The 57,671-nt window shown below is 37.9% G+C and carries 58 protein-coding genes and 2 pseudogenes (1 of these 60 running past the window's edge); 19 read left to right on the forward strand and 41 right to left on the reverse strand.

The window, feature by feature from the left end:
• The 9 genes and pseudogenes from KFD70_RS23605 to KFD70_RS23645 all read right to left on the reverse strand — a co-directional run.
• Window positions 1-2,222 (reverse strand): annotated as a pseudogene (locus KFD70_RS23605) (DNA translocase FtsK); the annotation flags it as partial.
• Window positions 2,223-2,523: 301 nt separating this feature from the next.
• Entirely contained in the window at window positions 2,524-3,498 is a 975-nt protein-coding gene (locus KFD70_RS23610) for an N-acetylmuramoyl-L-alanine amidase (RefSeq protein WP_336450424.1), read from the reverse strand.
• 204 nt (window positions 3,499-3,702) lie between these two features.
• The gene (locus tag KFD70_RS23615) at window positions 3,703-4,050 is read right to left on the reverse strand and encodes a thiamine transporter (RefSeq protein ID WP_336450425.1); all 348 of its coding nucleotides are present in this window, start codon (window positions 4,048-4,050) and stop codon (window positions 3,703-3,705) included.
• A 148-nt stretch (window positions 4,051-4,198) separates the two neighbouring features.
• Complete coding sequence (gene ytpR / locus KFD70_RS23620) at window positions 4,199-4,813, reverse strand: YtpR family tRNA-binding protein (protein WP_336450426.1); 615 nt, start codon at window positions 4,811-4,813, stop codon at window positions 4,199-4,201.
• Entirely contained in the window at window positions 4,810-5,622 is an 813-nt protein-coding gene (locus KFD70_RS23625; RefSeq protein WP_336450427.1) for a DUF1444 domain-containing protein, read from the reverse strand. The genes ytpR and KFD70_RS23625 overlap by 4 nt, the downstream gene beginning before the upstream one ends.
• Before the next feature lie 79 nt (window positions 5,623-5,701).
• Window positions 5,702-6,016: a thioredoxin family protein gene (locus tag KFD70_RS23630; RefSeq protein ID WP_336450428.1), complete on the reverse strand. Its 315-nt coding sequence runs from the start codon at window positions 6,014-6,016 to the stop codon at window positions 5,702-5,704.
• Window positions 6,017-6,099: 83 nt separating this feature from the next.
• The gene (locus tag KFD70_RS23635; RefSeq protein WP_336450429.1) at window positions 6,100-6,609 is read right to left on the reverse strand and encodes a DUF84 family protein; all 510 of its coding nucleotides are present in this window, start codon (window positions 6,607-6,609) and stop codon (window positions 6,100-6,102) included.
• A gap of 59 nt (window positions 6,610-6,668) precedes the next feature.
• Window positions 6,669-7,124: a hypothetical protein gene (locus tag KFD70_RS23640; RefSeq protein WP_336450430.1), complete on the reverse strand. Its 456-nt coding sequence runs from the start codon at window positions 7,122-7,124 to the stop codon at window positions 6,669-6,671.
• A 78-nt stretch (window positions 7,125-7,202) separates the two neighbouring features.
• Window positions 7,203-8,276 (reverse strand): M42 family metallopeptidase, encoded by a 1,074-nt coding sequence (locus tag KFD70_RS23645; protein WP_336450431.1) that lies wholly within the window; start codon window positions 8,274-8,276, stop codon window positions 7,203-7,205.
• Between the two features lie 143 nt (window positions 8,277-8,419).
• On the opposite strand from KFD70_RS23645, the gene KFD70_RS23650 reads away from it, so the two are divergent.
• Complete coding sequence (locus KFD70_RS23650) at window positions 8,420-8,731, forward strand: PepSY domain-containing protein (RefSeq protein WP_017153832.1); 312 nt, start codon at window positions 8,420-8,422, stop codon at window positions 8,729-8,731.
• A gap of 157 nt (window positions 8,732-8,888) precedes the next feature.
• Here KFD70_RS23650 and KFD70_RS23655 read toward each other — a convergent pair whose 3' ends face one another.
• The 6 genes from KFD70_RS23655 to trmB form a co-directional block, all read right to left on the reverse strand.
• Window positions 8,889-10,040 (reverse strand): thiolase family protein, encoded by a 1,152-nt coding sequence (locus KFD70_RS23655; protein ID WP_336450432.1) that lies wholly within the window; start codon window positions 10,038-10,040, stop codon window positions 8,889-8,891.
• A complete protein-coding gene (locus KFD70_RS23660; RefSeq protein WP_336450433.1) occupies window positions 10,037-10,909 on the reverse strand; it encodes a 3-hydroxyacyl-CoA dehydrogenase family protein in 873 nt (290 codons plus the stop codon). The genes KFD70_RS23655 and KFD70_RS23660 overlap by 4 nt, the downstream gene beginning before the upstream one ends.
• A gap of 131 nt (window positions 10,910-11,040) precedes the next feature.
• The gene (locus KFD70_RS23665; protein WP_336450434.1) at window positions 11,041-12,186 is read right to left on the reverse strand and encodes an acyl-CoA dehydrogenase family protein; all 1,146 of its coding nucleotides are present in this window, start codon (window positions 12,184-12,186) and stop codon (window positions 11,041-11,043) included.
• Window positions 12,186-13,754, reverse strand: coding sequence for a fatty acid--CoA ligase (locus KFD70_RS23670; RefSeq protein ID WP_336450435.1), 1,569 nt, complete (start codon window positions 13,752-13,754; stop codon window positions 12,186-12,188). The genes KFD70_RS23665 and KFD70_RS23670 overlap by 1 nt, the downstream gene beginning before the upstream one ends.
• 343 nt (window positions 13,755-14,097) lie before the next feature.
• On the reverse strand, window positions 14,098-14,961 hold the full coding sequence (locus KFD70_RS23675; protein ID WP_336450436.1) for a YtnP family quorum-quenching lactonase: 864 nt from the start codon (window positions 14,959-14,961) through the stop codon (window positions 14,098-14,100).
• Window positions 14,962-15,034: 73 nt separating this feature from the next.
• Entirely contained in the window at window positions 15,035-15,688 is a 654-nt protein-coding gene (gene trmB / locus KFD70_RS23680) for a tRNA (guanosine(46)-N7)-methyltransferase TrmB (protein ID WP_336450437.1), read from the reverse strand.
• A gap of 278 nt (window positions 15,689-15,966) precedes the next feature.
• On the opposite strand from trmB, the gene KFD70_RS23685 reads away from it, so the two are divergent.
• Window positions 15,967-16,245: a YtzH-like family protein gene (locus tag KFD70_RS23685; RefSeq protein ID WP_174100190.1), complete on the forward strand. Its 279-nt coding sequence runs from the start codon at window positions 15,967-15,969 to the stop codon at window positions 16,243-16,245.
• Window positions 16,246-16,249: 4 nt separating this feature from the next.
• Here KFD70_RS23685 and KFD70_RS23690 read toward each other — a convergent pair whose 3' ends face one another.
• The 4 genes from KFD70_RS23690 to pepV form a co-directional block, all read right to left on the reverse strand.
• Window positions 16,250-17,047, reverse strand: coding sequence for a phosphotransferase (locus tag KFD70_RS23690; protein WP_336450438.1), 798 nt, complete (start codon window positions 17,045-17,047; stop codon window positions 16,250-16,252).
• Window positions 17,048-17,304: 257 nt separating this feature from the next.
• The gene (pulA, locus tag KFD70_RS23695) at window positions 17,305-19,446 is read right to left on the reverse strand and encodes a type I pullulanase (protein ID WP_336450439.1); all 2,142 of its coding nucleotides are present in this window, start codon (window positions 19,444-19,446) and stop codon (window positions 17,305-17,307) included.
• Window positions 19,447-19,577: 131 nt separating this feature from the next.
• On the reverse strand, window positions 19,578-20,132 hold the full coding sequence (gene thpR / locus KFD70_RS23700; protein ID WP_336450440.1) for an RNA 2',3'-cyclic phosphodiesterase: 555 nt from the start codon (window positions 20,130-20,132) through the stop codon (window positions 19,578-19,580).
• Between the two features lie 111 nt (window positions 20,133-20,243).
• Window positions 20,244-21,650, reverse strand: coding sequence for a dipeptidase PepV (pepV, locus tag KFD70_RS23705; RefSeq protein WP_336450441.1), 1,407 nt, complete (start codon window positions 21,648-21,650; stop codon window positions 20,244-20,246).
• 357 nt (window positions 21,651-22,007) lie between these two features.
• On the opposite strand from pepV, the gene KFD70_RS23710 reads away from it, so the two are divergent.
• Window positions 22,008-22,229 carry a DeoR family transcriptional regulator gene (locus KFD70_RS23710; protein WP_000805512.1) on the forward strand — a complete coding sequence of 74 codons (222 nt, stop codon included), beginning with the start codon at window positions 22,008-22,010 and terminating at the stop codon, window positions 22,227-22,229.
• A gap of 89 nt (window positions 22,230-22,318) precedes the next feature.
• On the opposite strand, the gene KFD70_RS23715 is transcribed toward KFD70_RS23710, so the two are convergent.
• Together KFD70_RS23715 and KFD70_RS23720 are read right to left on the reverse strand one after the other, a co-directional pair.
• The gene (locus tag KFD70_RS23715; RefSeq protein ID WP_336450442.1) at window positions 22,319-23,047 is read right to left on the reverse strand and encodes a pseudouridine synthase; all 729 of its coding nucleotides are present in this window, start codon (window positions 23,045-23,047) and stop codon (window positions 22,319-22,321) included.
• Between the two features lie 41 nt (window positions 23,048-23,088).
• A complete protein-coding gene (locus KFD70_RS23720) occupies window positions 23,089-24,741 on the reverse strand; it encodes a putative polysaccharide biosynthesis protein (protein WP_336450443.1) in 1,653 nt (550 codons plus the stop codon).
• A gap of 150 nt (window positions 24,742-24,891) precedes the next feature.
• Here KFD70_RS23720 and KFD70_RS23725 point away from each other — a divergent pair, with 150 nt between their 5' ends.
• Together KFD70_RS23725 and KFD70_RS23730 are read left to right on the forward strand one after the other, a co-directional pair.
• Window positions 24,892-26,163 (forward strand): BaiN/RdsA family NAD(P)/FAD-dependent oxidoreductase, encoded by a 1,272-nt coding sequence (locus KFD70_RS23725; RefSeq protein WP_336450444.1) that lies wholly within the window; start codon window positions 24,892-24,894, stop codon window positions 26,161-26,163.
• A 111-nt stretch (window positions 26,164-26,274) separates the two neighbouring features.
• Window positions 26,275-27,708, forward strand: a complete 1,434-nt coding sequence (locus KFD70_RS23730) for an MDR family MFS transporter (RefSeq protein ID WP_336450445.1) — start codon at window positions 26,275-26,277, stop codon at window positions 27,706-27,708.
• A gap of 233 nt (window positions 27,709-27,941) precedes the next feature.
• Here KFD70_RS23730 and KFD70_RS23735 read toward each other — a convergent pair whose 3' ends face one another.
• Entirely contained in the window at window positions 27,942-28,265 is a 324-nt protein-coding gene (locus KFD70_RS23735) for an ArsR/SmtB family transcription factor (protein ID WP_336450446.1), read from the reverse strand.
• Complete coding sequence (locus tag KFD70_RS23740; RefSeq protein WP_336450447.1) at window positions 28,266-28,694, reverse strand: SRPBCC family protein; 429 nt, start codon at window positions 28,692-28,694, stop codon at window positions 28,266-28,268.
• 349 nt (window positions 28,695-29,043) lie between these two features.
• On the opposite strand from KFD70_RS23740, the gene KFD70_RS23745 reads away from it, so the two are divergent.
• Window positions 29,044-29,262 carry a DUF3973 domain-containing protein gene (locus KFD70_RS23745; protein WP_336450448.1) on the forward strand — a complete coding sequence of 73 codons (219 nt, stop codon included), beginning with the start codon at window positions 29,044-29,046 and terminating at the stop codon, window positions 29,260-29,262.
• A gap of 34 nt (window positions 29,263-29,296) precedes the next feature.
• Here KFD70_RS23745 and KFD70_RS23750 read toward each other — a convergent pair whose 3' ends face one another.
• Window positions 29,297-29,479 (reverse strand): sporulation protein Cse60, encoded by a 183-nt coding sequence (locus tag KFD70_RS23750; protein WP_336450449.1) that lies wholly within the window; start codon window positions 29,477-29,479, stop codon window positions 29,297-29,299.
• 1 nt (window position 29,480) lies between these two features.
• Window positions 29,481-29,717: a DUF2553 family protein gene (locus KFD70_RS23755; protein WP_174100178.1), complete on the reverse strand. Its 237-nt coding sequence runs from the start codon at window positions 29,715-29,717 to the stop codon at window positions 29,481-29,483.
• A 287-nt stretch (window positions 29,718-30,004) separates the two neighbouring features.
• Here KFD70_RS23755 and KFD70_RS23760 point away from each other — a divergent pair, with 287 nt between their 5' ends.
• The gene (locus KFD70_RS23760; protein WP_336450450.1) at window positions 30,005-30,499 is read left to right on the forward strand and encodes a CarD family transcriptional regulator; all 495 of its coding nucleotides are present in this window, start codon (window positions 30,005-30,007) and stop codon (window positions 30,497-30,499) included.
• A gap of 245 nt (window positions 30,500-30,744) precedes the next feature.
• On the opposite strand, the gene KFD70_RS23765 is transcribed toward KFD70_RS23760, so the two are convergent.
• The 5 genes from KFD70_RS23765 to KFD70_RS23785 form a co-directional block, all read right to left on the reverse strand.
• A complete protein-coding gene (locus KFD70_RS23765) occupies window positions 30,745-31,914 on the reverse strand; it encodes a nitrate/nitrite transporter (RefSeq protein WP_336450451.1) in 1,170 nt (389 codons plus the stop codon).
• Between the two features lie 91 nt (window positions 31,915-32,005).
• Window positions 32,006-32,239 (reverse strand): molybdopterin converting factor subunit 1, encoded by a 234-nt coding sequence (gene moaD, locus KFD70_RS23770; protein ID WP_336450452.1) that lies wholly within the window; start codon window positions 32,237-32,239, stop codon window positions 32,006-32,008.
• Complete coding sequence (locus tag KFD70_RS23775) at window positions 32,236-32,706, reverse strand: molybdenum cofactor biosynthesis protein MoaE (RefSeq protein WP_336450453.1); 471 nt, start codon at window positions 32,704-32,706, stop codon at window positions 32,236-32,238. Before KFD70_RS23775 ends, moaD begins: the two co-directional genes overlap by 4 nt.
• Window positions 32,703-33,224 carry a molybdopterin-guanine dinucleotide biosynthesis protein B gene (gene mobB / locus KFD70_RS23780; RefSeq protein ID WP_336450454.1) on the reverse strand — a complete coding sequence of 174 codons (522 nt, stop codon included), beginning with the start codon at window positions 33,222-33,224 and terminating at the stop codon, window positions 32,703-32,705. The genes KFD70_RS23775 and mobB overlap by 4 nt, the downstream gene beginning before the upstream one ends.
• A complete protein-coding gene (locus KFD70_RS23785) occupies window positions 33,188-34,477 on the reverse strand; it encodes a molybdopterin molybdotransferase MoeA (protein WP_336450455.1) in 1,290 nt (429 codons plus the stop codon). The genes mobB and KFD70_RS23785 overlap by 37 nt, the downstream gene beginning before the upstream one ends.
• A 95-nt stretch (window positions 34,478-34,572) precedes the next feature.
• Here KFD70_RS23785 and moaC point away from each other — a divergent pair, with 95 nt between their 5' ends.
• Entirely contained in the window at window positions 34,573-35,064 is a 492-nt protein-coding gene (moaC, locus tag KFD70_RS23790) for a cyclic pyranopterin monophosphate synthase MoaC (RefSeq protein ID WP_336450456.1), read from the forward strand.
• A gap of 31 nt (window positions 35,065-35,095) precedes the next feature.
• Here the strand turns inward: moaC and KFD70_RS23795 are convergent, their stop codons facing one another.
• The 3 genes from KFD70_RS23795 to KFD70_RS23805 all read right to left on the reverse strand — a co-directional run bounded on the left by KFD70_RS23795 (window position 35,096) and on the right by KFD70_RS23805 (window position 37,694).
• Entirely contained in the window at window positions 35,096-36,109 is a 1,014-nt protein-coding gene (locus KFD70_RS23795) for a molybdopterin-synthase adenylyltransferase MoeB (RefSeq protein WP_336450457.1), read from the reverse strand.
• A 17-nt stretch (window positions 36,110-36,126) separates the two neighbouring features.
• Complete coding sequence (moaA, locus tag KFD70_RS23800; protein WP_336450458.1) at window positions 36,127-37,140, reverse strand: GTP 3',8-cyclase MoaA; 1,014 nt, start codon at window positions 37,138-37,140, stop codon at window positions 36,127-36,129.
• Window positions 37,141-37,367: 227 nt separating this feature from the next.
• Complete coding sequence (locus KFD70_RS23805) at window positions 37,368-37,694, reverse strand: winged helix-turn-helix transcriptional regulator (protein ID WP_336450459.1); 327 nt, start codon at window positions 37,692-37,694, stop codon at window positions 37,368-37,370.
• 140 nt (window positions 37,695-37,834) lie between these two features.
• On the opposite strand from KFD70_RS23805, the gene KFD70_RS23810 reads away from it, so the two are divergent.
• The 6 genes from KFD70_RS23810 to narI all read left to right on the forward strand — a co-directional run bounded on the left by KFD70_RS23810 (window position 37,835) and on the right by narI (window position 45,993).
• Complete coding sequence (locus tag KFD70_RS23810; protein WP_336450460.1) at window positions 37,835-38,506, forward strand: NAD(P)H-dependent oxidoreductase; 672 nt, start codon at window positions 37,835-37,837, stop codon at window positions 38,504-38,506.
• A 167-nt stretch (window positions 38,507-38,673) separates the two neighbouring features.
• Entirely contained in the window at window positions 38,674-39,366 is a 693-nt protein-coding gene (locus KFD70_RS23815) for a Crp/Fnr family transcriptional regulator (protein WP_336450461.1), read from the forward strand.
• 212 nt (window positions 39,367-39,578) lie between these two features.
• Window positions 39,579-43,262: a nitrate reductase subunit alpha gene (locus KFD70_RS23820; RefSeq protein WP_336450462.1), complete on the forward strand. Its 3,684-nt coding sequence runs from the start codon at window positions 39,579-39,581 to the stop codon at window positions 43,260-43,262.
• Window positions 43,252-44,727, forward strand: coding sequence for a nitrate reductase subunit beta (gene narH / locus KFD70_RS23825; protein WP_336450463.1), 1,476 nt, complete (start codon window positions 43,252-43,254; stop codon window positions 44,725-44,727). The genes KFD70_RS23820 and narH overlap by 11 nt, the downstream gene beginning before the upstream one ends.
• Before the next feature lie 19 nt (window positions 44,728-44,746).
• Window positions 44,747-45,277 carry a nitrate reductase molybdenum cofactor assembly chaperone gene (gene narJ, locus KFD70_RS23830; RefSeq protein WP_336450464.1) on the forward strand — a complete coding sequence of 177 codons (531 nt, stop codon included), beginning with the start codon at window positions 44,747-44,749 and terminating at the stop codon, window positions 45,275-45,277.
• 17 nt (window positions 45,278-45,294) lie between these two features.
• A complete protein-coding gene (narI, locus tag KFD70_RS23835) occupies window positions 45,295-45,993 on the forward strand; it encodes a respiratory nitrate reductase subunit gamma (protein ID WP_336450465.1) in 699 nt (232 codons plus the stop codon).
• 70 nt (window positions 45,994-46,063) lie between these two features.
• On the opposite strand, the gene KFD70_RS23840 is transcribed toward narI, so the two are convergent.
• The 6 genes from KFD70_RS23840 to KFD70_RS23865 all read right to left on the reverse strand — a co-directional run bounded on the left by KFD70_RS23840 (window position 46,064) and on the right by KFD70_RS23865 (window position 50,502).
• Window positions 46,064-47,434: a YHYH domain-containing protein gene (locus KFD70_RS23840; RefSeq protein ID WP_336450466.1), complete on the reverse strand. Its 1,371-nt coding sequence runs from the start codon at window positions 47,432-47,434 to the stop codon at window positions 46,064-46,066.
• A 210-nt stretch (window positions 47,435-47,644) separates the two neighbouring features.
• Window positions 47,645-47,770: a hypothetical protein gene (locus KFD70_RS23845; protein ID WP_336450467.1), complete on the reverse strand. Its 126-nt coding sequence runs from the start codon at window positions 47,768-47,770 to the stop codon at window positions 47,645-47,647.
• Between the two features lie 94 nt (window positions 47,771-47,864).
• Complete coding sequence (locus tag KFD70_RS23850) at window positions 47,865-48,179, reverse strand: hypothetical protein (protein ID WP_336450468.1); 315 nt, start codon at window positions 48,177-48,179, stop codon at window positions 47,865-47,867.
• 17 nt (window positions 48,180-48,196) lie between these two features.
• A complete protein-coding gene (locus tag KFD70_RS23855) occupies window positions 48,197-48,421 on the reverse strand; it encodes a spore germination protein (RefSeq protein WP_336450469.1) in 225 nt (74 codons plus the stop codon).
• A gap of 91 nt (window positions 48,422-48,512) precedes the next feature.
• The gene (locus KFD70_RS23860) at window positions 48,513-48,818 is read right to left on the reverse strand and encodes a rhodanese-like domain-containing protein (protein ID WP_336450470.1); all 306 of its coding nucleotides are present in this window, start codon (window positions 48,816-48,818) and stop codon (window positions 48,513-48,515) included.
• A 562-nt stretch (window positions 48,819-49,380) separates the two neighbouring features.
• Entirely contained in the window at window positions 49,381-50,502 is a 1,122-nt protein-coding gene (locus KFD70_RS23865) for a homoserine O-acetyltransferase family protein (RefSeq protein WP_336450472.1), read from the reverse strand.
• Window positions 50,503-50,705: 203 nt separating this feature from the next.
• On the opposite strand from KFD70_RS23865, the gene KFD70_RS23870 reads away from it, so the two are divergent.
• From KFD70_RS23870 to KFD70_RS23890, 5 genes are all read left to right on the forward strand, one after another.
• Window positions 50,706-52,634, forward strand: coding sequence for a spore germination protein (locus tag KFD70_RS23870; RefSeq protein WP_336450473.1), 1,929 nt, complete (start codon window positions 50,706-50,708; stop codon window positions 52,632-52,634).
• A gap of 17 nt (window positions 52,635-52,651) precedes the next feature.
• Window positions 52,652-53,746: a spore germination protein gene (locus KFD70_RS23875; RefSeq protein ID WP_336450474.1), complete on the forward strand. Its 1,095-nt coding sequence runs from the start codon at window positions 52,652-52,654 to the stop codon at window positions 53,744-53,746.
• Window positions 53,722-54,801 (forward strand): Ger(x)C family spore germination protein, encoded by a 1,080-nt coding sequence (locus KFD70_RS23880; protein WP_336450475.1) that lies wholly within the window; start codon window positions 53,722-53,724, stop codon window positions 54,799-54,801. Before KFD70_RS23875 ends, KFD70_RS23880 begins: the two co-directional genes overlap by 25 nt.
• Before the next feature lie 123 nt (window positions 54,802-54,924).
• Window positions 54,925-55,110 (forward strand): hypothetical protein, encoded by a 186-nt coding sequence (locus KFD70_RS23885; RefSeq protein ID WP_336450476.1) that lies wholly within the window; start codon window positions 54,925-54,927, stop codon window positions 55,108-55,110.
• 83 nt (window positions 55,111-55,193) lie between these two features.
• Window positions 55,194-55,622, forward strand: a complete 429-nt coding sequence (locus KFD70_RS23890) for a pyrophosphohydrolase domain-containing protein (protein WP_336450477.1) — start codon at window positions 55,194-55,196, stop codon at window positions 55,620-55,622.
• A 401-nt stretch (window positions 55,623-56,023) separates the two neighbouring features.
• On the opposite strand, the pseudogene KFD70_RS23895 reads toward KFD70_RS23890, so the two are convergent.
• Together KFD70_RS23895 and leuS are read right to left on the reverse strand one after the other, a co-directional pair.
• A pseudogene (locus KFD70_RS23895) lies at window positions 56,024-56,406 on the reverse strand (vrrB protein); the annotation flags it as partial.
• 146 nt (window positions 56,407-56,552) lie between these two features.
• Window positions 56,553-57,671, reverse strand: the 3' end of a protein-coding gene (leuS, locus tag KFD70_RS23900) for a leucine--tRNA ligase (protein WP_336450478.1). 1,290 nt of this gene lie beyond the right edge of the window; only the last 1,119 of its 2,409 coding nucleotides appear in the window; its start codon lies beyond the right edge, outside the window; it ends in the stop codon at window positions 56,553-56,555.

The raw sequence follows: 57,671 nt of genomic DNA on the forward strand, positions 1-57,671 counted from the left end.
GTTTCCACTACAACTTGCTGTGCTGGTTTCTCTTCCACTTGGGTTTCCACTACAACTTGCTGTGCTGGTTTCTCTTCCACTTGGGTTTCCACTACAACTTGCTGTGCTGGTTTCTCTTCCACTTGGGTTTCCACTACAACTTGCTGTTCAGTTCGCCCTTTTTCTTGTGGTATTTCTTCCACTTGTTGCACAGGTTGCGCGTTCACTTGCGAAGTTTCTTCAGCTTGTTTTACAGGAGTCTGCGGTGTTTGCACCCTAACCGCATGCCTCTCCATCAACTTTCTTCTGTCTTGCTTTAACATCACAACATTAAACGGCACATGGCGCTTCTTCTCACGCTTCGGTTCTTCTTTTTGCTTAACAGGCTGTTCCAAAGCAACCTCTTGCTTTTCTTCTGCCTCTTCAATTAATACATTTGCAAAGTTTTGAATCACTTCTTTCGTATGCTTATCCGCCGCTAAAGCTGTTTCAGAAATATCGTTTTCTGCTTTAGAAACAAACTTCTCTTGTTCTGCAGGTTCTTCTACTACTTCAACTTCCGGCGTTGTTTCAGATTCTTCCGCTACTTCAACTTCCGGTGCTGTTTCACTTTCTTCCACTACTTCAACTTCCGGTGCTGTTTCATTTTCTTCCGCTACTTCAACTTCCGGTGCTGTTTCACTTTCTTCCACTACTTCAACTTCCGGTGCTGTTTCACTTTCTTCCGCTACTTCAACTTCCGGCGCTGTTTCACTTTCTTCCACTACTTCAACTTCCGGCGCTGTTTCACTTTCTTCCACTACTTCAACTTCCGGTGCTGTTTCACTTTCTTCCACTACTTCAACTTCCGGCGCTGTTTCACTTTCTTCTACTACTTCAACTTCCGGCGCTGTTTCACTTTCTTCTACTACTTCAACTTCCGGCGCTGTTTCACTTTCTTCTACTACTTCAACTTCCGGTGCTGTTTCACTTTCTTCCACTACTTCAACTTCCGGCGCTGTTTCACTTTCTTCCGCTACTTCAACTTCCGGCGCTGTTTCACTTTCTTCCACTACTTCAACTTCCGGCGCTGTTTCACTTTCTTCTACTACTTCAACTTCCGGCGCTGTTTCACTTTCTTCTACTACTTCAACTTCCGGCGCTGTTTCACTTTCTTCCACTACTTCAACTTCCGGCGCTGTTTCACTTTCTTCTACTACTTCAACTTTTTCTTCAATAACATTTTCTTTCAAAACAGCGTTCTCTACTGACTGTTCTTCTGTCTCTTTCTTATATTCAATTTCTTTCGTTGACGTTGTATTGATGTTCTCTACAGTAGAGTCTTGTAATTGGCCTTGTAGAGATTCTTCATTTCCTCCGTTATCATCTTGTGATAACACCACTACATCTGGTTCTTGTCTAAATATCTGTACGTTTTGAGCATTATGTTCTTCTTTCTTGTTATCCTGTCCAACTGATTTATGTAACAAGCTATCAGTTGCAAATGGACGCGAGTCTGAAGCGATATCTACCTTGCCTTGCTCTTCTAACGAACTAAGTGAACGTTCAGAATCGTAACCGTTTTTCTCTAGCCACTGATCAACAACGGATTTTTCCTCTTTTTTACTTTCTTGTTGTTGATGATCTAGATTTTCATCCTGCTTCTCAGAAGGAACAAAGGATTCGTCTGAGAAATCGGCAAGTGAGTATCCTTTTTTCTCTAGCCATGCATCGACGACTGATTTTCCTTCAACCGATATTTCAAGATCTTCCTGCTTTTTTTCTTCCGTCTTCACTTCTTCTTTCTCCATAGACGGACGTTTATATCCAAAGATCGGTGAAATCATCTCTGTTGGGCGAAATGGTCTTCGATTTCCTTCTTGTGTTGGTACAGATTTTTTTTGTATGAACGGCTCTGGCTTAATTTCTCGTTCAGCTTGTTGAGGGACAAATGTATGAATAGGTTCTTCTACATATCTCGGTCCGCGCCTCTCCATGTTTGTTACTCTCGGCAGTGGCTGCTTTTCAACATGTGTTGATTCTTCCACATTCTCCTCATCGAATCCATCATCAGGCACTAACGGAAATCGGCATTTCACACCTGAATTCCGACTAGCCATTTGCGCTTCTCTTGCTGCAGTGTAGTGGTTTACACGAGGAATTTTCGGCTTACTTTCAGTGTTCTTCGGTACTTCTTTATTCATCGCTGTTTTTTCTTCCTGATGTTCCTCTTTGTTAAACAGCTTTTTCATCCAATCTAACATGTTTACCACTCTTTCTACTAAATAGTAACATCCTTTATTGTATCAGCATTCGGCAAAAAGTGCAGGTAAAATTACGTTCTTGTATTTTGTACACCATATTCAAATTTTCAGTAAGTATAATACAAATCTATTTTAATTTTTCAACATATAAGTCGGTACCCGAAAAACAAAAAGTGACCTTGTACTCGTGTTCTCGCAGGAAGGTGACCTGATCGCTTCTATCCACGATCTGATACTCTCTACTACCTTAAAAAGTTGTTTTTATATAAGAAAATAGCAGCCTCATATATAAGGCTGCCACTTAGAGCTTAATCCTCCGGTATTCTTCTACACTCTCTGCCACACTTTGCAGTAAAGATCCTAAATATTGTGTGTCTGATAGTTTCTGATCTTCTTCAGGATTCGACATAAATCCAAGTTCAAGTAAAACGCCTGGAACTTTTGACCAATTGAATCCGGAAAGATCATCTCGAAACTTAATCCCATTTACTTTTACTTGGCTGTTTTCTTTCATTTTCTTTACGATTATTTGAGAAACTTGTAAGCTTTCTGTATAAATTTCTTTTGTATATGTATTTCCTTCCGCTGGCGTCAATACAGCAAACCCTGTTTGCGCTCGATTTTCAGAACCATCTGCATGAAGACGTAAAAATAAGTTCGCTTGATGATCATTCGCAAATGTCGCACGTTCTTTATTACTGATGTCAACATCATGTGTTGTTCTTGTCATCAGTACTTGCATGCCTTTCGCTTCGAGCTTCTCTTTTAGCATAACCGCAGCTTCTAATACAAGAACAGATTCTCGTTTTTTCGTCACAACACCAGTCGTTCCATCAGTCACTTTATATTTCTGTTCAACTGCACCCGGGCCAATTGGTTCTAAATTTAAATTTGCTTTCTCTTGATGCCCTGGATCAATCACCACAAGAAACTTCCCTTGTTTTTGCTCAGCATCTACTTTTACCGCAGGAGGGTTCGCTGATTCCTCAGCCGGTGGTACTTGTTCTACCTTTGGCTCTTGTTTTTGATCTTGCTCCGTGGATAACTCTTGTTCAGTTTTTTTCTCTTGTTCTCCATTTTGTTCCACTGGTAATTCAGTTTCTACTTTCTTCTCTTGCTTCTCTTGCTTCTCTGGCGGGGCTTCTTTCTTGTTTTCTACAACCTTTTTACTCTCTTCTTGAACAGTAGATAGCGTTTCTTTTTCTTGTTCTTTCGAGCATGCACCCATATATATTCCAAGTAATGCAACTACACACATCATTTTTATATACTTCATCGTTTCTCTCCCATCTAAAAAGAAAGATTTCATGCCGGTTTTTCAATTTTTATTTAGGTTTTCGCATATAAATCGCGGCTATGAAGAAAAAAGGACCTACTCTTATTCTCTCTTTGTTTTCACTCCGCATAGGGTAAGGTCGACGCTCTCTTCCAACTTAAGAGAAAGGTTTTCAATTAGATTTTTCACTTTTTATGTCTATATTTAAAATAGTTTCATAATCTCATCAATACTACGTGCGATACAAACTGGTTCCCATATCTCTGCTCCTTTTTCTGCTGTGTATATGGGCTGAAGATCATTCTTTATATCAACAAAGATAGGATCACCCATATCCGTCTCATATCCAATAACAATCCAACCCTCTTGCCAATCTCCCTTTTTTCCACCAATAAGCGAATTTTTGTTTTTATCATATCGATATCCCGTTTGTCCCTTTTCCAATTCATTTTCATGAAATAAGTATATTTCAAATGATTGTAATTCAATATCATGTTTCCTCGAAGTTTCGATAAGACCTAGAAGCTCTTTTACTTTTGGATGCTGTTTCATACACTCCTATCCCCTTCTATTTTTTCTAAATTTTAACTAATTTGTTTTTGAAATACAATATGATTTTTTGGGAAAAGCGTTACAATCTAGGGACATTTCCGCAAAAAAAGTAGCCTCATTTTATAATGAGGCTACTTTTCTATATCAATTAAAATTTAAATTCTTGTCCAACTTCATAGCTATCTTCTAATACAAGGATACCTTTTTCTTGCGGAGCATCTGGAAGCTCTAATTCACGTGCAGAGCAAAGCATACCAGAAGATGGAGTACCGCGAAGTTCAGCTGGTTTAATTAGCATACCACTTGGCATTACAGCACCGATTTTTGCGACAACAACTTTTTGTCCTGCATCAACGTTTGGTGCGCCACATACGATTTGCAATGTCTCTGTACCAATTTCCACTTTACAAATGCTTAATTTATCAGCATTTGGATGTTTTTCTTTTTCAGCTACGTAGCCAACAACAAATTTCGGCGTTAGATCTGCTTCTACTTTTTCTTCAAAGCCATTCTTCGCTAAGATTTCATTGATCTTTTCAACAAGCTCTTTTGTCAAAGTAAGGTTTCCAGTTTCCTTTACTTCTACATAAGAAGACGCATTAAAGATGTTAAATCCTCCTGTTACATTGCTTTCACGATCATAAACGCGAGCAACATCTCCTTTGCGGTCAAACGTACGGTTTTCTAATGTGATATCTTGTAAGGCAACGATTAATGTGTCGCCAATTCCTTCAAGGTTATAAAAAACGTTCACTTTGTTCATCCTTTCTCTTTTCCATCTGTCTTCTTCCGATTTTTTGCTAAAATAAAGATCGGCTCAAAGTTCCCATCTTCATATACAAATGAAAGTGATGTAATCGGAACATGACCCTCAGCAAAAAACTTCATTGTCATTTGTGCAATAATATCATAACCGATTTCGTTCACGATATCAGCAATAATTAAAACATCTTGGTGCGGAACAGCCACCACCATGTCGCCTGAAATCTTTTCACGCATTGATTGTAATAGCGATTCATTCAAAATACGACTCGCATCATAGCCATCATTTGTGTTTAAGAAATAAAATGTATTTCCTGCTACTTCATCTTGCTTAAATGTATGACTTAATGAACGCACATTAAACAATGCCATTTCACGTACTTGCTGCTCAGTAAGCCCTAATTTTTGTAATAAACGCTCATCAATTAAGCGATATGTTTTATTAGAGTCTAATGCATAATAAATGCGCGTTTCTGCTGTATGATCCGTCATTAAAAACGGATTGCCTTCCTCGGCTTGTTTCGGGAAAGAAGTAGAGCGAATAACCGGCAGAATTTTTGCTGCACTGCTTTCTTCTTTATGCATTGCAACCAGTGCCTCTTGCACGTAATAGACGACATCTTCAATTGCCGCTTCTTTTTTCACTTCCCATTTTGCTACAACTCCTGGAAGCGAAATGTTAATACCTTTTTTCGTATCTTTTTGCTCAATGCGAAGTACATCTTTTTCACTATCATAATGAAATTCCCATTCTGGGCGAGCTAATCTACTCATTAGCTCTTCTTTCATTTTTTTATTTGTCATTTTCATCTTGTTTGCCTCCCTTCCAAAAAAATAACCTCCCCCGCGAAGGTAGAGGTTGCTTTTACAATTTAATTGGCTACTCGCCTTATTTTAACCCTTCAATAAACGCTTCAATTTGTTCTTGTGTTTTACGATCTTTGTTTACATAGCGTCCAGTTTCTTCACCTTTATTGTACGCTACAAAGCTCGGAATGCCAAATACGTCTAATTTCACGCATAGATCAATAAATTCATCACGATCTACATAGTAAAATGAGAAATCACTATATTTCTCTTCCACTTCCGGCATAAATGGATCAACAAAACGGCAATCTGGGCACCATTCTGCTGAGAACATAAAAATTACTTTCTCTTCATTTTTTAACTCTTGGAATTGCTCCATACTTTCTAATGATTTCATCTATATTTCCTCCTCTAACGAAGTGTATCTTTTCATGTGTAATCTTTCTTTTATACTACCATACATCACGCATGGTGCAAGGTTTATGCTTGCTTTTCATCATACTTATATTGTCCAATTAACAGCTTTACAATATGTACAAATAACCCTGTACGATCCACATGATGATCTGTGAAGATTCCAATTGCACCTTCATGACTGCGAATATCTTTCCGCATTACAAATTCCTCCATGACTTCGCTTAGCTCTTTCCCGCTTTCAAGAGGAGCAAGAAAATCGTCGGGTAACTTAATACGCGCCCCGCCCGCTATAAATATTTTCCCTTCCCTTGTTGCTAAAGCACCCCAGTTACACATAAACAAGCCGTGATCTGTTTTCATAACGCCTCCTTCTAATCCAAACCCGATGTCAGCTTGCTCTGCTTCTAGCGCTCGCTTTGCTCTATTGATTGCACCTTGCATCGTTTCTTCATCAGAGAATGGTTGCGCTGCGACTCCTGAAGGAACGGAAACTGCAGTAATAATCGCATCTTTCCATACTTCTTGTACGGCTCCTACTTTTGTTTGATTTTTCGATCCAATTGCTACTTTCATCTTATCCACCTCGATCTCTATATACATCCTGGTCAATACGAAAAAATTCGAATTATTTTTTATGGCAATTCATATTCCCATCTATGCGTACATTCTGTCAGCATGTATTTTCCTGTGTCTCTTTCTAAATCCCGCTTATAACTTATGTAACTACATTGCTCTGGCGAAGTAATAATTTCAATAGGAAGATCCGGTGACTGCTTGAAACGACTCAGGTCAGGTATCACTTCTATCCAACTTTCTTTTGTTTTTTCATCATAATGGGATTTTAAATGATATATGAGCCAACCTTCTGCCTCTTTAGGTGCATCACTGGCTAAAGAAGCCTTTCCTCCAAAATATTGACGAGCTACTGTAATTTCTCCCTCTTTTCCGTTCTTCATGTCCTCCATAAATTGTACGATTTCATGAATATCTGCATCTTTCACTCCCTCCTCAAAGACACTGCGATTCACCAAAAATAGTATAGCTATAACCGACACTATAATACCGATTATTACCCATTTTTTTGTCATGTGGTTCCTCCACTATTGATTTATAAATGAGCAGACACTCTTTTCCATCAAAAAAAGAAAGGGTTTTATCCCTCTCTTTTAAGCGTTATTTTTAATTGTTTCTAACGTCGTTTTATCTGTTGCTTTCACAAGTTTCGTAATCAATTCTTTCGCTGCTGCATAATCATCCACATGTAAAATAGATGCATGTGTATGAACGTAACGAGCGCAAACACCAATTACTGCTGACGGAATACCAGAGTTACTTGTATGTACACGACCAGCATCTGTACCACCTTGTGAAACAAAGTATTGGTATGGAATGTTATGTGTTTCTGCTGTATCTAAAATAAATTCACGTATTCCTCTATGTGTTACCATTGTACGGTCATAAATACGAAGAAGCGCTCCTTTTCCTAATTGGCCGAACTGCGTTTTATCCCCAGATGCATCATTTGCTGGACTTGCATCAAGCGCATAGAAAATATCTGGCTGAATCATGTTCGCAGCTGTTTGCGCCCCTCGAAGTCCTACTTCTTCTTGTACAGTTGCACCAGAATATAATGTATTTGGTAATGTTTCATCTTTTAGTTCTTTTAATAATTCGATCGCAAGCCCACAGCCATAACGGTTATCCCAAGCTTTTGCCATGATTTTCTTTTCATTTGCCATCGGTGTAAACGGACAAATTGGAACAATTTGTTGTCCTGGTTTCACACCAATTTCAAGCGCATCTTCATAACTATCTGCACCGATATCAATTAACATATTTTTTATATCCATTGGTTTTGCACGTTGCGCATCACTTAATAAATGAGGGGGAATGGAACCAACAACCCCAACAACCGGTCCGTTTTTCGTCATAATTTGTACACGCTGTGCTAGTAATACTTGACTCCACCAGCCGCCTAGCGTTTGAAAACGAATCATTCCGTTTTTCATAATTTGCGTAACCATAAAGCCGACTTCATCCATATGACCAGCTACAAGTACACGTGGGCCAGTTTCATCCCCTTTTTTCAGGCCGAATACGCTACCTAAACCATCTTGGACGATTTCATCTGCATATTTACTTAGCTCTTGTTTCATAAAGCGGCGCACATCATGCTCAAATCCTGATGTACCTTGTAATTCTGTTAACGTGCGAAATAATTCTAATGTCTCTTTATTCACGAAGTCCCCTTCTTTCAAACCTTAGTAGAATACCTCTTTTTATTGTAACGAAATTTTCGAAATGTTTCTAGTTTCTTCTTTTTTCGTTAAAATTGCATTATAATTGTTATCGATACACTATTTTATAGAAGTGAGGTGAATATATGAGCTGGAAAGGTTTACTAGCTGGTGTTGGTGTTGGTTTTGCAGCTGGTTATCTTGTTGCAAACAAAGTTCAAGAACAATCCCATATTTCTTCAGAAAAAGCATTGAAAATGGTGAAACAAGCATTAAGTCATAAAGGCGAAGTTACTGGCTCTTGGGTACATATGGTTCCAGAGACATTTGAAAAATATGATGTCGCGTACGAAGTATACCGCGGCGGTCTTACAACAATTTTGAATGATATACAAGAACGATTCGAATTTTTAGTAGATGCAAAAACAGGTACAGTTTTAGAAGTAAAAGCGGCCTAAAGGAACTCTAAAAATCCGAAAACATACGTTTAAATAAAGTAAAACTTTAATCAGTAGAGGGTTTGCTTCCTTATCAACTGATTATTAACTCTCACCAATCGATATTTTACAAGCAGTAGCCACATAACAGCGTGCAGACGAATTTCTGCACGCCTTTTCACATTCTTTCAATTATCGTTGCAGTCGACATCCCATGTCCAATGCAAATTGTCAGCAGGCCATATCTTCCCTGCCTCCTCTCCAATTCATGAAGAAGAGAAGTCATTAATTTCGCACCAGTTGCCCCAAGTGGATGACCCAATGCAATTGCACCACCATTAACATTGACCTTTTGCAAATCTGCTTCCATTTCCTTTTGCCATGCTAACACAACCGATGCAAATGCTTCATTAATCTCTATAACATCCATATCCTGAATTGTTAAATTTGATTTTTGCAGCACTTTTTTCGTTGCAGGGATAACACCATCAAGCATTGTCGTCGGATCAGAACCAACAACCACTTGATTCACAATACGAGCACGCGCTTTACACCCCAGCTCTTTCGCTTTTTCACTATCCATCAGCAAGATCGCTGCAGCACCATCACTAATTTGGCTTGCATTCCCTGCTGTAATTACTCCATTTTCTTTAAACACCGTTTTTAAATTGGCTAACGCTTCATAAGAAGTATCCCTTCTCGGTCCTTCATCATTTTCAACTAATATTTCATTTCCTTCTTTATCTACACCGCGCAGTGGGACAATCTCTCGCTGAAAGTTTCCAGATTCAATCGCTTGAAGTGCTCGTCTATGACTTTCTAACGCGTAAGTATCTAACTGTTCACGGGTAATACCGTATTTTTCTGCAATCATCTCAGCAGACACACCTTGATGTACAATTTGATACTTTTCATGAAGACTACTTGGGATAGTCTGTTCATTTCCATCGCTTAAAATAGGAACTTTTGTCATATGTTCTACACCAGCTGCAATTGTAATATCGATATCCCCTGATTTAATTTCTTGCGCGGCAAAGTGAATCGCCTGTTGCCCAGAACCGCAAAGACGATTAATCGTTACTGCCGGAACTGTTATAGGAAAACCTGCTTCGAGTGCTGAAAGTCTTCCAATATTAAAACCTTGTTCGTTAATTGGCGTTACACAACCCATAACAATATCTTCTATGAGTCCTTTCTCTATATTTCCCCGTTTTGTTACTTCATCCAGTGCAACTGCCGCAAGTTGTACTGGATGAAGTAAACGAAACGCTCCATTTCTTTTACCAACCGGCGTACGTACAGCTTCAACAATGACAACATCTCGCTTCATATTTTCTCTCCTACTTTCCCTTTTGAATAATCATAAAAACCTTTCTCAGTCTTTCTTCCAAGATGCCCTGCTTCTACAAGTTTCACAAGTATTTGCGGTGCTCTAAACCTATCACCAAATGCTTCTGTTAGTCCTTTGCTCGCAAATAGCATTGTATCTAGTCCTACATAATCTGCTAGTTCAAATGGTCCCATTGGATAGTTCAAACCAAGCTTAATTGCTTTATCAATCTCCTCTTTACTTGTAATGCCTTCTTCATACATACGCATGCACTCTAACATATGAATAGCAATTGCCCGCGATGTCACAAATCCTTGCATATCTTTCACAACTACCGTTTCTTTTCCAAGTTCTTCTGATACTGTTCTTACTGCTTGTATTGTGCTTTCTGCCGTAACCACTCCTCGTACAATTTCAACGAGCTTCATAACAGGAGCAGGGTTAAACCAGTGCATTCCGACTACTTTTTCGGGACGACTCGTTGCACTTGCAATCGCAGTTACACTTAACTCAGAGGTATTTGTTGCTAGAATGGTAGATTGCGCTGTATATAAATCTAGCTTTTGAAAAATCTCCTTCTTCAACTGTAATATTTCTGGTACAGCTTCAATAACAAGCTCTACATTTTGGCAAGCCTCTTGCAATATAACTGTAGAAGTTATATTGGATAAGATTCCATTTTTCTCTTCATCCGTCATACGTCCTGCGCTTACGAAACGACTCAAGCTTTTGGTGATCGTTCCATAAGACTTTTGTAAACTTTCTTCCGATACATCATACATTTTCACATGTTTACCACCCATCGCTAACGCCTGGGCGATTCCACTTCCCATAATTCCTACACCAATTACTGCGATATTTTGAATCATCGTATTCCTCCTACCATTACTTTTCATTTTTTCTATGTAATGCATTCAAACAAAACATTCGTTGCAAAATAGTCTTGAATACTATTGGGTAATAGAATGAGAGATATCAATAACGATTATTCCTTACAGCATCATAGGTCCATACTTTTTGCAATTATATTTTTCATGATTTCATTCGTCCCAGCATAAATCGAACTTACCGGAATATCACGATAACGGCGCGCAATCTCATATTCTTCCATGTAGCCATATCCGCCGTGCAGTTGTATGCACTCCGCTGCTACTTTTTTTGCAAGATCTGTTAACCACCACTTCGCCATCGATACTTTTGTTACAATATTCTCGCCATTCATATGAGCAGTAATACAGTCATCTACAAATGTTTTACCAATTTCAATTTCCGTATACATCTCTGCTAATCGAAACTGTACCGTTTGAAAATCGCTTATATGTTTCCCGAATGCTTTTCTCTCTTTTACATACTTTTTCGTTATATGTAGCATCACTTCCGCTGCTGTTTTCGCTGCAATTGCAACGATAAGACGTTCTTGTTGCAACTTTTCCATTAGATAATAAAAGCCTTTTCCTTCTTCCCCTAACAAATTAGAAGCAGGGACTTTTACATCTTCAAAAATAAGTTCCGCTGTATCTTGACTATGTAAGCCAATTTTTTTTAGTTTTTTTCCTCTTTTAAATCCTTCCATTCCTCTTTCTAAAACGAGCAGGCTCATTCCTTTATGAACTGGTTTAACATTTGTGTCTGTCTTACAAACAACAATGACTAAATCCGCATGAATACCATTTGTAATAAATGTTTTTTCACCATTCACGACATAATCAGCACCTTCTTTCCTTGCCGTTGTTCGAATACTCGCCAAGTCAGAACCTGCTCCTGGCTCTGTCATCGCAATTGCAGTTATATATTCACCGCTTACGCATTTTGGTAACCAGCGTTTCTTTTGTTCTTCTGTTCCGTACTGCGTGAAGTATGGAACAACAATATCATTATGCAAACCAATTCCAATTAAACTTGATCCAACCTTTTCAAGTTCCTCATTAATGACAATCGAATATCCAAAATCAGCACCTGCTCCACCATACTGCTCATCTACCATCGGACAAAGGAAACCTTTATTTCCCATACTTGTCCAGAAAGAACGAGGAATCATCCCGTTTTTTTCCCATTCGTCATAGTATGGATATGCTTCCTTTTCTAAAAATTTATGAAAAGCATCACGAAAAATGTGATGCTCTTCCTGTAAATACTTATGTTTCATCATATCCTCTCCTTAGATTCCTCTTCTATCACTTGGCTACGTAAAATAAATTTTTGAATTTTACCGCTCGCATTCCTTGGCAATTGTTCAACAAATACATAGCGACGCGGACGTTTATAATCAGCAAGTTTATCACTTGCTTTACAGTACTCATCTAATATTTCTGCGGTAAGAGACTGATCTTTTGAAACGATGTACGCTAAAACACTTTCTCCCCAAAGCTCATCTTTTTCTCCAAGTACCGCAACATCTAAAATGCTTTCATGCGTATACAAAAAATCTTCGACTTCACGTGGATAAATGTTTTCTCCACCGCTAACAAGCATATCGTCAACGCGATCTGCAACATACAAATAACCATCTGCATCTACATAGCCTAAATCTCCTGAATGATACCATCCTTTATATAGGGCTTTTGCTGTCGCCTCTTCATTGTTGTAGTACCCTTTCATCAAACAGGAACCCCGCATAATAATTTCTCCGATTTCATACGGCCTTACTATATCATTGGGCTCAGATGGACCTTCTTCATTTGGACGGACAATACGAATTTCATGATTATAGGCAGCTTTTCCTGCAGAACCTACTTTAGTAAGTTGCTCATTCTCTCGTAAAAAAGTAACTGCCGGTCCCATTTCCGTCATACCATAAGCTTGTACTAATGAAACATTCAATTTTTCATCACAAGCTTTTACAAGTGCCGGTGCCATTGAAGCTGCTCCATATAAACCGTACCGAAGAGAAGATAAATCATATCGCATTAAATCTTCCTGCAACATCATATTCCACATGGTAGGTGCCGCAAACATAACAGTAACCTTTTCTTTTTCAATCATTTCAAGAACATTCTTTGCATCGAAATGGTGCAGAATAATATTTGTGCCACCGCTATGTACCCTTGGAACGAAACAACAATGCAGCTCTGCACAATGAAACATTGGTGCTGTTACAAGACCACGACTATTTTCGGTGTAATGTAAATATGCGATTCCCATCAAACTTTGATCAATAATTTCTCGGTGCCGGTGAAGTACCCCCTTTGGATAACCAGTTGTTCCACTTGTATACATAATGGAACAAACATCATCTTCTTTTACTTCTACTGCTTCAAATTGTGGTAATGCATTGGATAGTTTTTCTTCATATGAAATAGAAAACGACGGATGAGTTTGGTCGATGTACCAGAACTGAATATGAGGAAATTGTTTATGAATGCTTTGTACTTGAGAGGATAATTGCTGTTCAAAAAGTACGATTTTTGGAGAGGCATCTTCTAATATATAACTGAGTTCTTGTGGTTTTAATCTAAAATTAATTGGGTTAAATATGGCACCAATTTTTGCACAAGCAAAACATGTAGTTGCGAGCTCACTACTATTAAAGAGAAATGTCGAAACGCGGTCACCTTTTTGTATACCACTTTTTTGAAGTGCATGAGCTAGCTTATTCACTTGTTCATTCCATTCTGTATACGTCCAGCGAATATTTTTCTTCGGTTCAACAATTGCTTCTTTATTTGGATAACTTTCAGTAGTCAATTCAAGCAATTTTCCAATCGTTATATACAATATATTTCCCCCTTTCGAATAAAGTGAAACTTTAATCAGTAGGGGGTTCTTCATCCCCCACTGATTATTAGCCCTCACCAATCGGGCTTTTACGGGCAGCCCTCCCCCTACCTATCTTCCCCGTTTCCCTCTGAATCTTGAGGTGGGGGCTTACTGCCTGTTAATGCGGGATAAAACGCTTCTCATATAGAACGTGTAATAATGTAGTAACTCAGAGATATTATAACAATTTTCAGAATATTTTAAAGTTTATTCTTTCGACAAATCCTTACAACGAAGTGGTTTGTAGTTGTAAGGAAGCATGAAGTGGAGGGGTCCTCTCCACTTCATGCTTCTATCTTTCTTACACTTCGCTTGATACATTCACTTCTTTTCGTTCTACCTTCTCAAGCATATTTCCTTCTTCATCCCACTTCACAGCGCGGTAATACGCATCATGGTAAAATGTAAACCACGCCTTTTTCTCCATTCCATACTTCATCCACTTCTGCTTATGTTCAATAGATGTCATTGGGTAATCATCATAAGCCATGACCCATAGTACGTTTTGGTGAGCGTGCGTTGGCAATAAATCTGCTAAATGGAGCATCGTTTCCCCCTGACTTTCAAGAACAATCACAGCATGACCATCACTATGTCCGCCTGTATGCACCATTCTTACTTCATCTGAAATTTGGATTTCTTCTTTGAAGGTGACAATTTGCTCTACAATCGGCTCCCAATTTTCTTTCCAATATGTATTACGAGAACGAATATTAGGACTTTTCATTTCATTCCATTCTGTTTCTGACACGTATACTTTTGCATTTGGGAACGTTGGAACAAGCCTACTACCTTCCCACTTCGTTAATCCTGATGCATGATCAAAATGAAGGTGCGTCATTAATACATAATGGATATCTTGTGGCTTTAAACCAAGCTCGGCTAAAGAAATTTCCACTGACGATTCTTCCGTCACACCTTGATTCCGCTTCATCTTTTCATTCATTTTATCATTTCCAATTCCTGAATCAATAAGCATATTCCCATCTTTCGTTTGCACAAGCAATGGGTCTGTCCGTAAATAAATATGATTTGTATCATTATGTTTATATTTGCGTGACCATAAAACTTTCGGTACAACACCAAACATTGCTCCCCCATCTAAATGTGTATTCCCACCGCAGAGCCATGTCACTTTGATTTCTCCGATTTTTAAAGATTCCATTCCACATTCCCCCTTTTCATCTTTATTTTAACATAAAATTCAGATTATTTTTCCGTATAAAAAAACCTGTGCATTACTGCGCAGGTTCTGTACGATATTTCGCTTCAACACGATAAATACGATGTCCTTTACTAGAAAATTTCTCTTCATATTCCGTCATAATGTTACCTTCAAAATCACTATTATGAAGATCTAAGCTAAGGAATGTGAGTAGCATACCATATTCAGCCATACTCATAAGAGAGTATTCAAATAAACCTTGGTTATCCGTTTTAAAATGAATTTCTCCGCCCGTTACTAACACTTCTTCATAATTACGTAAAAACGTTTTATACGTTAAACGACGCTTTGCGTGGCGGTTTTTTGGCCATGGATCTGAGAAATTTAAATACACACGGTCAATTTCACCGTTTGCAAAGAACACGGTTAAATCTTCAGCATCTTTATTAATCAATTTTAAGTTTGGTACTTCTTCTTCAATTAACTTATCAAGCGCATCTACGATAACACTTGTGAATTTTTCAATTCCGATATAATTAATATGCGGGTTCGCTTTTGCCATCTCATAAACGAAACGGCCACGACCTGTTCCTACTTCAATATGAATTGGATTGTCATTTCCAAACACTTCTTGCCAATTGCCACGACGCTCCTCTGGATTTCCAATTACAAACTGTGAGTATTCATTAATTCGATCCATTGCATATGGTTTATGTCTTAAACGCATAGATGTCTCCCTCTCTTTACCAGACTATTTTTTGAAGGTTCATTCCTTCTTTCTTTTTTAATCAATCTACCAAACAAAAAACCAAGTACGTACGAGCACTCGGTCCGTTTCTTTCAAGTATAAGGTGTACCATTTTGATACAAACTACAAAGAGCATAGAACGAAACTTTCATTTCTGTAGAAAGGTTTCGTTAGCCACTGATTAGCTACTCCATGACGAAACAGAAAATTTCTCTTACTTGTTCACATTGAACAACAATCGAAAGGATGATCCAGTCATGCCGATTAATCAACAACATCAATTAGAAGTTTTAAAAGATATTTTAATCAACCACCAAAGTGATTGCTGTGGAACGGTTTCTGAGTGCGAACAATTAGAACGGCTCATTCAATCATTGCTTGCAAACGATAACGTGAACAGCGATGTAAAAGCAATGCTAAACGATGTATATTACTATAGTCAATCGGGTAAATATTCTCCTGATTTAGACAATCATATTTCTAGTAATCAAGAGCAACTCACACAATGGATTTCTGGAATGGACAATTTCTCTTAATTCTTTACTCTGAAGCAAGTAGTTGCTGTAAATATTGATGCCAATATTCAGCTTCTGCTTGCTGTTTTTTTGTTATATGCCATTGAATAGATAAAATAGTTTGTGCCACTACATACCATTTCATACGCTGAACCAATGATTCATTCATTTGAATCCCATAATACGCTAACCACTCGTCCCATTCGTGACGCGGAACATACCAATGTAATAACATGCCAAGATCGAGGGCAGGATCTGCAATAACAGCTCCATCCCAATCAATTAAAAATAATTCATCTTCATTCGATAATAACCAATTGTTATGATTCACGTCACAGTGACATACAACAAATTCATCATATTCAATATCCTTCAATGTAGCTTTTAAATACTCCAGCCCTGTCTGAATCGTTTCATCCGTTCTTATGTCTCCTCTTAAAATAAAATACAATTGTTCTAATAACTCCTGTGCATGCAGCGGCTGCTTTCCAAGCCTTTGTATCATTTGCACAAGTGCTTTAGACGAATGTATTTTTTTTAAAAGCTTCGCAACACGCTCTAGTTTCATATCCTCTGGCTCTAGCTTTTTCCCTGGAAGCCACTTTTGAGCCGAAATTACATCGCCGTTTGTCACTCTTCTTGTCCAAAGTAATTTTGGAACAATTCCTTCTGCCGACAATACCGCTAAAAAAGGCGATGTATTCCGCTTTAAAAATAGCTTTTGTTGTCCATTTTGCGCAATATACGCATCGCCCGTTGCCCCACCAGCTGGTATGAGACTCCACTCTTCTCCTAATAATTGTTCCAACCATTCCATATTCATTACCCGTTAACAAATCCTTATCTTTTATAGTTATGAAAAGAAAAACCGCAACACCTTTTGAACATGTTGTGGATTCATATATTTTTTTACTGTAATTAAATGAAAGAAAACTTGGCATAAGCCAAGAGATGAGGACAAACGAACCGCCCATCCTTTTACTTTATTTTACAAAATCAATAGTAGAATGACAATTTATCGAAATCGTCACCTTTGTCAATTCTACATTTATTACATTCTCATCGTCAAGTAGCGATTTGTCACATTATCGCCAATATATACGAGCTAATCGGAGCCACTTGAAATTCACTTCCTTGAAATGAAGAAATTGGCTGTATTTTTGCTTTTGTATCATCGGCTAATACGTACCACATTTCATGTTTTGGCAGCGAAATCCTCTCTAATTGCACACCATTATGAAACAAAACAACAATTTCTTTCCACGGACCGAACTCCCCTACATTTTGTAAATGATAAGCAACAATAGCAGGAGGCGCTTGTAAAAATGTCATATGCTTCTTTATAAGATGAGCCTCCGGTAAGCGAAACGCTCTATGCGCCTTACGAATCGCAATCAAACCTTGTATATAAGCAATCGTTTCCATTTCTTTCTCTTTTTGATTCCAATCAAGCTGATTAATTTCATCAAGCGCATTATAACTATTTTCATTCCCTTTCTTAGAACGATAAAATTCTTGTCCTGCGTGTAAAAACGGGATTCCTTGTGAGAGTAATGTCATTGCTGTCGCTAGGCGATGACGTCTTTTTTGCACTTCTTCCGCTTCCTGATTGCTGCGCACGAGTTTATCCCACATCGTCATATTGTCATGACATTCCACATAGTTAACACTTTGAATGGGCTCTAAAAATAACCCTTCTCTTTTTTCATTTACAAGACTTCCTGTTAGCACATATTGTAAATGGGCGTGATCTACACTTCCTCCAAACGCAAAACCACGCTTACTTACATCAAACGTACTACCTTTTATCGCATCACGAAATTGATCGTTGAACTGTGCTATTCGCGGCATTTTGTTTGCATTGTTAAGCGTCGCTTTCTCCTCTAGCGAAAGCGGTGTTTGTAAATCCCAACCTTCCCCCAACAACAGTGCATCCTTTTTTATTTTTCTGACTTCCTTTTCTAATTCATTCATTGTTTCCACATCTAAAACTCCCATTAAATCAAAGCGAAAACCATCAACGTTATATTCAGTAAGCCAATATAGAACAGAATCAATAATAAATTTCCGCATCATTTTTCGTTCTGATGCTATATCATTCCCAACTCCCGTTCCATTTGATGGCATGCCATTTTCATCATGTCTGAAATAATATCCCGGTACAAGCTTTTCAAAAGATGACGTTTCTCTTTCATATACATGGTTGTATACAACATCCAAAATCACGCGGAGGCCACGTTCGTGAAACTTCTCAATAAGTTGTTTACAATCCTTGATTCGATTATAAGGATCGGTAGGATCACTTGCATACACGCCTGTTGGGACGTTGTAATACAATGGATTATAGCCCCAGTTATACGCCGCAAAAGGACGCATTTCATCTACTCCAGCAAAATGATGAAGAGGTAAAATTTCAACATGTGTAACCCCTAAGCCTTTTATGTAAGAAAAGGCCGTCTCTGTCCCAAGTGTCCCCTTCGTATTCTCTTCTGTTAATCCCGCATATGTCCCCTTTTTTATCACACCACTATTTGGATGCATAGTAGCATCACGAATATGGACTTCATAAAGGATTGCATCGGTAAAAGAATCTATTTTCGGCAACGCATTTTGCTTCTTTATATATGTCTTCTCAAGATCAACCACAATTCCATACTTACCATTAACTGATACGGATTTTGCATATGGATCTACAGCTTCATTCCATATCAAATTAATACAAACGAGAAATGTGTACTGCGCCCCTTCAAAATCTCCTTGTAAAACATAGGACCAAACACCATTCTCTTCTCTTTTCATCTCATAATCCATATACTCTTTATCGTTTTTATAAATTCTTACTTTCGCAAGTCTTGCAGTTGGTGCCCACATCTTAAAAGTTGTTTTTTCCTTTCCATAACAAACTCCTAAATCGCTACCATCATAATAATATTTTTCATCAAATACAGCTGTTCGAATAACCGCTCCAATTTGTAAATCTGTTTCCTCATTTCGCTCATCTCGCACTGTATAATACTTTCCCACATCAAGTGGATCTTCTATATAACATTCATACTTTGTTACATCTGAAAGAGATATGATTTGAACAATCTTAAGCTCCCATACATGATTTCCTTCCTGTATAAAAAATGTCCGGCTTGTTCCATACGTATGCGGGAGCAAGATTGTAATTTTATTCATTTCATCTAAATAGGCTTCAAATGGACGCTTTACTTTCAGCATAAAAAATCACCATCATTCTCGAAATTAAAATGAAACTACCTTTTAAAAATAGGTATTCCTAAAGGTGAATCGCACACTACACACAAACTTACTATTTTCTATAGTATATTCACATTCATAAGAAACGTTTTTTACACTTTAAAGTTCTGTAACTTTATTTCATAAATTGACTTATACTTCGGAGTTTGATGGACGTGAGACTCGTACAATGTAATGGTGTCAGCTTGAAACAATAACGCATCCATTGTTTTCAGGTTTGTAAGATTAAATTTTTCTTCTCCCATCCACTTACGGGCAACAGTAATATGCGGATGATACGGACGTGTTTCAAGTAAAAAACCATTTCTCTCACAAATCGCATGCACCTGCTTTTGCAAATCAAATAACACTTGATTTTTTTGCAATCCAGCCCAAAATATACGCGGGCTCTCTACTAGGCCGAATGTAGAAAAGTTTTGCAGCGTAAGATTTAACTCTGGTGTATTCACAAGGAGTTGTAATCCTTTCTCTATTCCTTGCAGTTGTTCCTGCGTTGCACTCCCTAAAAAAGCAAGTGTAATATGATAGTCTTCTTTATGTACCCATGAGCGAAATGGTAACTTATCTTTCATTTCTTCTTTATAACTCGCAAGCCTTTCTTTTATATGATCTGGCAAGGTAACTGCTAAAAAATAATGTGGTACCATTTATATCTTCTCCTTTTTATTATTGTTGCTCTTCTTTTGTATCTCATTCCAACAATATAAAGAAACCCGCCCTCCAAATAGAGAGCGGTCATATTTCAGCATACAATTAACCTATTTCGCTAATTCATAAATTGCTTGTGCATAAATTGCTGTTGCTTTTAGTAAATCTTCTATTTCAATATACTCATCCTTTTGATGGGCAAGTTCTTCTTTACCAGGGAATAGCGGTCCGAATGCAACGCCAGCTTTTAATGAACGAGCATATGTACCACCGCCGATTGCTAATAACTCTGCTTTCTCTCCTGTTTGTTCTTCATACACACGTTGCAATGTACGAATTAAAACATGATCTTTATTAACATGATGTGGACGTGAGTTAGAGTAATCAGCTACTTGGAAGTCGTTCTTGCTGGCATAGTCTTTTAGTTTCTGCACTGTCTCTTCAAAATTCGTTGTTACTGGGTAGCGTACATTTAATCCTAAGTTTCCGCCTTCTTCTTTCGTATAAGAAAGGCGCCCCACATTCACTGTTAACGGTCCGCTAATTTCATCTTTATAAGCGATCCCTGCTTTTTCTCCAAGCGTATCGTTCGTAAATGTTTCTGCAACAAATGCCGCAAATGAAGCACCTTTACCGTCAAGAGCAATCGTTGTTAAAAAGTTCGCTAACAAGAGACCAGCATTTTCACCTTTTTCAGGAGTAGAACCGTGAGCAGAAACTCCCTCTACTTGTAATGTCACAGTATTTCCTTCTACATTTGCTGTCCCTGTTTTCTTCTCAGCTTGTAAGTATTGTTCGTAAGTATCTTTAATCGTCGCTGCCTTTTCAGTCGTAATCACTGCTTCTGCGAAATCAGGAACCATATTTAAACGACGACCTGAAGAAAATGAAACAAGCTCATATTCTCCGCTTTTTGTTTCACTATTCTTTTGCACAACTTGTATATCAGAGATCCCTTTTTCCGCATTAATAATAGGAAAATCAGCGTCTGGTGCAAATCCCATTGTTGGCATTTCTTCATTCTTAAAATAGTGATCAACACATTTCCAGTTACTTTCTTCATCCGTTCCTAAAATCATACGTACGCGTTTTGAAAGTGGTAACCCTAATTCTTTTACAATTTTCATCGCATAATAAGCTGCCATTGTCGGCCCTTTATCATCAATTGCACCACGTGCAAAAATCTTTCCATCACGAATATCAGCGCTGTATGCAGGTGTTGTCCAACCATCTCCTTCTGGTACAACGTCAACGTGACAAAGAATACCCACTAATTCTTCTCCTTGTCCCATTTCAAGATGCCCTGCATACCCTTCTAAATTTTTAGAAGTAAATCCTTCTACTTCCCCTTTATGTAGCATGAACGAAAGTGCTTTCGCTACACCTTCTCCAAACGGCGCCCCTTCTTTTGCTGTTTCTTCTTCCCATACGCTTTTAATTTGCAGAAATTGCTGCGCGTCATGAATTAATTCTTCTTTTCTTTTCTCAACTTCTTCTGTCCAATTAATTACTGACATAACTCATTCACCTCTTCTATATTCTCTCTTTCATCATAGCAAACGAAAATCTGATATGCCAACAGGAGAACATTAAGTAACGAACAATTGTAATATTTCAGATATTTCGAACTAGTTTTTCTTTTGTTTTTCTAAAAAAATTTGCAGGAATTTGACGGTTTACGTAGAAATTTATGTGGTAGTTGATAGAAGAGACATAGAATGTCAACTACCAATATTTTTCTATTTTATTATTTGTTAAACTTTTGTAAAATTTAACTAGATGAAAGCATGAAATTTGTCATGTGGAGTACAATGGAAGTAAAGACCTTCTTTCCTGAATGGGGTCAAAAAAACTAGTAGAGGAGTGGTTTTCTCTTGAAACCTACAACTACTCGTATGCTAACACGCATTAAATCAATTTATATGTACATCAATGAGAATGGTACGGTAACGACGAAAGACCTTGTAGATGAGTTCGGGATCACACCACGAACAATACAACGTGATCTGAATGTGTTGCAGTTTAATGAGCTCGTGTATAGCCCTTGCCGCGGTAAGTGGACAACAACAGGAAAGAAAGTGAGAATGACCTCGTAACGAAAACAATTGTATCTAAAATATAATACATACCCCTTTCTGTGAAATCAGAAAGGGGTTCTTTCTATTTATTGGAATCGGTCTCAATCTTAGCTTTCTGCTTGAACTTGATATGTTTTTAACATTTCTACTTCTTCATCTGTTAATTCGCGATACTGACCAAGTTCTAATTCTTCATCTAACACTAAAGGACCCATCTCTGTTCTCTTTAAGTAAACAACTTTCTTTCCAACAGCTTCAAACATACGCTTCACTTGATGGAATTTCCCTTCTGTAATAACAAGCTCGATTTCAGATACATCATCGCTTTTCAGAATGGTAAGCTCGCCCGGCTTTGTTTCATAGCCATCATCTAAAATAACACCTTTTGCAAATTCTTCTACATCTTTTTCTGTTACAACTCCAGCTACGTGTGCATAATATTTTTTTGGTACATGCTTTTTCGGAGATAATAGCTGATGAGCAAGTTTCCCGTCATTTGTTAATAATAGAAAGCCTTCTGTATCAATATCAAGTCTTCCAACTGGAAACGGATCAAAGATTGCATCTTCCAATTCCAATAAATCGACAACTGTTTCATGGTTATCATCTTCTGTTGCCGAAATAACGCCCTGTGGTTTATGCAGCATTAAATATACAAATTCCTTATATTCAACAATCTCACCGTGAATCGTCACTTCTTGTTCTTCCACATTCACATGAAACTTCGCGTCTTTTACTGGCGTTCCATCAATTTTTACAACACCGTCTTTTAATAGTTTCTTTACTTCTTTTCTACTTCCGTATCCCATATTTGCTAATAATTTATCTAATCTCATTCTTTCACCTTCTTGTATTTATCATAGAAAAGGGACGTGTATTACGCCCCTTTTGATTTCAACTTTATTTTCAACTTACCGCCAAGTTTGCGCTGAATCTTTTCTAAAGCTTCTCCACCAAATACTCTTTCTAGTACACCTGTGCGAATTGCTAATAATCCGTAAGCAAGACCACCAATACCAGCACAAATCGCAACTGTAATGAGTGCACCAAAACGGCCATCAGGCGAAATCACAAAGGATAAAATTCCTTGGGATAGTTTGACTACAACGACCATCACAATTGTTAATACTGCAATTTGGAAAGTTCTCTTATATACGACACCGAATGAATAGTGTGCATATTTTCGAATCTGTTTATTCGTATACCAGACGGAAACTAAGAAACCGACAGCTGTCGCTAAAACAGCTCCAATTGTGCCGAAATAACGAATAAAGATTACGTTACATAAGAATTTCAAAATAACACCCATACCAAGTGCAATGATTGCATGTTTTTGTTGGTTAATTCCTTGCAAGATGGCTGCAGTTACTGTAAATAAAGCAAATAGTAACGCAACTGGCGCGTACCACATCAGTATTTGTCCACCTAATGGATCCTTTTCATAAAACGCTGTATAAATCGGATACGCAAGCGTAGAAATACCAACTACCGCCGGCAATGTTAAAAACATATTTGCCTGGAATGTTTGCGTAATTTGTAGTTTTAAATAACGAAATTGTTTTTCTGTAAATGATTTTGTAATTGCTGGAACAAGCGTTAAACTAAACGCCGTCGCAAGTGAAACAGGAATCATAATTAATTTATGCGTCCACATTGTGAAGATACCGAGTGCTCGCTCTGCAATATCCCCTTGTCCAATTGCTTGCATAATAGAGTTAAATGTTAATGTATCAATTTGTTGATATAAAGGAATTGTTAACCCAATAACAACATAAGGAATTGCATACGCAAATAATTCTTTAAATAATTGAATTGTACTTACTGTTGATTCTGGGACAGTTTGTTCAATTAAATATTGATCGAGATGCTTTTTGCGTTTTAACCAGTACCATATTAACACACCGAGCGCTCCCACAGCTGAAACAAATGCTGCGAAAGTTGCCACTCCAACTGCTGCTGCTACTGATCCTCCTATTACTTTAATGACAATAAAACTACCCGCTAATAAAAAGACAATACGAATAATTTGTTCAATAATTTGCGATACCGTAGTTGGCCCCATTGATTGATGACCTTGGAAATAACCACGAATTAAGCTTGCTGCTGGTACAACAATAAGCGCAAAACTGACGAGGCGAATAACCATCGTAACGTCTTCTATACTATTGTGTACACTTTGTTTACCCAGCATTGCCTCAGCAAATAATGGCGCAGACATGTAAAGAACGAGGAAGGAAAGGATTCCTGTTGCAATCATCATAACCATTCCCGAGCGGAACATTCTCCGGCTCGTCTTATAATCTCCAAGCGCATTATATTTAGAAACAAATTTTGAAACAGCAAGCGGCACCCCCGCCGTTGCAATACTTAAAAAGATCGTATATGGAATATATCCATACGTATAGAGCGTTCCGCCTTCTGTGCCAACTAAGGCATGAAATGGAAAGACATAAATCATGCCTAAGAACTTAACTAAAAAAGTTCCTAACGTCACAATAAGCGTTCCGCGCAGAAATTTTGAATCGGACATAGATGATCCTCCTACATATATAACGCTGAACTCTAACCTTTGTATTGTACCACAATTCTTCAGTGAAACAGTACCTCACTGAATTTTTCTTTTCTACGAAAACATGCTATTCTTTTAGGCAGGAAATGTAGAAAATGAGGTCGATATACTATGCATTATGATGTTATTGTCATCGGAGGAGGCCCTTCAGGATTGATGGCCGCAATCGGTGCTGCTGAAGAAGGCGCACGCGTCTTGCTTCTTGATAAAGGAAATAAACTTGGACGTAAACTTGCTATTTCTGGTGGAGGTCGCTGTAACGTAACAAATCGCTTACCACTTGATGAAATTGTCAAACATATACCAGGAAATGGTCGCTTTTTATACAGTGCTTTTTCTATTTTTAATAATGAAGATATTATTACATTCTTCGAAAAGCTTGGCGTAAAGTTAAAAGAGGAAGACCATGGCCGCATGTTCCCTGTCTCTAATAAAGCACAATCAGTTGTAGATGCTTTATTAACAAGACTAAACGAACTAGGCGTTAAAATCCGTACTAATACACCAGTTGAAACAATCGAATATGAAGACGGTCAAACAAAATCCGTTGTTCTCAAAACAGGTGAAGTGCTTGAAACAAACCATGTTGTTATCGCCGTTGGCGGGAAATCTGTTCCTCATACTGGCTCAACTGGGGACGGTTACGCTTGGGCTGAAAAAGCTGGGCATACCATTACTGAGCTTTTCCCAACAGAAGTTCCAATTACTTCAAGCGAACCATTTATTCGTGATCGTACACTGCAAGGACTTGCTTTACGCGATGTAAATGTAAGTGTACTGGATCCAAAAGGTAAAATTGTCATTTCTCATAAAATGGACATGCTCTTTACCCACTTTGGTATTTCTGGCCCAGCTGCTCTTCGTTGTAGTCAATTCGTTGTAAAGACGATGAAAAAATTTAAAATGCGTGCGGTAGAAATGAGCATTGATGCATTGCCGGAAGAAAATGGCGAACAACTCTTCCAGCGCATGATGAAACAAATGAAAGAAGAACCGAAAAAAGGAATCAAAAATGTGTTAAAAGGATATGTTCCTGAGCGTTACTTCTTATTCTTATTAGAAAGAAACGAAATTGACGGTAGCGAGCAAGCTGGACAAGTTTCTAACGAAAAGATTCGCGCACTTGTGAAAGACTTCAAAGAGTTTAAAATAACAGTAAACGGCACACAGCCTCTTGAAAAAGCATTCGTTACAGGCGGCGGTGTTTCTGTTAAAGAAATTTATCCGAAAGAAATGGCCTCTAAATTCATGAATGGCCTATACTTCTGTGGGGAAGTTCTTGATATTCATGGTTACACGGGTGGCTATAATATTACTTCTGCTCTTGTTACAGGTCGAATTGCCGGAACAACTGCAGGACAAAACGCGAAAGTGCGGTACTAAAAAAGAAACACGGGTGGATTCTTTCCACTCTTGTTTCTTTTTTGTTGCTTTATATAGCTTAGTAGCTTTATATTTTATAATGTTGAATAATTGAAACAAAGGGGAAAACATATGCGAAAACAAGTCATGATATCTTTAATGTTAATGACGTTTCTTTCCGCTGTAGAAGGAACGATTGTAAGTACAGCAATCCCTCGTATAACGAGTGATTTATCTGGAGTCGAACTTGTTAGCTGGGTATATGCAATTTATATGCTAGCAACAGCTGTCTCAACTCCCATTTATGGGAAATTAGCCGATTTATTCGGCCGTAAAAAAGTACTTCTCATTGGTGCAGCCATCTTTTTAATTGGTTCTGCACTATGCGGAGTCGTGACATCAATGGAACAATTAATCATCTTCCGTGCTCTTCAAGGTATAGGTGCTGGCGCTGTTATGCCAATTACAATGACGATTATCGGCGACTTATATAGCGAAGCAAAAGATCGTGCAAAAGCACAAGGTTGGATGAGTGCTGTTTGGGGCGTTTCAGGTGTTATTGGGCCGCTAGTAGGTGGATTCTTAGTTGATTCTCTTTCTTGGCGTTACATCTTTTTCTTAAACGTTCCATTTGGAATTCTTGCTTGTGCGATGATTGCCATTTCTTATAAAGAGTCAATTAAACCAGCGAAACATCATATCGATTATCCTGGTGCAATCATCTTCTCACTAAGTACAATTGCGTTACTTTATGCACTTCTAACAGGAAGTAGTAAGCAAAACTGGGGCGACATTACAATTATCGGCCTCTTAATCTTTGCAGCTATTTCATTCATTATTTTCTTATTCGTTGAGAAAAAATCTCCGGAGCCATTAATTCCGTTAGCACTTTTTTCTAATCGTACATTATCAACAGTAAACATCCTAACACTGATTGCTGGTGCAATGATTATTAGTATTACAATGTACCTTCCAATTTGGAGCCAGGGTGTATTAGGAAAAAATGCGACAGAAGCTGGACTTATTCTTATGCCAATTCCTGTTATGTGGACATTCGGCGCGATTTTTTCTGGCAATTTAGTTGGTAAGTTACAAACGAAACAAATTATTTTACTTGGAGCTAGCATTTTATCCATTGCTACCTTCTTATTATTTACATTATCAACTCATTCACCAGCATTTCTTATTTATGTTGCAGTCGGACTCTTCGGGTTAGGGATGGGCCTTATCACACCTATTTATATGGTAACCATTCAAGCAGCTGTCCCAGCACACACACGCGGAACAGCAGTCGGCTTAAACACATTTATTAATACATTTAGTCAAACATTAGGTGCTGCTATCTTCGGAACAATCTTTAATACGATGATCCACGCGCAAGGCATGCAAAATGTTGATCTTGTCTCAGGTGGGCACGGCGGCGCAGCAAATGTAGTAACAAAATCACAAGAGGCATTAGCTTCTAGCGTACATGTTATTTATATGAGTACATTTGCGCTCGCACTACTTACACTATTTATCGGCTGGCTTCTATTAAAGCCAGCAGGGCAAACCGCTGAACAGTAAAAAAAGAGGCTGATTGCTTATAGCGATCAGCCTCTTTAACATATTGGGAAACAAGAGCCAGTAGACTCTTGTTTTTTGTCATTATTTGTTGAAAGGTCGATATCCTTTGTCGAATCGCTGATATATTCGAATTTGCGCCGATATATGGTGAGAAATGGTCGATATATTGGAAAAATCGCTGATATAATCTCATTTACCAATTTACACCTCTCCCCTCATATATAGAACAACACTTACTCTTCATTTTCCACCACATATTTCAGCATGGACAATTTATTGTTCCAAAACTGTTCATAATACGAAAGCCACTCTTGTAATTCAGCTAACGGCTCGGGCTGCAAACAATATATCTTTTCCCTTCCAACCTTTCTTCCTCTTACTAATTTCGCTTCTGAAAGAATATGAAGATGTTTCGCTACAGCTGTACGGCTCATCGGAAAATGATCTGTTATTTTAGAAATTGGTAATTCTTTTTCAGTTAATAACCGGAGTACTTCTCGGCGCGTTGGATCAGCAATTGCTTGAAAAACATCATATTTCGCTGTTGATGAGGACATTTACCCTTCAACAACCTTTTTCAGTTTTTCATTTACAATCGCTACCCAGCCGCCGGCCATTCTATCACGAATAACAGAAGCTTTCTCGTTCGCTTTCGAAATCTTTTCATCAGACTGTTTCCATCCACCATGAATAAGAGTGAACTCCGTTTTATCTCCTAAATCTTTTAAAACAAACGAAACGATCCAGCCATCTGTATCCCATGAAAACGATAAACGATGAGGCTCATCGATTTCTAACACTTTGCATGGTGATGGTCCAAAAGGTGATTGCACGTGAAATTCATGTCCTACCTTCGCTTCAAAGTCATTTGGCATAAACCAAGATGCAATTCCTTCTGCAGTAGATACTACATTCCATACCTTTTGAATAGGCGCTTCAAAAATAACTGTTTGTTTAATATCTTGTAATGTATTTTGCTGATTCATATTATGTCTCCTTTATGAAGTGTTAAAATATAACACCTTTTGGTTTCGTTTTTTATAATATAACACCTTTTGGTTTTATGTCAACTTATGCAATTTCGCAATGATTGTTGAGAAATGCTCAACATTTTTTCAACAGGACAAACACCTTTGCAACATTTCCTCATAATATACTCACAAAAGCAAACATACCTCACCCATTAGCCTTCCTCCCTCCCTTCGGATTTATTTTAGAAAGCGAGATATGTTGCCTGATCCATTGGAGCAAGGAGCGATTGTCTAACTCCATGCAATTCCTACTTGCTCACTCTTTTTCTTTATAGATTTTCTACAATAAAAGGAGATGAAAGATATGTACTATTGCATTCATTGTTCTGAAATTCACCACGAAAAAGGTGGAACCGATAGAATATTTAAAAACGGTTTTTACATTGATCCTTTCTTAGGTGAACGTTATCACCTCGGCATGTGCAAAGACACCCTTGCCGGTGAAACAATTCTATCTATAAAAGAAAACCTAGCACCCCAATCTATCATGAACGCTTTACCAACGCATATCATTTCTACTTAAAAACATAAAAAAGAGCTGGCTCCCCAGCTCTTTTTTATGTTTTATAAACAACCATCGCCGAAAAACAATAAATTTGATTTTCATCATCATTAATGGATACACCAACTTGATATTTAATATCTATAAGCTGTTCTTCATTTAGTTTCTTCAAAAACACATTTACGGAGTCTTCCAAGTCCTTTTCATGACTTTCATCAAACATCTTGACTCGAATCATTTTAACACCATCCTAGATCGCAGCCCTCCGCCGCTTGATTATTGCCACGGTGCGTATCTATGATGCGATAAAACTTACCATCTTCATATATATATCCGTCTTCTAACACATATTTCTTATCTTCAGTATAGACATAAAACTTACCTATCATAAATTTACTCGTATATAATTCCAAATAATTTGATTTGAATTTTGCTACTACCTTATTCGTAATATCAATTTTAATTGTGCGCCCCACCTTCTCTCCCCTCCTTTAAAAAGAACGGATTTAGGTATATTGTATTAACGAGTTTACATTTTATGATTAAAAATAGTTGGATATGCCCCTATTTTTCTCCGGACGTTTCTGAGAATACTCACTCCATTTCACATACAGCTCTTTCAACAAAAGGTGTGATTCATTTCCGTCTAAAAACGCGATAAAAAACAACAGCAAAACCATTGACACCAATATATAACATATGATAATATAATAAATTTGATATTTTTCTCCATATGTGTTATCATTACATATAGTTACCACATATGGAGGTGGATGATTTGTTTCAAATCGGCGATAAAATTGTTTACCCTATGCACGGAGCAGGAATAATCGAAGCAATTGAGGATAAAGAAGTGTTAGGAAAAACACGTCAGTATTGCGTGATACACATGGTGATTAGTGATATGCAAGTGATGATTCCTATGGATAAAGTAGAAAATTCAGGCATACGTTACGTTGTCGACAAAAATACATTAAACGATGTATTAGTTGACATTCATAATGGTGAAGCTGACCACTCCCTCTCATGGAAACAAAGATATACCATGAACATGGAGAAGATGAAAAACGGGAATCTTCTAGACGGTGCTGAAGTTGTTCGCGATTTAATTCGTCGCAATAAAGAAAGAGCATTAAATGCGAGTGAAAAGCAAATGTTAGACAACGCACGCAGAATTTTAATTAGTGAAGTTGCACTTGTGCAAGATGTTTCAGAAAATCAAGCAACTGATTTCCTTCAAAACACAATCAGTCATTAACATGAAAAATATATGCAAATTTAAAATAGCTGACCGCTATTTTTTTTTGCATAAATACAAATTAAAAAACTGACGCACAACCTTTCCTTTTGGCAGGAAAGAGCATCTAGCCATGTATAAAGGCGTTCAACTCCTCTTCCTGCACCATATCTCAAACCAATACAAAAAGCAGCATGACTCCGGTACAAAAACTAGAATCATGCTGCTTTTTTCTATCTTTTTAAGGAACAGTACAATCATTTCTTCTATTTATGATTCAACATCACTAACAACTTTTCTTGACTATACATCCACACTGTAATAATTAAACATGCAAGCGCTACTTCTGACAGTGCCATAAACCCAATTGCATAATGACCTGTTAATTGGAATAGTAACGTTAAAATTAACGGTGGGAAAAAGCCTCCTAAGCCACCTAAAGCTGCGACAAGCCCGTTCACAACCCCAGCTTGTTCAGAAAAGTACATCGGTACGAGTTTAAAGATTGTTCCGTTTCCAATTCCTGCACAAAATGCGACAAGCAGGCAACCGAATGTATATACGTTCATACTTGGCATAAACGATAAAATAATGCCGGATAGTGTTAAACCGATGAATACGAAGATTAAAATTTTAAACGGATTAAATTTATCACCGAGCCAACCACCAATTGGGCGCATGACTGTTGCCAATACGATAAAACCAGCTGTTCGCATACCTGCATCTACCTTTTCTAATCCAAAGTGAGATACTAAGAAGTTTGGTAAGTATACTGTAAAGGCAACAAACGATCCGAAAGTTAAGAAATAGAAAATACATAAGAACCAAAGTTTTTCATTTTTGTATACACCTTTTAACTGTTCCATTAATGGTGTATTTACTTTTCGCTCACCCCGATCTCCTAATAAAAAGTTCAGAAGTGCAAAGACAGCAAGTAAGATTAAAAAGGATTGGACAGTTGCTCTCCAGCCAAATGAAGTTGCGATTACAGGCGCTAAGAACGAGGTAACCGCTGTTCCTGCGTTACCTGCACCGTAAATACCATTTACAAAACCGTGACGCTCTTTCGGATAATATTTTGGCAAGGACGTTACACCTACGGAGAACACTGCTCCGCCAACCCCGACAAATAAACCACCGATAATTAAATCCATCATAGAGTTCGCAACGCTAATATAAAAGACAGGGAATAATAAAATGATAAAGCTTATAAAGAATAATTTTCTTGCGCCATAACGATTGGTCCAATAACCAATTGGAATCCGAAGCACTGACCCTAAAATAACAGGTACTGCTGTAACAAGGGAAATTTGCCCTGCTGTTAATGCAATATCCACTTTAATAAATGGCATTAGCGACGATAAAATCACCCATACCATAAAACCAATAACAAGATTAGAAGTTTGTAACCCTAATTGAAAATTCGGACTTCTCATCTTTTTCGCCTCCTATTTTGCTCATTATTTCACAATATATATTAATTCCCTCCAGTCTAATCACAGATTTCCGTGATTAGACTGGAAAAAATCAACCACCGCTCACTGGCGGAATCAATGCGACAACATCACCAGATTGTATTTTGTCATCTTCATTTGCATATTCTTCATTAATCGCGACCATAATTTGCTCTGAAACTGCGATATGATGTTCTTTCGTAATGATATCTTTTAATTCTGCAACAGTAATATTTTCACAGTCTAGTTTCAGCACATTTGTTCCCGCTTCTTCTTGTAAATGCGCAAACAGTAATACTTGAATCATTTTCCCATCTCCTTTCCAGGTTCCCCATTTGGATACGATATTTTTTCTAATTGATCACCAATCCATGAATCGCCATCTTCCCAAAGCTCTTTTTTCCAAATCGGAACAATTTGCTTGATGCGTTCCATAATGTATTCATTTGCTTCATATGCAGCTTTCCGGTGCGGTGTTGATACAGCAACAACAACGGCAATATCAGAAATTTGAAGTGTACCGATGCGATGTGTAATCGCAACGTGTGTCCCAGGCCACTTCTCTTTCACTTCATCTCCAATTTTTGCAAGCATTTTTTCAGCCATTGTCTTATAGGCTACGTACTCTAAATATAACGTACGGCGCCCTTTCGTAAATTCTCTTACAGTACCAATGAAAGTTGTCACAGCACCACATTCACGGCGAATGACTTTATTTGTAACCTCTTCAATCGAAATTGGTGTGTCTATTACTTCATAATACGTATATGTCATTGCGCACCCCTTATTGTTTGTACGAGCCATTCCATATATAATGCTTCCTCTGATATATGGAATGTTTTATATGTTTCTTGTAAACTTTGCATAGCATCATTCCATGTAATAACCGCTCTCACATTCTCTACTTTATCTAGTAAAGCAATATCTTCATTTGTCCGAAGTAAAACTACTTTGGGATAGTTTTCTGTTTTATATCCTTCAATTAAAATGAGATCTACTTCAAAAAATTGATATAATCGTATGATTTCTTGTAAAGGCCATTCATCCCGAAGAGAAGAAAGCGATAATAATCCAGCTCCTTCTACAGCGCTCACGACCGCACCCGCTTGCCTATGTCGTTCACTATCCTTTTGCGGCACTTCTGGATAGCCACCATGTCCGTGATGCTTAATTGTAGCAACTTTCATACCTTCATCCGAAAAAGCTTGAATTAATTTCTCTGTTAGCGTCGTTTTTCCGCTATTTTGATAGCCGACTATTTGTAAGACTGGAGTGGTTCTGCCCACGGCCATTCACTTCCTTGGCTCGATTCTAGTAATAACACCGAGACTGTCATCCCAGCTTCAAATCCTCTTGTTCCTCCTGGTAATACAATTAAAGCGTTACTATCCGCAAGTGAGGAAATTGCACTTGATTTATCGAGTCCAACTGGAGTTACTTGCAACTGACCATTCATAAACTCTACTTTTCCTCTTACAAATCGCGTAAATGGATTTGCCTTTGGAAAATCCTTCTTTAAAATTGCATCCGCTCGATATGCATGTGGTTCTTTCACATGAAGGAATGTCTGAATAACTGGATAAACGAGTAATTCAAAACCGACATAACAAGCAGACGGGTTACCTGATAATCCAAATAACAATTTCCCATTTACTTCAGCTACTGTTGTGACACTACCTGGTCTCATCGCGATTTTATTAAACAGGACATTCGCATGTAACTTTTCGTAAATCGCAGGTAAATAATCATAATCACCTACCGAAACACCGCCTGTTGTGATTAAAATATCCACTTCATTCATCGCAGTTTTCACTGCTTCATAGCAATCTTCTAAGTCATCAGCAAGCTGTCCATAATACTTCACGATTCCACCGGCTCTAGCAATTTGAGCTGCGATCATATAAGAGTTACTATTTCTAATCTTTCCTTGCTGAAGTGGTTCATGCACTTCTAGCAATTCACTTCCCGTCGTTACAATTCCGACAACTGGCTGTTTCACAACCTTTACTGAACTGTAACCAAACGTCGCTAACAGTGCTGCTACACCCGGATTAATCTTCGTACCTTTTTTCACAAGTATTTGATTTTGTTTCACATCCTCACCTTTAAACGAAACATTATCACCGGCCTTAAAAGAACGCTTTAACTTCATATACGTTTTACCGTTATGCTCAAACCCTTCCGTCAGTTCTAACATGACAACTGCATCACAACTTTTTGGGATTGCTGCACCTGTCATAATCCGAACCGCCTCGAAAGCCTTTACTTCATCTCTAAAAACAGAACCAGCTCCAATTTCTCCGACTACTTCAAATTCAATTGGATGATTTTGACTCGCCTCTTTTGTATCTTCCGCTCGAATCGCAAATCCGTCATAGGGAGAGCGGTCAAAATGCGGTACATCGTGATCTGCTACAACATCTTCTCCCAAAATTCTTCCGTAGCTTTCGATAATAGCAACTGTTTCTATCTCGCCTTGCTGAGCATAGTTCATAACCTTTGTTACTGCTTCAGCAACTGGAATTGGTACTCGTTTTTCTAACATTGTTTTCACCCCATATTTGCAAAATATCACATCTTGGTTACACTTTATATTGTACAATGCTAATCATAATAGCAATTACTTCAAGGAGGAATTCCATGTCTTCATTTACTCATTTTAATGACCAAGGCCGTGCGAAAATGGTCGATATTAGCGATAAAAAAACTACTGTACGAACAGCAATCGCTCGCTCTAGCATCTTAGTTACGAAAGAAATTTATGATAAAATCTCTCAAAACGAAATTGGTAAAGGCGATGTATTAGCCGTTGCACAAATCGCCGGTATTATGGCTGCCAAACGGACTTCTGATATTATTCCGATGTGTCACCCTTTACTTCTAAAAGGAGTAGATGTCTCTTTCGACTGGGAAGTGGCGAAAGAACAATATCGTTTACTCATTGAGGTAAAAGTGAAAACAGAAGGTAGCACGGGAGTTGAAATGGAAGCTTTAACAGCAGCCTCTGCAACTGCTCTTACCGTGTATGATATGTGTAAAGCCGTTGATAAAGGTATGATTATTGGCGAAACATATTTACTTGAAAAAACAGGTGGGAAAAGTGGAGACTACGTTAGAAATCCACATTCCTAATCCCCCCGAACCTAAAGGTTTTCCTTTAGGTTCATCCTATATATCTCGCATACAACCCTTTTGCCACCGTCATATCATTCGTTCCATGAATAAACGCCCTGCCGTCTGTAAATAAAACAAAACGATATTCATCAACAAAGAATGATAATAAATATGGTGTTGTTTTCACATCTACGCTTTTTTGTAAGCGCTTTTTAATTTCTTCTAAATTAAGAATTTGCGGTACTCCTGGACGGATTTGCACCGTGTTTCGTCCACATAACACTTCTGTTTTCATTTGTGATTCAAACGTTAAACTTGGATACGTGCGCAGTTTTCCGCAAGATGGACACGTTTCTTTTTTCTGCCTAGTTACTTTAAACGCCATATGCTGATTGTTCCAAAGATCAAATGACAGCATCGTTTCACGAAGTGCACCAAAATCTTCTACCAATATTTTAAGGGCTTCTGTCACTTGGTGACTGGCGACCATTTGGACAGCTGGTTGTATAATTCCCGCCGTATCACATGTTGCCCCGCTTGATGGATGCTCCATCAGACAACGGAAACACGGTGTTTTCCCTGGAATAATTGTATATGTGACCCCGTAGCTTCCAACACACCCTCCGTATATCCAAGGAATATTGTATTTTTGCGAAATATCGTTAATAAGCAGACGCGTTTCAAAGTTGTCAGTTGCATCTAATATTAAATCCACATTCTGAATTAACTCTTCCATTTCTTGCACCGCTACATCCGTTACAACCGGTACAATCTCCACTTCAGAATTGATCTGCCTTAAACGTTCAGCCGCTGCAACTGCTTTCGGCTTATACCACTTTGCATCTTCTTCTGTATATAACTGCTGCCTTTGTAAGTTGCTCCACTCGACATAATCACGGTCTGCAATCGTCAGCTTGCCAATTCCCGCCCTTACAATCGCCTCTGAACTTGCTGCTCCTAATGCACCAGCACCAATGATGAGCACATGCTTTTCCCTTATTTCCCTTTGACCTGTCTCGCCGATTCCTGAAAATAACATTTGTCTTGAATAACGCTCCTGCACATGTCTTTCCCCCTTCCTTATCCACCGATATAAGACATTTCAATTTTCGGGCGGTTATTTGCACTTTCTTCAGTCCGCTCATCAGAATATCGATCTTTTCGATATTCCCATACGTTTTGTATTGCCTTTAATAAATCGGCATCCGAAATATCCTCTCTAAGTAAGCTTCTTAAATCTGTTCCTTTCGTTGCAAACAAACAAGTATAAAATTTACCGTCTGCCGAAATCCGTGCTCTCGTACAGGAAGAACAGAAAGATTCAGAAACTGAAGTGATGAACCCAACTTCCGCATCACTACCCACATAACGATAACGCTTCGCAACTTCTCCAAAATAATGAGGATCTACAGGTTCAATTGGGTATACCTGATTGATTTTCTCAATCAATTCTTGCTTCGTAATGACCTGTTCAAAATTCCAGCCATTCGTACTGCCAACGTCCATAAACTCAATGAAACGAAGCGGAATTCCTCGCTCCTTAAAATAAGAAGCCATCAGAAGAATTTGATTATCATTCATTCCTTTTTTCACAACCATATTTACTTTTACATCAAGTCCAGCTTCTTTTGCTGCGGCAATTCCTTTTAGCACAGGTTTTGTACTAATATTTCGGCCATTAATTTTGCGAAATACATCGTCTTCTATTGCATCTAAACTAACATTCACTCGGTGTAATCCCGCTTCCTTTAACGCCTTTGCTTGCTTTGTTAAATGAATCCCATTTGTCGTAAGTCCAATATCTGTTAAGCCATCCAACTTTACAAGCCGTGTAATAAGCTTTGGCAAATCTTTACGTAGTAATGGTTCCCCGCCCGTAAGTCTAATTTTCTTTACACCCATACCTACAAATAATTTTGCTAATCGTTCAATTTCATCAAATGTAAGCAAAAATTCTTCTTGTAAAAATGCATAATCAGGCCCGAACACTTCAGCTGGCATACAGTATGTGCATCTGAAATTACAACGATCAATGACAGAGATGCGTAAATCTTGAAGTGGACGCTGCAAAGAATCTGTAATCTTCTCGCGCATCGTTATCCCCCCCCTTTTCTGCTAAATTCTATCTGTCTTCATTCTATTATAATATATTTTTAAACTGCGATGTTTTTGCTTAAACTCTTTATTCACTTTCTATGTTTTTTAGTTGCCTCCATCATAAAAAAGAAGAAGAAGGTACGTTGTGATATTTCTCACATCGCCTTCTTCATTCAAAAATTCTTCACAAATTCGTTCAAATTTTATTCACATTTCAGTTACAATCACTGTATTTGCGTACGGTACTCCTCACCCCACTCACGCATAAGTGTGATAATTGGTGTAAGGGATTTTCCGAATTTCGTTAAAGAATATTCCACTTTTGGTGGAACCTCTTTATATACTTCACGATGAATTACTCCAGCTGCCTCTAGTTCTCGAAGCTGCCTAGTTAGCATGCGCTGTGTGATGCCAGGCATTAATCGTACAAATTCATTAAAACGAATCACTTCGGCATTCATTAAGTGAAATAGAATAACCCCTTTCCATTTCCCACCGATTACATCTAACGTTACTTCTACCGAACAACGATTTATATCTTTCTGTTCCATTTTGTCACTCTCCATTAGTATACAAATTGATACTATATGCTAAAAATGTGCGTACTTACATCTTTTATTTTACTATTGTAGAATCAATTTTGTAATCAGCTTACTATAAAAAAGCAAATTATTAAAAGGTGGTTGTTTAAATGGAACATACAAAAGAAGAAATTTTAAAAGCTTATCAATTTCGACATGCATGTAAAGAATTTGATGTAAATAAAAAAATCTCTGATGAAGATTTTCATTTTATTTTAGAAACTGGCCGACTTTCTCCAAGTTCATTTGGTTTTGAACCTTGGAAATTTGTTGTGATTCAAAATCAAGATATTCGTAACAAGCTTCTTCCTGTATCTTGGGGTGCGCAAAAACAATTACCAACAGCAAGCCACTTTGTCGTTATATTAGCTCGTAAAAAAGAAGAGATGATTTATAACTCATCCTATATTTCTAACTTTATGAAAAATATTCAGCAACTTCCTGAAGAAGTTATAACGATGAAACGCGGTTTTTATAAAGAATTTCAAGAATCTGATTTTCAATTACTAGAAAGTGATCGTGCCATGTTTGATTGGGCTTCTAAACAAACTTACATCGCTCTTGGCAATATGATGACTGCCGCTGCTCAAATCGGCATCGACTCTTGTCCGATTGAAGGGTTTCATCAAGAAAAAGTAGATGCAATTTTAAAAGAAGAAGGAATTATTTCAGATGATGCATTTGGTGTGTCTGTTTTAGTTGCTTTTGGTTATCGCGCAGAAGAACCAAAACGTGATAAAACTCGTCAAACAATGGATATGGTTGTGGAGTGGATTAAATAAAGTAAAAGGGTGTCTACAAAAGACACTCTTTTTTTCAGTACGAAATGTGCGCTTGTTCACAGCTAAGTACTAACTTATCACCTATAATGAAAAGATATTTCTTGCATTTTCACCATGTTTACATCCACAATAAGAAATAGACTGCTTTTAAAAGAAAGGTGATTGCTGTGACAAACCGTACGGCATTATCAGAAGATTTAAAGGAATTGCTTGCATCTGTTGAATATAAAATGCAGATTAATAAAGGAAGTTATATTTTCCAAGAAGGTGTGGAGGCAAAAGAACTCTATATCGTTCGCTCTGGAAAAGTGCAGATTAGTAAAATTAGTGCTGACGGACAGGAGTTAACACTTCGCATTTGTTCAACGCATGATATCATCGGAGAATTAACATTATTTACGGACAATGCAAAGTATTTATTAAATGCGAAATGCCTTGAAAATGTTGAGGTTGGCGTAATTAAACGAGATGCTTTAGAGAAGGCATTACTTGAAAAACCAGCCCTTGCCTTTGAATTTATGAAATGGATTAGTGAACATTTAAGGAGAATGCAAACGAAATTCCGTGATTTAGTGTTACATGGTAAAAAAGGTGCTCTTTATTCGACTCTTATTCGTATGACGAATAGTTATGGCGTATTAAAAGAAAACGGCATCCTTATCGATCTACCTTTAACAAATCAAGAGCTTGCGAATTTCTGTGCAACCTCACGTGAAAGTGTCAACCGTATGTTAAATGATTTAAAAAAGCAAGGAATTATTTCTATTCATAAAGGAAAAATCACGATTCATAATTTACAATTTTTAAAATGCGAAATTGCTTGTGAAGATTGTCCCGCCTCTGTGTGTAGTATTGAGTAGCCTCTCTATTTGAGAGGCTACTCTTTTTTCTTTCTCCTTTATTCTACAAAAAAGAATCACTCTTCGATGTGAAAAATGTCACAACTTCCCAAAAAATGTTATAAGTCTGATTTTTGACAATCTGTTGAACTGTGATAGATATCACATCTCTATTTGACGCGCTCTCTTATATTGAAAGTAAGCAAGAGAGACGTAATAAAGGAGTGAACAGTATGAAAAAGAAACCTTCAGCATTAATGAAACGTTTAAAATATTTTTCTCCAATAGATCGCTATAACAACAATCATACACAAGAAACGTATGAAGATCGCGAATGGGAAAACGTGTATAGAAAACGCTGGCAACATGATAAAGTCATTCGTTCTACACACGGTGTAAACTGTACTGGTTCTTGTAGCTGGAACATTTACGTAAAGGATGGAATTGTAACTTGGGAAGGCCAAGAGCTGAACTATCCATCAACGGGCCCTGATATGCCAGACTTTGAGCCACGAGGATGTCCACGCGGAGCAAGTTTTTCTTGGTACATTTATAGTCCACTTCGCGTGAAATATCCATATGTCCGTGGCGTACTTTGGAATATGTGGCAAGAAGAACTTCAAAACCACAAATCACCGCTAGACGCTTGGAAAAGCATTGTGGAAAATCCTGAAAAAGCACGTACTTATAAGCAGGCCCGGGGTAAAGGCGGATTCATCCGTGCTAGTTGGGATGAAGTATTACAACTTGTTGCCGCTTCTCTACTTTATACAGTAATCAAATACGGCCCAGATCGAAATGTTGGTTTCTCACCAATTCCAGCCATGTCGATGTTAAGCCATGCTGCTGGTAGCCGCTTTATGCAGCTCATGGGTGGTCCAATGCTTAGCTTCTACGATTGGTACGCTGATTTGCCACCAGCTTCTCCGCAAATTTGGGGTGATCAAACAGATGTACCAGAAAGTAGTGATTGGTATAACTCTGGTTACATTATGACGTGGGGTTCAAACGTACCAATGACAAGAACACCAGACGCTCACTTCTTAGCAGAGGTGCGCTATAAAGGAACGAAAGTTGTTTCTGTAAGTCCTGACTTTGCGGAATCCACAAAGTTTGCTGATGATTGGATTAGCGTAAAACAAGGTACAGACGGAGCACTTGCAATGGCAATGGGGCACGTCATCTTACAAGAGTTTTACGTGGACCAGCAAGTGGAATACTTCACAAATTATGCAAAACAATATACTGATTTCCCGTTCTTTGTCACATTGAAACAACAAGGAGACCAATTTGTTGCCGATCGTTTCTTAAACGCGAATGATATTGGCCGTGAAACAAAGCTTGGTGAATGGAAACCTGTTCTTTGGAACGATAACACGAACGATTTCGCAACACCTCATGGCACAATGGGGTCACGCTGGGATAACGAAAAGAAATGGAACTTGCGCTTAGAAGATGAACAAACCGGCGAAAAAATTGATCCACGCCTTTCCTTACTTGGTATGGAAGATGCTGTTGGAACTGTACAAATTCCGTACTTCTCTGATGATGGAAACAAAGTATTAGAACGCACAATTCCAGTGAAAAAAATCACGACTGAAGAAGGCGACATTTTCGTTACAACTGTATACGACTTAACGTTAGCAAACTACGGAGTTAACCGTGGACTTGGCGGGCAAGAACCGAAAGACTTCAATGATGATATGCCATTTACACCAGCATGGCAAGAGAAAATGACCGGCGTAAAACGAGAACTGATTATTCAAATCGCTCGTGAATTTGCTCAAAATGCGGTTGATACAAATGGCCGCTCAATGATTATTGTCGGCGCTGGTATTAACCATTGGTTTAACTCTGATACGATTTACCGCGCAGTTCTAAATCTTGTTCTTCTCGTTGGAGCGCAAGGTGTAAACGGCGGAGGCTGGGCACATTATGTTGGGCAAGAGAAACTACGTCCAGCAGAAGGTTGGCAAACGATCGCAATGGCAAAAGACTGGCAAGGTCCACCGAAACTACAAAACGGTACATCTTTCTTCTATTTCGTAACGGATCAGTGGCGCTATGAAGATACACCAGTTGGGCACCTAGCATCACCAGTTGTCGGCAACTCACGCTATCAACATCACGGTGATTACAATATATTAGCTGCTCGCCTTGGCTGGCTCCCTTCTTATCCAACATTTGAGAAAAACGGAATTGAATTATATAAAGAAGCTGTCGCTAGTGGCGCAACAACCCAGGAAGAAATCGGAAAATATGTTGCGCAACAACTAAAAGAAAAAGAACTGAAATTTGCAATTGAAGACCCAGATAACAAAAACAACTTCCCGCGTAATTTATTCGTCTGGCGCGCAAACTTAATTTCAAGTTCTGGTAAAGGACATGAATATTTCTTAAAACATCTATTAGGTACAACAAACGGATTAATGAATGATGATAGCGATTCATTGCGACCAGAAGAAATAAAATGGCATGAAAAAGCACCTGAAGGAAAACTTGATTTACTCATTAACTTAGATTTCCGTATGGCTGGAACAGCACTTTATTCTGATATCGTCCTTCCTGCTTCAACTTGGTATGAAAAACATGACTTAAGTAGTACAGATATGCATCCATTCGTGCATCCATTTAATCCGGCAATCGGTTCACCATGGGAAGCACGCTCTGACTGGGATATTTTCAGCTCTCTTTCTAAAGCAGTATCTAAGTTAGCAACAGAACTTGACCTTGAACCAATGAAAGAAGTTGTCGCAACACCACTTCTTCATGATACACCACAAGAATTGGCACAGCCACTTGGCAAGATTAAAGACTGGAGCAAAGGTGAATGCGAACCAATCCCTGGAAAAACAATGCCGCAAATTCATGTTATGGAGCGGGATTACAAAACGATTTATGACAAAATGACTGCGCTCGGACCAAATGCTGGGAAACAGCCAATCGGTACGAAAGGAATCTCTTGGTCAGCAGAAAAAGAATACGAACAATTAAAGAGTCGATTAGGCGTTGTTCGCACTGATTCTATCGCAAAAGGATGCCCTGACATTAAAGAAGCAATCAATGCTGCTGAAGCAGTGTTAACCCTTTCTTCTACAACGAATGGTCATATGGCCGTAAAAGCATGGGAAGCTCTTGAAAAACAAACAGATTTACAGCTTCGTGATTTAGCGGAAGAACGTGAAGAAGAATGCTTCACATTCGAACAAATTACTGCGCAGCCAAAAACGGTGATTACCTCCCCTGCCTTTACGGGTTCTGAAAAAGGTGGACGTCGTTACTCACCATTTACAACAAATGTCGAGCGCCTTATCCCTTGGAGAACAGTAACTGGACGACAATCGTTCTACTTAGATCACGATATGATGAAGGAATTCGGTGAAACAATGGCTACATTTAAGCCAATTCTGCAGCATAAACCGTTCCGTAAATCACGTCCTGAAGTAGAAGGAAAAGAAATTACGCTGAACTATTTAACGCCGCATAATAAATGGTCGATTCATAGTATGTACTTCGATTCCTTACCGATGTTAACGTTATTCCGCGGTGGTCCAACTGTTTGGATGAACAAAGATGACGCAGCTGAAGCTGGCGTTGCTGATAACGACTGGATCGAATGCTTTAACCGTAACGGCGTTGTTGTAGCGCGTGCCGTTGTAACGCACCGCATACCAAGAGGAATGGCCTTTATGCATCACGCACAAGATCGTCACATTAATGTGCCTGGTACGAAACTAACGAGCAATCGCGGAGGAACACATAATAGCCCAACACGTATCCACGTGAAGCCAACACATATGATTGGTGGGTATGGTCAATTAAGCTATGGATTTAACTACTACGGTCCAACTGGCAACCAGCGCGACTTAAACGTCGTAATCCGCAAACTGAAGGAGGTAGATTGGCTTGAAGATTAAAGCGCAAGTCGGAATGGTAATGAACCTAGATAAATGCATCGGCTGCCACACTTGTAGCGTAACGTGCAAAAACACCTGGACGAATCGTCCAGGTGCTGAATATATGTATTTCAACAACGTGGAAACAAAACCTGGTATCGGTTATCCAAAACAATGGGAAGATCAAGATAAATATAATGGTGGCTGGGAATTAAAAAATGGAGAAATCCAGCTAAAATCCGGTTCAAAAATGAAACGCCTCATGAACATTTTCCATAACCCAGATCAACCTACTATCGATGATTACTTTGAACCTTGGAACTATGATTATGAAACATTAACAAACAGCCCGCAGCGAAAACATCAACCAGTAGCTCGCCCGAAATCAGCAATTACTGGTGAATTTATCGACAAAATTGAATGGGGACCAAACTGGGAAGATGATTTAGCAGGCGGACATATAACAGGATTACAAGATCCGAACGTCAAGAAAATGGAAGAAGATATAAAAACAGACTTTGAAAATGTCTTTATGATGTATCTCCCTCGTATTTGCGAACATTGTATGAACCCATCTTGCGTCTCTTCTTGCCCATCTGGTGCGATGTATAAACGTGAGGAAGATGGCATTGTCCTTGTTGACCAAAATGCATGCCGCGCTTGGAGATTCTGTGTATCTTCTTGCCCATATAAAAAAGTGTATTTCAACTGGCAAACAAATAAAGCAGAAAAATGTACAATGTGCTTCCCGCGTATTGAAGCTGGTATGCCAACGATTTGCTCTGAAACATGCGTAGGACGTATTCGTTATATCGGAGTTATGTTATATGACGCTGACAAAGTACAAGAAGCGGCTTCAGTAGAAGACGAAAAAGATTTATATGAATCTCAGCTTACTGTTTTTCTAGATCCAAACGATCCAGAAGTAGCAGCTGAAGCAAAAAAACAAGGTATTCCTGAAGAATGGATTAAAGCTGCTCAAGAATCACCGATTTATAAAATGATTATTGATTGGAAAATCGCCCTTCCTCTTCACCCTGAATATCGAACAATGCCGATGGTTTGGTATATTCCACCGCTTAGTCCAATTATGAACATGGTGGAAGGAAAAGGAAGCAACTGGCAGGCAGAAGAAATTTTCCCGGCTATCGATAATATGCGTATTCCAATTCAGTATTTAGCGAACTTACTGACAGCGGGCGATGAATCACACATTCGTCTTACATTGAAAAAAATGGCTGTCATGCGAACACATATGAGAGCACTGCAAATTAATAAAGAACCAGATGAAGCTGTCTTACAAAACTTAGGCTTAACGAAAGAAGATATAGAAGATATGTATCGCCTTCTTGCCATCGCAAAATATAAAGACCGTTTCGTTATCCCGACATCTCACCGTGAACAAGTTGCAGATTTATATAGTGAGCAAGGAAGCTGTGGCCTTTCCTTCGCAGGTGGTCCAGGTTCTTGTATGACAATCTCTTAAATAAAGGAGGCAGACAAATATGAAACAAAGTTTACAAACTACGTTTTCTTGTTCTTCCTTTCTTCTCTCCTATCCTGAACTAGGTTGGAGAGAAGCTTTACTAGAATTACAGGAAGAGATTCAAACGATTGAACACGAAGAAATCCGAGCATCACTTACAACATTTATAAAACAAGCGTTAGAAAAAACAAACGATCAACTCATTGATTCTTACGTATATACATTCGACTTTGGAAAGAAAACAAATATGTATCTCACTTACATGAACACAGGTGAACAAAGAGAGCGTGGAATTGAATTATTAGAGTTAAAACAACACTATCAAAAGGCCGGTTTTGCGGTAACAGATAAAGAATTACCTGACTATTTACCGCTTCTACTTGAGTTTCTTGCAAACGCCAAAGAAGAAGATAGTGAACCGATTATGAGTAAATACACAAAAAATATACAAGCATTACACGGGCAGTTAAAAGAAGCAAATTGTATGTACGAACCAATTCTTGCTGCTATTCTCCTCGCTATCGATGCCTGGGGCGTACAAGCGAATTAGAAAGGAGTGTCGTCAAAATGATGGATCGATTTTTATGGGTACTGTTTCCCTATATCATTTTCGCAATCTTTATCGGTGGACACATTTTCAGATACAACTATGATCAATTTGGCTGGACATCAAAATCTAGCGAACTATTAGAGAAGAACATGCTCCGAATCGGCAGTTTGCTCTTTCACTTTGGCATTATGTTCGTAATCGGTGGACATATCATGGGAATATTAATACCAGAATCTATATATACCTCTTTTGGTATTTCTGAGCATATGTATCATATGGTTGCTATCGGTTTCGGTCTTCCTGCTGGAATCGCTTCTATTGTCGGATTAGTGATTTTAATGTACCGCCGCTTTACAGTGAAACGTATTATCGCAACAAGTACAAAAGGAGATTATGTGGCCCTCGTCCTCTTGTTCATCGTAATGTTAGCAGGTCTATCTTCTACATTTTTAAATATTGATGCAAAAGGATTTGATTATCGTACAACAATTGGCCCATGGTTCCGCAGCCTCTTTATTTTCCAACCGAAAGCGGAGTATATGGCAGAAGTACCTCTTTGGTTTAAAATTCATATCATTGCAGCGATGGGACTCTTTGCAACATGGCCATTTACAAGACTTGTACATGTATTTAGCGTTCCTGTGAAATATTTACGACGCAGTTATGTCATTTATCGTAAAAGACAGCCTGTCGGATCTAGCAAAATAAAAATGTAATAAAAACAGCACCTATCTCATTTTCCAATGATTAGGTGCTGCTTTCTTATTTAATCTTTCACTTTTACTTTTACTTTTTTAAATCCGCCATAGCTTCCATTTCTTCTAGTTCATACTGATACGTTAATACATGCTGACCTGATGGGATTCCCCATGCCGTGCTACCGCCTTGATTTGTTGAAATATTTAAGTATACTTTATTATTTTTTAATGTAAATTCAATTTTACCAGAATGTCCCCATCCATCATCATCAAAATGCAAGACCGCTTTATTATTTGTAAATGTTACAACTCCACTAGCTTCAGCATATCTTGTCCCCTGACTTGCCATGTATCCTACTCCAACTGATGCCTCATTTTCAGATATGAAATAAATCCCTGCACTTAGAACAGTCGGAATGTCTCTCCAATCTTCTACATCTGATACATCCACATTACTCCAACTTCCTTCGTATTGTGAAAGATTATCTGTATGTACAGCATTCGGATTCCAAACACCGTTACTTTCTAAGAAATACCACTTTCCATTATCCTGAATCCAACCCGTTTGCATTGCTCCGCTTCCGCTCATGTAGTACCAAGCACCACCGATTTGTTGCCAACCTGTTTGCATTGCTCCACTTCCATTGAAGTAATACCATACGCCGCTGATTGACTGCCAGTTTGTTTGCATTGCCCCGTTGTTATTGAAATAGTACCATGCTCCATTAATTGACTGCCAGTTTGTTTGCATTGCTCCATTGCTATTGAAATAGTACCATGCTCCATTAATTGACTGCCAGTTTGTTTGCATTGCTCCGTTGCTATTGAAATAGTACCATGCTCCATTAATTGACTGCCAGTTTGTTTGCATCGCTCCGTTGCTATTGAAATAGTACCATGCTCCATTAATTGACTGCCAGTTTGTTTGCATTGCTCCGTTGCTATTGAAATAGTACCATACGCCACCAATTTGCTGCCAACCTGTTTGCATTGCTCCACTTCCATTGAAGTAGTACCATACACCGCTAATTTGTTTCCAACCGGTTTGCTTCACACCATTTGCATTGTAGTAATTCCATACAGATCCATTTTTTTGCCAACCTGTCTGCCCTGTTTGATCCTGTTTCATCTTACCGTTAGCACCAATTATATGACCATCAATTGTTGTATTTACTGCCATTTGGCCATTATTGTAAAAATAGTACCATGCACCATTAATTTCCTTCCAGCTTTTCGCTTTCGTTCCACTTTGATCATAGAAGTACCACTTTCCATTCTCTTGTTTCCAATTGTTATGATAATGATATTCTCCTGTTGCAAGTCCATACTTTCCACAGTTTGTGCGGCAAGTATGTCCACCATTTTTATCCAATCCACCAGGACTCGCATAAGCAGCTGTCGTTGATCCCATCACAGTTAGACCCACTGCCATCGCTAAAATTTTCATATTATTACCCATAAATCCCCATCCCCTTTTCTCCCTATCTATGTCTCTATCAAGCACTATTATATGATAACTGAATGATATTAATAAAGATTATTTTTTATATATTAGGCCATCCTATTCTTTATCTATTGAATGATTTCTCTAAAAAATTATCCGATTATAACAATAACTTCTTTGTCAAAAATGATGTGGACGAGGTACCTTGTCTGTCTCGTCTACCTTTCATATTACAAAGTAGTAGTTTTCACCAATTGTATTTCCCATTTTTAACACAACGGATTCTACTTGTTGCTTAACATCAAAACAAATTTGCGCAATATCTAAAAATCGTTGCGAGTATCCTCTCATGTCGTTATCCTGTTTTCCTTGTAAACGAAGCAGAAGAAAACGATGATATGTTATAAGTATGTGAAAAACCCCCTGCTTTTGGCAGGAGGTTTTCCTATAAACCTGGCGCTGAATCAAAATCATCTGTATTCGGAACAGCTTGCATAGTACCAACTTGGCTCACACTTGGACCATTATTTGTATCAGTTCCTGCTGGTGTCCCTCTCGTATATGTTGTTGTTACCGTATCCCCTGGCTGTAAACAAAGCTTCGTTGTTGTTCCAATTACTGTAACAACATCAATACAAGTTGGTCCGGATGCTCCACTATATGTCTTTGATGCGGTAAATGAAGCATCCTTTAAATTATCTCCTGTAAATAAATTTCCATAGTTATTTACAATCACAAATTCTTTAATATTTGCCGGCATTACCAATCAACCTTCCTTTACGAACCTAATGTTAATTCACTCGTTTCTAACGGAGGAATAAATACAGTCCCCCTTGGTACCTCTGCTGGCATGCGTTTCCCATTCAAGAAAGTAGCAACACTAGAGCCACCAGATCCAGCATATATTTTCGCTACAGCAAATGGTTCGATACTATAACAATCGCCTACATTTACCGCTCCTCGATTATTTATAATTTTTATTTTACGAAGAAATGCGCTCATAAGTCCTCCCCTTTAAGAAATTGATTTCTTTGTACACTGTATGCAAAAGAAAAAAACTTGAAACAAACACGTTTCAAGTTTTTAGAATGAATTATTGAATTTCACCTTCATATTGCAGCATACCGCCGATCATATTCACAGTTTTAAAGCCTTGCTCATTTAAATAATGGCATACATTTTCACTGCGCATTCCTGATCTACAAATAAAAATATATTCATTTTCTTTATCAAAGAAATCTACTTTGTTCGGGATATCCCCCATTTTAATATGTACAGCTTCTGGAATTTTCCCTTGTGCTACTTCCTCATCTTCACGTACATCTACTAAAAATAACGTTTCTCCATTTTCTAAACGCTTTTGTACTTCTTCTGTTGTAATTGTTTTTACTTCAGTCATCTTCACAATTCCTCCTTATATACAATAAAACTTTAAGCAATCATTTTTTAGCAATCTATCCATCACCAATTTTAGCATGCAAAAGTACGAACGCAAAGAATCGAAGCTTCTCATATTTTTATTTTTTTCAACACAATTGTAAATGAATCTATTTACAAATCCAGCTTTTACATTGTATCCTCAATATACTTGTTTTACGAAAGGAGTCGATCGACATGACACTTTTTCTTTTCATTATAGGTCTCATTTTTTTAATTCTCGCTATCATTTCACTTGGTATATTTAATAAAAGAAAACCTACACCATCTTCTCAAGAGCGATCATTCATTTATTTATTACTTAGTATAGCTTGTCTTGGAATATGTATTGCTACATACGTCTTCCGTTTAAAAATTTTCTAAAAAGGTGCTTGCTTAACCGCTCGCACTTTTTTCACACCTTGTTATATATTGAAGAACAAAAGAAAGCTTGCACTCGCTTTCTCCTTTTGGTTTCACTTGGCATGGGGCTCAAAAAGGCACTGACCTCTTCTAACTAAAAAAGAGTTGGTTTTTATGCATTTTCAATTTACAGAAACCCTTCTCTTCAAAAACTCATTCACTTTCTTTTCAAATAAATGAACATCTAATACACCGGCCATATGGCCATTTATACTTTCAATCTCATAAACTTCTGCATACTTTCCTTGTTTCTGAAGCATCTCGACCATTTTATAATTATAGCGAGCAGGTTGCAGTAAGTCTTGTTTGCATGGAATCATAAGCACATCTGCCTCTATTTGTGAAATTGCTTCTTCTAAAGAAGAAAAACCGCGTGCAATATCATGTAATAATGTTGCTTTTGCTGTATACATCCATGAATTTGCATCAACAAAAGCGATGTTTTGAAGTGTTAATGTATCTATATTTTGTTCAAATGATGTCTGCACTGCAAAACTCTCATAATCTGCGGTTTCTATGCTATTACGCGGAAATGTCGTTTCATAATAATGAGCATCAAATGCATTTATAAACATCATCTTACCAGCCAAATGTAACCCTTTCGTTGGTTGTTCTTCTCCATAATTTCCACCATTCCAATTTGGATCTAATTGAATAGCTTCAATCGCATTTTGCAATACATTCACCGATGTCACAACCGGATTTTGCGGGTTTGTAATGACACCAATCATTCTTTCTATCATATGCGAATAATGAACAGCCCACTGCTGCGCAATCATTCCACCAGCTGATGGGCCTATGACAGCATGCAGTCTTGTAATTCCCATTGCCTTCACTAATTCGTATTGCACACGTGCTACATCTAAAAATGTAAATACCGGAAATTCCATTCCATATTCGAATCCTGTTATTGGATTAATCGACTTTGGACCTGTTGTAATCACATAAGGATTTTTCACTTGCACATTACAAATGTTGTCGGTACATATGACAAAATAGTGGTCTGTATCAATTGCTTTCCCCGGCCCAATCAGTCCATCCCACCAACCAGGAATGAGATCTTGTTCCGTATATTTTCCTGCCGCATGGCTCGTTGCACTAAAATAATGACAGACTAAAATCACATTTGATTTTTCTTTATTTAACTTACCGTACGTTTCATATCCAATCTGAACAGGAAGCTTTCTGCCATTTTCAAATGTGAATTCTTTCAAATGAAAGCTTTCCTTTTTCACTTGTAGCATAAATTTCCCCTCCATTGTAAATACGTCATTATGTATCAATCTTCCATAACAAATCGATTCCGTTTATCAAAACAATTATACGTTTCCAAAAGAAACCCTTCTTTTAACAAAAAGGATTTTCGTTCCCCCCTTAAACATGTGCATAATATACAAAATAAACCACAAACTAACATTATCTTACATAAATTAAAGAGGGACTACTTATGATATGGAAATGGTTTAGAAAGGAAAAAAAATCAAATAAAACAGGCTTAGAAGAGCAACATCAAACTACTGAAAAAGAGGAGCAAACACAAGGAAAGCAACACCAAGCTGCTCAAACTGCTAAACAAGACACTCAAATACAAAATAAACAACATCAAGCTACTCAAACGACTAAACAAGACGCGCAAATACAAAGCAGGCAACATCAAGCTGCTAAACAAGATATACAAACACAAAACAAGCAACATCAAGCTGCTAAACGAGACACGCATACACAAAGCAAACAACATCAAGTTGCTAAACAAGATATACAAACACAAACACAAAACAAGCAACATCAAGTTGCTCAAACTGCTAAACAACAGGAGCACATACAAAACAAACAACATCAAGCTACTCAAATTACTAAACAAGACACTCATGCACAAAGTAATAATATCAATAGCATTTATGATTTCAGTAAACCTGAGAAAGAAAAAATTCACTCTCTGCAAGATTTATTAGAAAACCTAAAAGCATCTAGTGATTTTGTTAGTTATCATACGTCAGATGATGAAACAATGCCATACTGGATCTCCTATTATCGTCCATCACTTGATGGAGAAAAGCTGCAAAAATATTTAATGCCTGCTTTACTAGAGCGTACCTGCTCTACATTAGAAGAATTAAAAGAACATATTCCAATGAGCGGAATTACAATTACAAATGATCTCCAAAAAATTGAGGATATGGTTTTAAAAGGACACGCTATCGTACAGTTACATAAACAAGATCAAAAGTGTATCTTAGCAAATATTACAATTGATAATTATCGGGCGCCATCTATTCCATTAAATGAATCGACAGTTATTGGTCCACAAGAGGGATTTGTAGAAGATATTGATACCAATATTAACTTAGTACGTAAACGCCTTCCAGTGTTAGCACTACAAACAAAGGAAGTTATCATTGGAACATTCTCTAAAACAAAAGTTGTCATCATGTATTTAGAGAATCTTGCTGAAAAAGACAGTGTGGATTATTTAGAAGAATCACTTCGTGCAATTGAATACGATCAAATTAACGACAGCTCCTATATCCAAGAATTGATGGGAGAAAAATCTATTTTCCCGCTATTTATTAATACAGAGCGTACGGACCGAGTAACAACGGCACTAATCGATGGAAAAATTGCTATTTTTACGGATGGTTCACCAAGCGTCTTACTTACTCCTGTTTCATACTTTGATTTTTTTGTTTCGCCAGAGGATTATAACGTATCTTGGCTATACGCTACGTTCTCAAGATTTTTACGTCTCATCGCTGTTTTATTTTCTATCTGCGCAACACCTCTATATGTTGCCATTTTAAGTTACCATTACGAATTAATTCCGAGCGATCTACTCGAAACATTAATTTTATCAAGAGCACAGGTTCCATTTCCTCCCTTAATAGAAGCTCTCTTTTTAGAACTTGCTATTGATTTGCTGAGGGAAGCTGGAGCTAGACTTCCAATGAAAGTAGGACAAACACTCGGTATTGTAGGCGGTATTGTAATTGGACAAGCATCAGTAGAAGCAGGTCTCACAAGTAATATTTTATTAATCATTGTTGCATTATCTGCGTTAGCTTCCTTTATCACGCCAATTTACAAAATGGGAAATGCAATTCGTTTACTACGATTTCCATTCCTTTTATTTGCAGAATTAGGTGGGCTATTAGGCATTTCACTTGGATTTATCTTTTTATTTACACATCTATTCAGGCTGTCTTCTTTACGAAAACCATACGCGCTCTTTTATCCAGCAAGGCAACAAGCATTAAAAGACTCTTGGATTCGATTTCCGTTATCTATGATTGATACAAGAGATATTCAAGCAAGGCCACAACACGTAAAAAAATCAGCAAATGGGATTTCAACAAAACATACATCTGATTTTGATGAATAAAAAAGCGAGGTGCATATATGAGTAAAGTCAAAACAAAATATCAAATATCTCCTATCTTTGTTTTCTTTTTAGTTCATAGTGCACAATTCGGTGCTGGCGTTCTCGGATTTGCCCGAATTATCGCGAAGGCGGCTGGATACGATGGGTGGATAGGCGTTCTTATAACTGGCATGATCATTCATCTTCTCGTTTGGATGATATATTACTTATTAAAGAATACAGAAGGAAACATAATAGACCTTCATCAGCAAACCTTTGGAAAATGGTTTGGTAATGCTATTAACATTGTATTCATGCTTTATTTTCTTCTTGTAAGTATATCTGTTGTCCGAACGTATGTTGAGATTATTCAGGTGTGGATGTTTCCTACCGCTTCTACTTGGATGCTAACAATCTTTTTTTGCTTATTAAGTTATTACATCATTTCATCAGGATTCCGCGTCATTACTGGTATCTGTGTAATTTCTGTCGGCGGGACTCTCGGTTATATTTTCCTTAGCTGTTTTATGTTGAAATACGCACATTGGGAAAATTTGCTTCCAATTTTTTCTCATTCTTTCGGAAATATTCTACAAGCATCTCAATTATCAATTTATAGTATGACAGGCTTTGAAATTCTTCTTATGATCTACCCATTTGTGAAAAGTCCTGAAAAATCTCATAAATATGCACAATACGGAGCTTTATTTTCTAACATTTTGTATTTATTTAGTACGGTGTTAGCATTCGCTTTTTTTAGTGAAAAACAATTATTAAAAACGATTTGGTCTCAGTTGGCGATGACACAAGTTATTAAATTACCTTTTATCGAACGTTTAGAGTATATTGCAATCTCAGGCTATGCTCTTGTCATTATTACGAGTTTTCTTCTTCCTTTGTGGGCTGCTACAAGGGGAACGCACGAAATTTTTCATGTGAAGCAAAAATATGTTTTACTTTCTTTCATGTTCATTACAATTATTGTGTCGCAACTTTTAACAAACAGGCATGATATTAACGATTTCATTAGTCATTCTTCAAAAGTTAGCCTTTGGCTTATCTATGTGTATATCCCAATCTTATTTCTTATTGTGTGGGTGAAAAGAAGATGGAAAAAATCAAGAAAAAACTAATGCTCCTTTTTTGTATTTGTCTGCTCAGTCTAACTGGCTGCTTACAAAAAAATATCATTGATGACGTACATTTAATTCAAGGTGCTGTTTTTGATTCAGCAAAAGATGATAAAGTAAAAGTAACTTTTGTTTGTCCGGTACAGCAAAAAGGGAATAAAGTACAAGTCTTTGAAGGAATCGGTAATGCTGTTAAACAGGTAAAATCTGATACTTCTTTAGAGTCTTCTCAACCATTTGTAAGCGGACAAATGCGTATTGCTCTATTTACTACAAAAATTGCAAAAAAAGGATTATCTACTACCTTTGATACATTGCTTCGCGATGTAACGATCGGGAACTCATTATATGTTGGATTATTAGAAGGGAATGGCCTTGAGCTATTAACAGGAAAATATACAACTTCCGCTAATGTAGCGATTTATATAAAGAAACTGTTGGAGCATAGCATGAAAACTGGTCCTGTACCAACTGATAACCTATATTTAGGAGCATTCCGATATTATCGAGATGGCCAAGACTACTTTATTCCTGTTCTCAAAAAAAGCAAAGATAAAATCAAAATTACTGGTATCGCTCTTTTCAAGAAAGATAAATATATCGGAAAAATTGATCAACAAGATATGTTTATTTTTAAAGGATTATTAGAAAAGCACCGATTGGACTCACACGAATTTAAAAGTAATGATGGGTATGTAATGATTAATAATATACGTTCCAAACCAACATACATTGTAAATATAAAAGATGGAAAACCTTCCTTTCTAATTAAAATAAAAATGGATGCACGCATTTTAGAACTTTCAAAACAAATAAATCTAGATAATAAAAAGAACACACAAAAAATAGCAAAAGAAGTGGAAAAACAACTAGATGCCAAAGCTGCAAAACTGATTAAAAAATTTAAATCTCTAGATGTTGATCCACTTGGACTTGGAGCTAAATATAGACAACACTATCGACCGTTCAAATTAGATGAATGGAAAAAAATGTATAAAGATGTTCCCGTTACAGTAAAGTATAAAGTTGATATTACAAACTCAGGTGTAATCGAATAATGTGAAATATTGCTTTCTCAAAATGTAAGATTATGATTGAACTCCTCTCTCCGGCATGGTACAACGGAGAGAGGAGTTTTTAAATTACTTACAGAGAGAAAAAAGATATTTACGGGGGAGCTTATGTCTAAAAAGTTAGTAAAACCTATTTTAAATGGTATTCTGTTTCTCGGCGTCTTTTTATTTGCTCATACATACTTAAAAAATGTTTCATTTGTGCGTTATTTACTTGTTGTCGTACCCATGCTACTTGTGGGGATGTTTGGGATTGATCTTGTTTTGTCATTTTTAATAAAGAAAGAGGAATAGGGAGGAACATCTTATGAATAAGATGTTCCTCCCTATTTATGTTACAATGAAACTCGGCACAAAACGAGAAAGGATGAAACAACATGACAAACGAAAAGGGTTTAGATAAAGGATATGAACTTGTTGCAAAAATGCACGAAGTATTTGGACATCCTGTTACAGATGTACCAACAAAATTGACGGAAGAGCGTGCAAAAATTCGTGCAAGCTTTATGCAAGAAGAATTAGAAGAATTTTTAGAGGCAAGTACCGTAGAAGATCAATACGATGCATTAATTGACCTTATTTATTTCGCATTTGGAACATTTGCAGAAATGGGAGTTCGTCCTGATAAAGGCTTTGAAATTGTAAACAATGCCAATATGGCAAAACTATTCCCAGATGGAAAACCACGCTTCCGTGAAGGCGATGGAAAAATTTTAAAACCAGAAGGCTGGCAAGCACCAGAACCACAATTACGTGCTGAAATTGAGCGCCAACGTCAAGAAGCATTAGCAAAAGTAGGGAAATAAATAGCTCGGTTACTTCTATTTTTGTGTCTTATTTTATCGAGCAGTCGATATACTCTAAAAGCGCCGGTATATGATGAAAAGGAGCTATCTTTCTGTACAGATAGCTCCTTTTTGCTTATTTTTTCTTTTTCTCTACCGGTTGGCTTTGTTTAGCGAAATTAGATGAATCATCGAAATTCGGTTGCTTTTTACCAGCATTATTACTTCTGCCTTTTCCCATATGTACACCCCCTCTACTACTTACTATTCCCAAAATAAAAAATCACCTTGCTTCCAAGAGAATTTTTTAATATGTTCTTTTATCCCATTAATGACCAATGTGTCCTGCTTGCTCCTGCTGTTCCTGCTGTTCCTGCTGTTCCCGTAACACTTCCTGCACTTCCCGCCCCACCATACCATATTTGATGTTGTGGATGATGTTGATTGTGGTGCTGGTGGTGACCGTGATGGTGATGGTGACCAGGGTGATAGTGGTGACCATGTATCATTTGAGGAGACGTACCTACTCCGCCTACAAAAACAGGAGCAATACTACCAAATCCTGGTTGTGTCCCCACAGGTGTAGGAAAGGTGGTTGGTGCTCCTACGGGAACTCCGCCTACAAATGTTGGCATTCCTGTTTGCATACCCGCTACAGATGTAGGAGATCCTCCTGGTCCTCCGCCCATCCATGCATGCCACCATATCCTTGTTGCCCATGTCCTCCCATTTGCATCATCTGTGCATAACCATCCGTCTTACCTGGCATAAAACCGTGCGGTGCATTATTGCCCATCCCTTTCATTTCTTTCACCTCTTCTTCACAATTTAGCCTACCTTTTTTATCATATTTCACATGGAAGAATAGGTGTTTGTCTATGCCTGAATCCCGCTCTTTTTTCAATTGCCTCAAAAAAAGAGCAGCCCTCTCATGAGGACTGCTCTTTCGTATTAGTTTGCAACGATATTAACAAGTTTTCCAGGAACAACAATTACTTTACGTACTGTTTTCCCTTCAATTTGTTCTTTAACTGCTTGGATAGCAAGTTGTTCCATTTCTTCTTTTGATGCGTCTTTTTTCATTGTTAGTTTTGCACGAACTTTACCCATAACTTGAACAACGATTTCAACTTCATCTTCTACAAGTTTAGACTCATCAAATGTTGGCCAGCTTGCATATGTGATTGTTTCATTGTATCCAAGTTTGCTCCAAAGTTCTTCCCCGATGTGAGGTGCAACTGGCGCAATCATTTTTACGAAACCTTCTACATATTCTTTCGGAAGTGTTTCAGCTTTGTATGCATCGTTGATGAATACCATCATTTGAGAAATCGCTGTATTAAAGCGAAGCTCTGCATAGTCTTCTGTTACTTTCTTCACTGTTTGGTGGTAAGCTTTTTCAAGCTCTTTATTTGGTGCATCAGTAATTTTTTCACTTAATTCACCGTTATCTTGAACAAATAGACGCCATACGCGGTCTAGGAAACGACGAGCTCCGTCAAGACCATTTTCAGACCAAGCGATTGAAGCATCTAATGGTCCCATGAACATTTCGTATAGACGAAGTGTATCTGCCCCATGGCTTGCTACGATGTCATCAGGGTTTACAACGTTACCTTTTGATTTACTCATTTTCTCGTTGTTTTCACCTAAGATCATACCTTGGTTAAATAGTTGTTGGAACGGCTCTTTCGTTGGAACTACACCAATATCATATAATACTTTATGCCAGAAACGAGCATATAGTAAGTGAAGTACAGCGTGCTCTGCTCCGCCGATATAAATGTCAACTGGAAGCCATTGTTTTACTTTTTCAGGATCTACAAGTGCTTCGCTGTTGTTTGGATCAATGTAGCGTAGGTAGTACCAGCAGCTACCAGCCCATTGTGGCATTGTATTTGTTTCACGACGACCTTTTTTACCAGTTTCAGGATCAACAACATTTACCCATTCTTCAATGTTTGCAAGTGGTGATTCACCTGTTCCAGATGGACGAATGTTATCTGTTTTCGGAAGAACTAATGGTAATTCTTCTTCTTTCACAGCTGTCATTGTGCCATCTTCCCAATG

Origin of the sequence: Bacillus pfraonensis, assembly GCF_050768835.1 — a bacterium.
Lineage (GTDB): Bacteria > Bacillota > Bacilli > Bacillales > Bacillaceae_G > Bacillus_A > Bacillus_A pfraonensis.

Bases quoted from the DNA above. Each gene is read 5' to 3' on its own strand.
- narI (WP_336450465.1), top strand. From the start codon at position 45,295: ATGATGGATCGATTTTTATGGGTACTGTTTCCCTATATCATTTTCGCA.
- moaA (WP_336450458.1), bottom strand. From the start codon at position 37,140: ATGCGCGAGAAGATTACAGATTCTTTGCAGCGTCCACTTCAAGATTTA.
- KFD70_RS23890 (WP_336450477.1), top strand. From the start codon at position 55,194: ATGACAAACGAAAAGGGTTTAGATAAAGGATATGAACTTGTTGCAAAA.
- KFD70_RS23730 (WP_336450445.1), top strand. From the start codon at position 26,275: ATGCGAAAACAAGTCATGATATCTTTAATGTTAATGACGTTTCTTTCC.
- KFD70_RS23840 (WP_336450466.1), bottom strand. From the start codon at position 47,434: ATGGGTAATAATATGAAAATTTTAGCGATGGCAGTGGGTCTAACTGTG.
- KFD70_RS23625 (WP_336450427.1), bottom strand. From the start codon at position 5,622: ATGAAAATGACAAATAAAAAAATGAAAGAAGAGCTAATGAGTAGATTA.
- KFD70_RS23685 (WP_174100190.1), top strand. From the start codon at position 15,967: ATGCCGATTAATCAACAACATCAATTAGAAGTTTTAAAAGATATTTTA.
- KFD70_RS23775 (WP_336450453.1), bottom strand. From the start codon at position 32,706: ATGACATATACGTATTATGAAGTAATAGACACACCAATTTCGATTGAA.
- KFD70_RS23640 (WP_336450430.1), bottom strand. From the start codon at position 7,124: ATGACAAAAAAATGGGTAATAATCGGTATTATAGTGTCGGTTATAGCT.
- KFD70_RS23865 (WP_336450472.1), bottom strand. From the start codon at position 50,502: ATGCTACAAGTGAAAAAGGAAAGCTTTCATTTGAAAGAATTCACATTT.
- KFD70_RS23665 (WP_336450434.1), bottom strand. From the start codon at position 12,186: ATGAAACATAAGTATTTACAGGAAGAGCATCACATTTTTCGTGATGCT.
- pepV (WP_336450441.1), bottom strand. From the start codon at position 21,650: ATGTCAGTAATTAATTGGACAGAAGAAGTTGAGAAAAGAAAAGAAGAA.
- KFD70_RS23850 (WP_336450468.1), bottom strand. From the start codon at position 48,179: ATGCCGGCAAATATTAAAGAATTTGTGATTGTAAATAACTATGGAAAT.
- KFD70_RS23845 (WP_336450467.1), bottom strand. From the start codon at position 47,770: ATGAGAGGATACTCGCAACGATTTTTAGATATTGCGCAAATTTGTTTT.
- KFD70_RS23610 (WP_336450424.1), bottom strand. From the start codon at position 3,498: ATGAAGTATATAAAAATGATGTGTGTAGTTGCATTACTTGGAATATAT.
- KFD70_RS23720 (WP_336450443.1), bottom strand. From the start codon at position 24,741: ATGTCCGATTCAAAATTTCTGCGCGGAACGCTTATTGTGACGTTAGGA.
- KFD70_RS23635 (WP_336450429.1), bottom strand. From the start codon at position 6,609: ATGAAAGTAGCAATTGGATCGAAAAATCAAACAAAAGTAGGAGCCGTA.
- KFD70_RS23885 (WP_336450476.1), top strand. From the start codon at position 54,925: ATGTCTAAAAAGTTAGTAAAACCTATTTTAAATGGTATTCTGTTTCTC.
- thpR (WP_336450440.1), bottom strand. From the start codon at position 20,132: ATGGTACCACATTATTTTTTAGCAGTTACCTTGCCAGATCATATAAAA.
- moaC (WP_336450456.1), top strand. From the start codon at position 34,573: ATGTCTTCATTTACTCATTTTAATGACCAAGGCCGTGCGAAAATGGTC.
- KFD70_RS23820 (WP_336450462.1), top strand. From the start codon at position 39,579: ATGAAAAAGAAACCTTCAGCATTAATGAAACGTTTAAAATATTTTTCT.
- KFD70_RS23655 (WP_336450432.1), bottom strand. From the start codon at position 10,040: ATGAAGCGAGATGTTGTCATTGTTGAAGCTGTACGTACGCCGGTTGGT.
- KFD70_RS23760 (WP_336450450.1), top strand. From the start codon at position 30,005: ATGGAGGTGGATGATTTGTTTCAAATCGGCGATAAAATTGTTTACCCT.
- KFD70_RS23745 (WP_336450448.1), top strand. From the start codon at position 29,044: ATGTACTATTGCATTCATTGTTCTGAAATTCACCACGAAAAAGGTGGA.
- trmB (WP_336450437.1), bottom strand. From the start codon at position 15,688: ATGCGTTTAAGACATAAACCATATGCAATGGATCGAATTAATGAATAC.
- KFD70_RS23765 (WP_336450451.1), bottom strand. From the start codon at position 31,914: ATGAGAAGTCCGAATTTTCAATTAGGGTTACAAACTTCTAATCTTGTT.
- KFD70_RS23735 (WP_336450446.1), bottom strand. From the start codon at position 28,265: ATGTCCTCATCAACAGCGAAATATGATGTTTTTCAAGCAATTGCTGAT.
- KFD70_RS23715 (WP_336450442.1), bottom strand. From the start codon at position 23,047: ATGAGATTAGATAAATTATTAGCAAATATGGGATACGGAAGTAGAAAA.
- KFD70_RS23870 (WP_336450473.1), top strand. From the start codon at position 50,706: ATGATATGGAAATGGTTTAGAAAGGAAAAAAAATCAAATAAAACAGGC.
- KFD70_RS23725 (WP_336450444.1), top strand. From the start codon at position 24,892: ATGCATTATGATGTTATTGTCATCGGAGGAGGCCCTTCAGGATTGATG.
- pulA (WP_336450439.1), bottom strand. From the start codon at position 19,446: ATGCTGAAAGTAAAGCGTCCATTTGAAGCCTATTTAGATGAAATGAAT.
- mobB (WP_336450454.1), bottom strand. From the start codon at position 33,224: ATGGCCGTGGGCAGAACCACTCCAGTCTTACAAATAGTCGGCTATCAA.
- KFD70_RS23675 (WP_336450436.1), bottom strand. From the start codon at position 14,961: ATGGAATCTTTAAAAATCGGAGAAATCAAAGTGACATGGCTCTGCGGT.
- KFD70_RS23880 (WP_336450475.1), top strand. From the start codon at position 53,722: ATGGAAAAAATCAAGAAAAAACTAATGCTCCTTTTTTGTATTTGTCTG.
- KFD70_RS23750 (WP_336450449.1), bottom strand. From the start codon at position 29,479: ATGATTCGAGTCAAGATGTTTGATGAAAGTCATGAAAAGGACTTGGAA.
- KFD70_RS23630 (WP_336450428.1), bottom strand. From the start codon at position 6,016: ATGAAATCATTAGAAAGTATGGAGCAATTCCAAGAGTTAAAAAATGAA.
- KFD70_RS23740 (WP_336450447.1), bottom strand. From the start codon at position 28,694: ATGAATCAGCAAAATACATTACAAGATATTAAACAAACAGTTATTTTT.
- moaD (WP_336450452.1), bottom strand. From the start codon at position 32,239: ATGATTCAAGTATTACTGTTTGCGCATTTACAAGAAGAAGCGGGAACA.
- ytpR (WP_336450426.1), bottom strand. From the start codon at position 4,813: ATGAACAAAGTGAACGTTTTTTATAACCTTGAAGGAATTGGCGACACA.
- KFD70_RS23785 (WP_336450455.1), bottom strand. From the start codon at position 34,477: ATGTTAGAAAAACGAGTACCAATTCCAGTTGCTGAAGCAGTAACAAAG.
- KFD70_RS23805 (WP_336450459.1), bottom strand. From the start codon at position 37,694: ATGGAACAGAAAGATATAAATCGTTGTTCGGTAGAAGTAACGTTAGAT.
- KFD70_RS23690 (WP_336450438.1), bottom strand. From the start codon at position 17,047: ATGAATATGGAATGGTTGGAACAATTATTAGGAGAAGAGTGGAGTCTC.
- KFD70_RS23650 (WP_017153832.1), top strand. From the start codon at position 8,420: ATGAGCTGGAAAGGTTTACTAGCTGGTGTTGGTGTTGGTTTTGCAGCT.
- KFD70_RS23615 (WP_336450425.1), bottom strand. From the start codon at position 4,050: ATGAAACAGCATCCAAAAGTAAAAGAGCTTCTAGGTCTTATCGAAACT.
- KFD70_RS23810 (WP_336450460.1), top strand. From the start codon at position 37,835: ATGGAACATACAAAAGAAGAAATTTTAAAAGCTTATCAATTTCGACAT.
- narJ (WP_336450464.1), top strand. From the start codon at position 44,747: ATGAAACAAAGTTTACAAACTACGTTTTCTTGTTCTTCCTTTCTTCTC.
- KFD70_RS23855 (WP_336450469.1), bottom strand. From the start codon at position 48,421: ATGAGCGCATTTCTTCGTAAAATAAAAATTATAAATAATCGAGGAGCG.
- KFD70_RS23860 (WP_336450470.1), bottom strand. From the start codon at position 48,818: ATGACTGAAGTAAAAACAATTACAACAGAAGAAGTACAAAAGCGTTTA.
- KFD70_RS23660 (WP_336450433.1), bottom strand. From the start codon at position 10,909: ATGATTCAAAATATCGCAGTAATTGGTGTAGGAATTATGGGAAGTGGA.
- KFD70_RS23875 (WP_336450474.1), top strand. From the start codon at position 52,652: ATGAGTAAAGTCAAAACAAAATATCAAATATCTCCTATCTTTGTTTTC.